The following is a 56,869-nucleotide window of genomic DNA, read 5'->3' as shown; positions in this document are numbered from 1 at the left end:
CCGGGCTCGATGCGCGCTGCGCCTCTGTGCGGGCCAGCGGCATGGCCGTCCTGGAGCTGGAGGAGGAGCCGGGGCGTGCCGTCGAGGCCATCATCGAACAGGCGCTGCTGGCAGTCCGCGGGGACAAGGCCGAAGTGATCGTCCTCGGCTGCGGCGGCATGGCGGGCCTGGACGAAAAGATCCGGCAGCGGGCCGGGGTGCCGGTGGTGGACGGCGTGGCGGCCGCCGTGACCATCGCGGAATCCCTGGTCCGGATGCGGCTTTCAACCTCCAAGGTGCGGACTTATGCCACGCCTCGGCCCAAGACCGTCATAGGCTGGCCGTTGGTGGCGGCGGATGTTCCCGCTACCCACTAAGCCCGCCTTGTAGGCCGCCCGCATCCCACAGGAGTACCCCCATGACCGCAACGCCGCCTGCAACACCGCCTGCAACGCCACCGCCTGCAACGCCGTTTGCAGCGCCACAGCCTGGACGGGTCGCCGTCGTCACCGGGGCCGGTTCCGGCATCGGCAGGGCAGTGGCCCGGCAGATGCTGGCGGAAGGCTACCGGGTGGCCCTGGCCGGACGCCGCGAGGCGCAGCTGCTCCAAACGGCGGGCAGCCACCCGGACGCGCTGGCGGTACCCTGCGATGTCACGCTGCCCGACGACGTCGAGCGCCTCTTCGCGGCCGTCCTCCAGCGGTGGGGGAGGGTGGACGTCCTGTTCAACAACGCGGGCGTGTTCGGCCCGGCGGCGTCGGTGGACGAGATCAGCCTCGCGGACTGGGAAGCGACCGTTGCCGTGAACCTGACCGGTTCGCTGCTGTGCGCCCGGGCGGCCGTCCGGGCCATGAAATCCCAGGCGCCGCAGGGCGGGCGCATCATCAACAACGGGTCCATCTCCGCGCACTCGCCCCGCCCCCGCACAGTGGCCTACGCCGTCACCAAGCACGCCATGACAGGCCTGACCAAGAGCATCGAGCTGGACGGGCGCGCCTTCGGCATCACCTGCGGGCAGATCGACATCGGCAATACCGCCACCGAAATCATGGACACCATCGGCGTCGGCTCCGGCGCCCTCCAGGCCGACGGCACGCGGAAAGTCGAGCCCATGTTCCCCGTGGAGGACGCCGCGCGGGCTGTGCTGCTAATGGCCGGAATGCCGCCCACTGCCAGCGTGGGCTCCGTGGTCATCACCGCCGCCGGCATGCCCTTCATCGGGCGGGGCTAGCAGAAGAAACCACCTTTTCCGCTACGCAAGCGGACATCCGCACCGCGGTTCCCGGGTGCGGATGTCCGAAAACGTGGCGGTTTTTGCATGCCCGAACACGGACGCATATTTCCACATTGCGAAAACTCATTTTCCCCTTGCGGAATAGTGTGAGCGGGGTTACTTTTGAATCAGACCCCAATTTCCGGGGCTGTTCCCGATTGAATAGGTACAGATCAATGAAGATCCCAGATTCCTCGGCGCTGAAGGCGAGTTCGGTGCCGTCGAAGAAGAAGCCCCTGTACAGGTCGCTCTTCTTCCAAATTCTGATCGCCGTCGTGGCAGGTGTTCTCATAGGGCATTTCTGGCCGGACCTTGGCTCCCAGCTGAGACCGCTCGGTGACGGCTTTATCCAGCTCATCAAGATGATCATCGCGCCGCTGATTTTCCTGGTGATTGTCACCGGAATTTCAGCCGTAGGCGACGTCAAGGCGGTCGGAAGGGTAGGAGTCAAAGCACTTCTCTACTTCACAGCGGCCACGCTCTTCGCCCTGGTCTTCGGACTGATCGTCGGCAACCTTGTCCAGCCCGGCGCCGGCCTGAACATTGATCCGAGCACGCTGTCCCAGGAGGCGCTGGACGCCAAAACCGGCCACGCCGTGCCCAAGGACGCTGCGTCCTTCATCCTGGACATCATCCCCACCAGCGTCATCGGGGCCTTCGCCAGCAACAGCCTGCTGCAGGTCCTCTTCTTCTCGGTCTTTTTCGGCGCCGCAATCGTGGTCATCGGCCGCGAGCGCTGCATGCCGGTCATCAGCCTCATGGAGACCGTCCTCGAACTCATCTTCAAGATCATGTCCTGGATCATGAAGGTGGCCCCGATCGGCGCGTTCGGTGCCATGGCGTTCATCATCGGCCAGTACGGTCTCGATACGCTCGGGACCTATGCGCAACTGATCGCCGCCTGCTACGGAGCCGCCCTGGTCTTCATCGGCCTCCTGTTCCTCGTGGCCTGGGGCATCGCACGGGTCCCGCTCTGGCAGTTCCTCAAGTACACCCGCGAGGAGTTCCTGCTGGCCCTCGGCACGGCTTCCACCGAGGCCGTCATGCCGCGCATCATGACCAAGCTGACCAACGCCGGCTGCTCCCGGGCCACCACAGGTCTTGTGGTTCCCACCGGCTACTCCTTCAACCTCGACGGCGCCGCGATCTACCTTTCGATCTCGCTGCTGTTCCTGGCGCAGGCGTTCGGACACCACCTGGACCTCGGCCAGCAGCTCGCCGCCCTCGGCGTCCTGCTGCTGACCTCCAAGGGCATGGCCGGCGTCCCCGGATCGTCCTTCCTCGCCCTCTCCGCAACCGCGGCGGCACTCGGGATCTTCCCTGTGGCAGGCGTGGCACTCCTCCTCGGCGCCGACCGTCTGATGGACTCCATGCGCGTTGTGGTCAACCTCCTCGGCAACTGCGTGGCCACCTTCGTGGTCTCCAAATGGGAGGGCCAGTTCGACCGCAGCGTCATGGTCCGCGCGTTCCGCGGTGAAATCACCAATCACGACTCGGCCATCATGCTCGGCGTCGAGGATGACTTCGAGGACCAGGAGCTCGAGCGGATCAGCGGAGGCGGTCAGCCGTCACCCAAGTTCCGCGGCGGGCCCAACCCGGACGAGATCCCCGAATTCCAGATGACCAGGACATCATCGGCCACCGGAAGCTCAGCCGCCATCCACCACGAATAGCGGCAGCCAGCAGATCACTAACCTTGTCCAGCCCCGGTGCGGGTCCGGCTTCCGCTACGGAACCGGACATCCGCACCGGGGTTCCTGCATGCGGATGTCCGAAACCGGGGCGGATGTCCGGAACCGCCCTACAGCGGCAGCAGCGCCGAGAGATCGGCGCGAAGACCGGAAGCCGCCACGCGCCCGGCGTCCACCGCGTCCGCCCAGCCCAACTGGCCGGTCACCATGGCCAGCCAGGTGGCGGCGTCGCACTCTATGACGTTCGGGGGAGTGCCGCGCGTGTGGCGAGGCCCCTCAACGCACTGCGTGACGCCGAACGGCGGAACCCTGACCTCCACCGAGTTGCCGGGCGCCCGGGCGGTGACCTCCTCCAGGGAGTAACGCACCGCCGTCGCGATCACCGGGCGGGGAACGGCAGTGCCCGACGGCGGCTGGCCCGCTTCCAGCCAGCTGGCCAGTGCCGCTTTGCCTTCGTCGATGTCAATCCTGCGCCGGGCTACTGCCATCGCCGCCTCCTTTGCTGCTGTGGAAGTAAGAGTGTGCCTGCGCGGCCAAGTGCCTAGTCCAGCAGGGCCGAGACAGCGTGGCCCAGCCTGATCTTGCCCACCGGGCGGCCGCCGCCGAGGACCGGCTCAACAACCTTCTCCAGCACGCTGGACACTCCCGGAATGTCCACGGCGCCGGCGGCAGCCAGAATGGTCAGGGCCACGAGCGAGGTGGCACGCAGGTTGCCGTCGAGCACCTTCACGGCCGCCGAGACCCCCTGCGGCGTGGCCATGACCAGCACGCCCTCGGCACCGATCTTGGCAATGACGTCCAGCTCCTCCATCACGATGGTGTTGGCTTCGCCCCTGCCCTGGACCGCCCACGGGTAGTCCAGCATGGACGTTGCGATCGTGGCTGCCCGTGCGTTGGAGTTCTTGTCGCCGGGTGCCTTGGCGAGCCGGGAGTATGCGCGGGCCAAGCCCGTCAGGGAAATGGCAGCGACAGGGGCGCCGCAGCCGTCGATGCCCAGGTGGGCGATCCTCTCCTCCGAGAATTCCTCGATCACTGTGCGGATGCGCTGCTGAAGGGGGTGGTTCGGCTCGAGGTAGCTGTGCTTGTCCCAGCCGTTCTCCATGCACGCCCAGAGGAACGCTGCGTGCTTGCCGGAGCAGTTGTAGGCCAGCCGTGACTTGCCCTTCTCGGAGCGAGTGAGCCAGGTGCGGGCCGTCTCGTCCTGCGGCCACGCGGCCGGGCACTGCAGCTGGTCCTCCTTGACGCCGGCGGCCTTGAGCATTCCTTCCACCACGTCCATGTGGTCCAGCGACCCGGTGTGGCTGGCGCAGGCGAGCGCCACCTGCGCGCCGCGGAGCGGAACCCCGGACTGCATGGACGCCAGGGCCTGGAGCGGCTTGAGCGTTGACCGGGCCAGGATCGGGGTGGTGATGTCGCCCAGCTGCGTGACCACCGTGCCGTCCGCCGCCAGGACCACTGCCGCCCCAATGTGCCGCGATTCGACAAATCCGCTCCGTTCAACGACCGCGAGCTCGACGGCGGACTCCACAGAGAATGTGGCATGCGAAGTTAGGGGCATGGCCCCAGTCTATGGTGCCGGATTGGCATTCCCCGGGACCTGTTCCGGCAGGCCGTACCGGGCATCCGGGCAGCCTGCCGGACGGCGTGCCTGGGCACGGCCCTACTCGACCGTGACCATCACGGACTGCCAGCCGGACGCGCCGTCCGGCACGGGATCGGCACGCTTTTCCGTCTGGACCTCGCCCGTCCCGTCCGTGGCGCGCGCTCTGATGTAGTGCGGTCCCGGCTTGGCATCCCAGTCGAAGGACCACTGCCGCCACGTGACCACGGAGGCTTCGTCGGACAGCACTGCCTCGGCCCACCCGGCGCCGTCGATCTGGACCTCCACCTTGGTGATGCCCCGGGTCTGCGCCCACGCCGTGCCGCCGATCGACACCCGTCCGGCCTTGACCACGGCGAAGGACTTGGGCACCTCCACCCGGGCCATGGTCTTGATGGGACCGCGTTCGGACCAGCCGCGTTGCGTCCAGTACGCCCTGTTGTCGGCGAAGCGTGTGACTTCGAGGTCCACTACCCACTTGGTGGCGGAAACGAAGCCGTACAGTCCGGGGACCACCATGCGCACGGGGTAGCCGTGCTCCAGCGGCAGCGGCTCACCGTTCATTCCGATGGCGAGCATGGCGTCGCGGTCGTCCTGCAGGACCTCCAACGGCGTTGATGCGCTGAACCCGTCGATGGAGGTGGAGAGGACCATATCCGCGCCGTCCTTTGGCCTGGCCCGCTTGAGGACTTCGCGGAGGGGCAACCCGAGCCATTTCGCGTTGCCGGCGAGGTTGCCGCCCACCGGATTGGACACGCAGGTGAGGGTCACATGCGACTCGATCAGCTCGGCGTCGAGCAGGTCCTGGAACGTGAGGCGGACCTCCTGCTCCACGAGTCCGTGCACCCGGAGCTCCCACTCGTCGGCGTTGATTTCCGGCACGCTCAGGGCGGTGTCGATCCGGTAGAAGTCACCATTTGGCGTAAGCCACGGCGTGACGCCCGGTGTGGCGGACTGAACCCCAGCCGGCACTGCAAGGGCGACCTTAGCAGGGGCAGGCAGCCGCAGCGACCCGCGCGCCTGGGCCACGTTGCTTCGCGCGGCGCTCAGCAGCCGTCCCCCGGTAGCTGCGATGCCGGCCGCCACTGCAGTAAGGCCGGTAGCGGCGAAGAACGCCCGCCGCGTTGTTGCGGGGCGTTCAGGCTCCTTCGCCGCGACGCCAGCCGGAGCATCGGGAAAGGAGTGAAGCCGCCACAGCCGGGAGATCAGGAGCCGCAGCACGACCAGTCCGGCGAGGGTCCCGAGGAGAGTCGGAATGGCGTCGACCGGCTTCACGCTGGCCCGGGTCACCACGCTCGCCACGATCACTGAGCCCATCAGCAGCACCCCGGCCACGCCCAGCGCCCATTTCCGGTATGCCACCACGCCCAGTACGCAAGCGAGCAGGAAGATGGTCAGGCCCATGCCAACGAAGAGCGCAGCCTTGTCATTGGTGCCGAACGTGGCGATGGCAAAGTCCTTCATCCACGGCGGCGTGAAGTCGATGAACGTGGAGCCCAGGGCAATCACGGGCGTTGCCCGCGCAGTAAAGAACGCTCCGATCAGTTCCGCAACGGAAAGAACGACGGCGGCCGCCGCCACCCCTGCCACCGCCGCCAGTGCGGCGGGGCCCTTGAGCCACTTCATCAGCTTCTTCATGCCCTTGGTTCGTAGCGGCCGGCCCGCGGGATTGTTCCGGCGCGGTTCCAATGCGTGCGGGGACGCCGGAGCGCGGGGCGGCACGACATAGCTTAGGAACCAGCGGTGTCCACAAAGTACCCTTGGAGACTGTGAAGGTACTCGTCATTGGCCCCGGTGGCCGCGAACACGCCATTGTCCGTTCCCTGCTTGCAGACCCCAACGTCTCCGAAGTCCACGCGGCTCCGGGCAACGCCGGCATCAGCCGGCTCGTCCCCACGCACGCGATCGACGGGAACGATCCGGATGCCGTGGCGGCTCTCGCCACCCGGCTCGACGTCGACCTCGTGGTGGTGGGCCCCGAGGCTCCGCTCGCCGCCGGCGTTTCCGACGCGGTCCGCGCCGCCGGGGTTCCCGTGTTCGGGCCGAGCAAGGCCGCCGCCCAGCTGGAGGCGTCCAAGGCGTTTGCCAAGCAGATCATGGCTGAAGCCGGTGTTCCCACCGCCATGGCGCTGGTGGCCGGCAACGCCGAGGAAGCCGCAGCCGCCCTGGACACCTTCGGCGCGCCGTACGTGGTCAAGGACGACGGGCTGGCCGCAGGCAAGGGCGTGGTGGTCACCAACAACCGGGATGAAGCTCTGGCTCACGCGCAGACCTGCTTCGACGCCGGCGGAACCGTGGTGATCGAGGAATTCCTGGACGGTCCCGAGGTTTCCGTGTTTGTCCTCTGCGACGGACGCAACACCGTGGCGCTGTCCCCGGCGCAGGATTTCAAACGCATCTTCGACAACGACGAAGGACCCAACACCGGCGGTATGGGCGCGTACACCCCGCTGGAATGGGCGCCCGAAGGCCTGGTCCAGGAAGTCATCGACCGGGTGGCCCAGCCTACGGTCAACGAAATGGCACACCGCGGCACCCCGTTTGTCGGCGTCCTGTTCGTCGGCCTGGCCCTGACTTCCCGCGGCACGCGCGTCATCGAGTTCAACGTCCGTTTCGGCGACCCCGAGACTCAGGCCGTGCTCGCGCGGCTGAAGACGCCCCTCGGTTCCCTGCTGCTGTCGGCTGCCAGGGGCGAACTGGACCAGGCAGAAGAGCTGCGCTGGTCCAAGGAGACTGCAGTCGCCGTCGTCGTTGCGTCCGAAAACTACCCCGACACCCCGCGTACCGGCGACCGCATCCGCGGGCTCAAGAAGGTGGACGAGCTTGACGGCGTCCACGTGATCCACGCCGGGACGAAGCTTGACGACGAAGGCAAAGTGGTCTCCGCCGGCGGCCGCGTCCTCGCGGTGGTCGCGCTTGGTTCCGACCTCGTGGAGGCCCGGGAAAAGGCCTACGACGGCGTTGAGCTGGTGCAGCTCGAAGGCGCCCAGTTCCGCCGCGACATTGGCGGCAAGGCGGCCCGCGGTGAAATCAAGGTGGCGTCCGGCAGTTCCGCTGCCCAGGCAGCCTCCGCCCCGAAAGCGAAGGCATGACAGTGGCAGAACCTGAGAACACCGCCGCCCCCAAGCGCGGCCTGGACACGTCCACCCTGGAGCTTCCGGGCTGGAAGCACACCTACTCGGGCAAGGTCCGGGACCTGTACGAACCGGCGGACGACTCCATCAACAGCCGGTTCGGGCAAGACTGCGTGCTGGTGGTGGCCAGCGACCGCATCAGCGCCTTTGACCACGTGCTCAGCAGCGAAATCCCGGACAAGGGCGCCATCCTGACCCAGCTGAGCCTGTGGTGGTTCGACCAGCTGGAGGTCGAGCACCACGTTCTGGCGTCCACTGTGGAGGACGGCGTGCCCGCGGCGGTGGAAGGCCGCGGCATGATCTGCAAGAAGCTCGAGATGTTCCCGGTGGAATGCATTGCCCGCGGCTACCTCACCGGCTCGGGCCTCGTGGAGTACCGGCAGTCCGGCACCGTCTGCAGCATCCCGCTCCCCGAGGGACTCGTGGACGGCTCCCGGCTCGCGAAGGCGATCTTCACGCCCTCGGCCAAGGCCGAGGTAGGTGAGCACGACGAAAACATCAGTTATGACGCCGTGGCGTCCATGGTGGGCGATGACATCGCCGGACGCCTCAGCGAACTGACGCTGAAGATCTACACCAAGGCCGAGCAAATTACCCGTGAGCGGGGCATCATTCTGGCTGACACCAAGGTGGAGTTCGGCTACGACGTCGTCACGGGCGCCATCACGCTGGGCGACGAGGTCCTCACTCCCGACTCCTCGCGGTTCTGGGATGCCTCAACGTACAAGCCCGGCCAGGCGCAGCCCTCGTACGACAAGCAGTATGTCCGCGACTGGCTGACGTCCGCCGAGTCGGGCTGGGACAGGGCCTCCGACACACCGCCTCCGGCCCTGCCTGCGGACGTCGTGCAGCGCACCCGTGCGCGCTACGTTGAGGCGTACGAAAAGCTCACCGGCCGGACGTTCGCGTAACGGCGGCCGCCCCTCCGTCTCGGAGCGGTCCCCTCCGGGTCGGAGCAAGTCTCCGTTCCGGAGGGCGGCCGGTCCTAGCTGGCTTCGGCTGCCTCGGCCCGGCGCTGCGCGAGCCTGATCTCCAGCATGGCGTCCAAGGCCTGCTGCACGCGGTCCTGCGCGCCGGCCCCGCTGAACTCCCGCTGGGCTTCCTGCAGGAGCACCAGGGCTTCCTCGGATTCGCCAGCGGCCTTGAGCGACTTGCCCAGGAGCAGCGACACCTCGCCCGCGGTGTGCTTGGCAAGGGCGCTGCGCTCGGCGTGAATTTCGCGCAGCTTCTGCACCGCCGCCACGATATCGCCGGTGAGGTAGAGCCAACGGGCACGGATGAAGGCCACCTCAAGCTGGTCCGTCTTGTTGCCGCCCACGATGGACAGCGCGAGCTCGGCGCGCTCAATGGCGGAGAGGGTCTCGGGTTCCACGATCCCGGACGAGAGCCGGACGGCGGCCGAGGCCTTGTTGAAGCGGGCCCAAAGATCGATGTCGTTTGCAGGGGACAGCAGCTTGGCCGCGCGCTCGTGGTGCTTGATGCCCTCGGGGTAGTCGTGGCGCATGAAGGCGACGTTCCCGATCACCCAGGCCACTTCGCCGGCCAGCTGGGACATGGAGTTCTCGTCCATTTGCTCGTTCATGTCCTGGCAGTACTTCCAGGCCTCGTCCAGCCGGCCGCTCTCGGCGAGGGCGCCGATCAGGGCGCGGAGTGCGCCGATGATCAGCGTGGAGCCCTTGGGAAGCTGGGCGCACAGTTCCACGGCCTTCTGGGCATGCTCGACGGCGGCCGCCAGTTGGCCCTGTCCGTGGCACAGTGCGGCGAGCATCTGCCGGGCACGCACTCCGAGGCCGGCGGACTCGGTGGCCATCGGATGCTCCGAGAGGTGCTCCATGATCTTCTGGCACTCTTTGAGCTGGCCCTGCTTCATGAGGCATTCGGCCTGCATGTAGGTCATGTTCCACCAGGCGCTGGTGTTCTTGCCTTCGAGGGCGATGCGCGCGGCGGTGGCAGCATGGTCGGCGGCAAGCGCGTAGTCACGCAGGTCCCAGGCCTGCCGGGCGTACAGCCCCGCCAGGACGTATTCGGCGTCGCTGACCGAGATAGGCTGGCTCCAGGCCTCAAGCGCCTTTGGCGCGAGCTCCAGCCGGCGGGCAAGCTCCTCGATGACGTCTGCGGTCGGTTCCCGTCGGCCCGTTTCAAGCAGCGAGATATAGCTGGGGGAGTAAAGGTCCTTGCCCAGTTCCGCCTGGGTCAGGCCGCGCTCGAGCCGCTCTGCTCGGAGCTTCTCTCCGAATCCGTTCCCCACGGGATTCCTCCTCATTCCGGACAGTCTTTGTACACAATGCTTGACAGCCCCTGTGGAAAACATTTTACAATGTATGTCAACAAGGACTGTGCTGACTATGTAACGAAACCGACTCGTATTGAGGAACTCACATGTTGAAGAAGATTGCAGCCGCTGCCGTTCTGGCAGGGGCACTTGCATTCTCCGCCACGGCTCCGGCCGTTCTGTCTGCCGGTTCTATTGTTGATAATGCGGGCTCCGCGGTTGCCATTGGCAACTGGCCGGATCCCATGCGCGTGAAGGACGTGAACAAGCCCACCATCGGCAACTGGCCCGATCCTATGGATTCCCCCGCCACGATTGGCAACTGGCCGGATCCGATGTAGCAAGGCTTTTTCGGAAACCGGGCCCCGGGACATGCGCGAACCATGTCCCGGGGCCGTTTTCTTTCCACCACGTTGCGGCCGTCACATGAAGGGACACATTGTGAAGCGACAGGGAATCAGGCGACAGGGAACCAAGCGTCAGGGAACCCAGCGCCAAGGATCAAAGACGCACGGAGCCAACGGGCTGCAGCGGGCATACGTCCTGTGGAGCATCGCCGGCACCTCGCTGCTGGTGGCAGCGGTGGCCGGGACATCGGTGGCCGGCGTGCTGAGCGGAACGGCCGACGCCGGGTCCTTTGTCTGGGGGATCGTCGGCATCGCGGCGCTGCTGGAGTCCCTGGTGCTCTTTGTGGTCGGCCTGCGGCTGCGCCACAGTTACGTGAACTCCGTCCAAACCTACGAGAGCCGGGGCGGTTACCTGGAGGACGACGGCTCGAACCGGGTCAGGATTCCCCTGCTGGGCGACGGGCAGGCGCGGCAGAATATCACCAACCAAGGGTTCTGAACCCGGCGGAGGATGCAGCCAAAGATGAAAAAAGAGGGCCTCCCTGGGGAGACCCTCTTTTGTTGGTCGGGATGACAGGATTTGAACCTGCGACCTCTTCGTCCCGAACGAAGCGCGCTACCAAGCTGCGCTACATCCCGATCCGCTGCAAAAGCAACTTTACAAGAATAGCCGATACAGAGGCCACATGCGAAATCGAGGCCAGGACCGCCAGCATTACGGCCCGGCAGAGCGCGGCGGCCGCTGGTTTCCCCACCTTTGGCGGGTTTCGGCTCGCAAGGGGCGGAACCCGCCGTCGTCCTCCTCCAAAGGCGGGGGGACCCGGCAGGTGGCCTTCGGCGCCGGGCCTCAGACCAGCGAATCCTTCCAGGCTCCGTGCAGCTGCGCGAAGCGGCCGCCGCCGCCAATCAGCTCCTCCGGAGTGCCGTCTTCCACAACGCGGCCATCGTGGACCACAAGGACCCTGTCGGCTGTCTCCACCGTGGAGAGCCGGTGCGCGATGATGAGCGCCGTGCGTCCGGCATCACGGTGTCCGCCGTCGTCACTGGTGCCGTTTCCCGGGGAGGCGTCGGCGCCGGAGACGGCAGTGCCGCCGTCGTCGTCCGTGCCCCGCAGCAGCCGGGCCAGTCCGTTCTGGACCAGCCGCTCGGAGGGGATGTCCAGGGAGGACGTCGCCTCATCGAGGATCAGGACGGCTGGCCGCGCCAGGAAGGCGCGGGCGAAGCTGATCAGCTGGCGCTGCCCCGAGGAGACGCGGCCGCCGCGCTTGTTGACGTCCGTGTCGTAGCCCTCGGGGAGTTCGGCGATGAACTCATGCGCACCCACTGCCTTGGCCGCTGCCTCGATTTCCTCGCGGGACGCCTCCGGCCGGCCGAGGGCGATGTTGTCCGCCACGGAGCCGCTGAACAGGAACGCCTCCTGGGTGACCATCACGATGTTCCGCCGCAGGTCCGCGGTGCTGAGCTCGCGCAGGTCCACGCCGTCGAGCGTAACGGAACCGGAGGAGACATCATAGAAGCGGGCTATCAGTTTGGCGAGGGTGGACTTGCCTGCGCCGGTCTGCCCCACCAGTGCCACCGTCTGGCCGGCGGGGATGGCGAGGTTGAGCCTTGCGATGATGAGGGGGCCGCTTCCGTAGCGGAACTCGACGTCCTTGAACTCGACGGCGCCGCGGGCATCGCGGAGGGCCACCGCGTTCCCGGGCGGGCGGACGGTGGGCACCTCTTCGAGCAGTCCGGACACCTTTTCGAGCGCCGCCTGGGCGCTCTGGAAGGAGTTATAAAACATGGCCATCTGGTCCACGGGCTGGAAGAAGCGCTTCGTGGACAGCATCAGCGCCAGCAACACACCCACAGCGAGGTCGCCGTTGAGGACGCGGAAGCCGCCGAACAGCAGCACCGCCGCCACGCAGACGTTGCCGATCAGCACCAGGCCGGGCTGGAAGATCCCGTTCAGGTTGATCGACCGGACGGTCACCTTCCGGTATTCCTCGGCCAGTTCCCCATACCGCGCCGCGTTTTCGCGTTCCTTCCGGAAGGCCTTCACCGCACGGATTCCGGTCATGGTCTCCACAAAATGCACGATCAGGCGGGCGGACACCACCCGCGACTCACGGAACGCGATCTGCGAATGCTTCTGGTACCAGCGCGCCAGCAGGAACATCGGAACGCCGGCCGCCACCACGATCAGACCGCTGCGCCAGTCGAGGGCAAAGACCGTTACCGCCGTGAACACCATGAAAAGCATCCCGGACGCCAGCGAGCTGACCCCGGAATCGAGGAGCTCGCGGAGGGCCTCCAAGTCTGACGTCTGCCTCGCGATGATCCGGCCGGAGGTGTATTTCTCATGAAACTCAAGGCTGAGCCGCTGCGTGTGCCGGAACACCCAGAGTCGCAGGTCCAGCAGCATGGCCTGGCTGAGCTTCGCCGTGGACGTGACGTAGAGGGCGGTCAGGACGGCGGTCGCCACCGCCGCCGCGAGATACGCGACGCCGGTTATCACCAAGGGGAGGTTGTCACCGCCCTGCAGGGCCGGCAGCGCGTGGTCGATGCCGAACGCAATCAAGGCCGGTCCGGCCACGCGGGCCGCCTGAGACAGGACCACCATGGCGATGGTGAGCCAGAACCGGAGCCGGACGGGACGGATCAGCGTGGCCAGTAAGGCGAGCGACCGCCGTCGTACGGCTTTGCTGTCGCTCTTGCTCAGGTGGGCATTGTCCTCGTTCGCGGTACCGAACGCTGCGGTGCTCATCGGATGGACTCCTCAGCGTCGTCCTCGAGGGCGGAAAGTTCGGAGTCGAGGTCCCGTGGCTCGGTCTCCAGGCTGGCGATGACGTAGCGGTAGTGGTCGTTGGTGGCCAGCAGTTCGGCATGCGTTCCGACGGCGGCAATCCGGCCGTCCTTGAGCAGCGCCACCCGGTCGGCCAGCGCCACGGTGGACGGGCGGTGCGCGACGATCAGCGTGGTGGTGCCGGCAAGTACTTGCCGCAGGCGGTTTTCCACGAGTTCCTCGGTGTTGACGTCCAGGGCGGACAGCGGATCGTCGAGCACCAGCACCTGGGGGTTGGCGGCGATGGCCCGGGCCAGGGCGATGCGCTGCCGCTGCCCTCCGGAGAGGCTCAGCCCCTCGTCTCCGATCAGGGTATCCAGTCCCTCCGGCAGGGAGTAGGCGAAGTGGGCCTGGGCGGTGTCAAGCGCCTCTTCAAGGATGGCCTCCAGCTCGTCGTTGCCGGCGTCGGGGACACCGGCTCCTACACCGGTCCGGGCGCCCAGGAGCACATTGTCACGGACGGAGTTGGAGAAGAGTGTGGTGTCCTCAAACGCCACACCCACCACGCTGCGCAGTTCTTCGACGCTGAAGTCGCGCAGGTCCACGCCGTCGATGGTGATGGACCCGTCCGTGACGTCATAGAGGCGCGGAACGAGCTGGAGCAGGGCACTCTTGCCGCTGCCGGTGATGCCCACCAGCGCCATGGTTTCGCCAGGGCGGATGTCCAGGGTGATGCCCTTGAGGATGGGCTTGTCCGGGGCGTCCTCGAAAGCGAAGGTGATGTTGTTGAAGCTCAGCGCACCTTGCAGCTCGGCGGGCCGCGCGGGACGCTCCGGGCTGGTGATGGTGTTGCGGGTGTCCATGACCTCGAAGTGGCGGTCAAGGGCGCTCTTGGCGGTCAGGGCCATGGCCAGCAGCATTCCGGAGAACTCCACGGGCGCGGCGATGACGGCCGCTGTCGCGAAGAACGCCACGAGCGAGCCGATGCTGAGCTGGCCTGCCGCCACCAGCATGATGCCCACCACGAGTCCCGCACCGAGGGCCAGTTCGGGCAGGAGCGTAACCACCATGCTGAACGTGGCCTGGTGCCTGGCCTTGGCGATCTCGGTCTGGCGGAGCTCTTCGGCCTGGCCGTTGAAGGTTTCCAGCGCCTCGCGGCTCCTGCCGAAGGCCTTCAGCACGCGGATGCCGTGGACGGACTCCTCGACAGTGGTGGCGAGGTCGCCAGCCTGGTCCTGGCTGCGCCGGGCCACCTTGCTGAAGCGGGTCCTGAAGCGGAAGCTGTAGAACATGATGGGGCCGGCCGCGGCCAGGAAGATGAGGGCAAGCTGCCAGCTCATGGTGAACATCACCACCACGCCGATCACCACGGTCAGCGTAGTGACCACCAGCATGATGGCACCGAAGGCCATCCAGCGCCGCAGGAAGTTCAGGTCCGTCATGGCGCGTGAGAGCAGCTGGCCGGAGCCCCAGCGGTCATGGAAGGAAACGGTGAGATCCTGCAGATGGCCATAAAGGGACACTCGCATGCGCGTCTCTACCGTGGTGGCCGGGTTGATGACGAAGGTCCGGCGCAGGGCCACGAGCCCTGCCTCGGCGATCCCTAGGACGAGGATGACTCCGGCAGATGACCACACCGCGTCCGCAGTGGCCCCAGGCCGGAGTGAGTCATTGACGAGTGCCCGCAGGACCTGGGGAATGGTGAGTGCCACCACGCTGGCAAGGAGTGCGCACAACAGACCCATGAACAGCCGGGGGAGGATCGGCTTCACATGGGGATAGAGACGGCTGATGGATCTGAAAAACGAAGTCTGCTTGGCCATGCCCGCTTCTTGAACTCAAGTGCGAATGTAGTTTCCCGTAGCAACTACCCTATGCCATGAGTGCCGCGCTACACATGGTTTCGGAGGTCGTGGGGCGTCGAGCCTGGCCGTTTCGGCGGCTAGGCCCGGGGAGCAAGGGTCAGCAGGACGGCCTCGGGTTTGCAGGCGATACGGACAGGGGCGAAGCGCGAGGTGCCGATGCCCCCGGAGACGTTGACCGGCGTCGTATGGCCGTTGCTTTGCCAGTCGTGCAGGCCCTTCGCACGCCACGTGGGGATGTCGCAGTTGGCAATGATGGCACCGTACCCGGGGATGCACAGCTGGCCGCCATGGGTATGGCCGGCGAGGAGCAGGTCGGCGCCGTCCTCAGTGAAATGGTCCAGCACACGCTGGTATGGGGCATGGATAACAGCCACGCGCAGGTGGGCGTTCGAGTCCTGGCCCCTGGTGCCCCTGGGCCAGCCAGCATAGCGCTCGCGCTTCAGGTGGGGATCGTCCACGCCGGAGAAATCGAACCGCATGCCCCTGAGCACAATCGACTGGTGGCGGTTGGTCAGGTCCACCCAGCCGCCCATGCCGAAGCCGGCGCGGAGGCGCGGCCAGTCGAGCACCTCGGAATCCCGCTGCTCCCTTGACGGCCCCAGCAGGTACGCAGCCGGGTTCTTGAGCCGCGGAGCGTAGTAATCATTGGATCCCGGAACAAAGACGCCGGGAAATTCCATCAGGGGGGCAAGGGCAGAGAGCAGCGGATCCACAGCCTTGGCGTGGCTGAGGTTATCGCCGGTATTCACCACGAGGTCCGGTTTCAGCTCGGCCAGGGAGCGGAGCCATTCGGCCTTCGCGTTCTGCCCAGGAACAAAGTGGATGTCACTCAGGTGCAGTATCCGGAACGGATCCTGGCCTTCAGGCAGGATGGGCAGCGATTCTTCCCGCAGGACAAACTGGTTCTTCTCCCACAGGCCGTAGCCAGCGGCGGCGAGGCCCAGTGCAGATCCGGCGGCGGCAGTAACGGCAAAGCCGCGCGCGATGCTTCGCGCGCGGCTTGCCATGAGTGACGTGTCGATCACTGTCAGCCGTTCCCCTTGTTGCCGTTGCCGTTGCCGTTCCCGTTCCCGTTTCCGGTGTTGTTGCCGTTTCCGGTGTTGCCGCCGGTGGTGCCCGTGGTGCCGCCCGTGCTATTACCGGTGTCGCTCGGGGGCTGCGGGTTGTCCGGCACGGGGACGGACGGCTGGAACTCCGGGGTCCCGTACAGCAGGTTGGACGGCGGTTCCGGGAAGGGGTCGGTGCCGTAGGTCGGAGCAATCTGGGACATGAACTGCGAGAACATCGGCCCGGCGATCATGTAACCGTCAATGCCGGTGTAGAACTTGCCGTTGATTGTGACATTCTGGCCCGCACGGTCCTGCGAACCCAGGGCGTCGCCGAACCAGGCAGCCGTGGCGAGGCCCGTGGTGTGTCCTACCACCCAGGTTGAGCCGTTGTTGTTGGACGTACCCGTCTTGGCAGCGATGGGGAACGTGGTCTGGGTGGAAATCCGGGGCTGGATGAGCGAGCCGGATCCCTCGTTCAGGACCTTCTGCAGTGCATAGTTCACGCCCCGGGCCACCTCGGGCTTGATGGCATCCCGGCAGGCGGTCGACTGTGCCGGGAGCTGGGAGCCGGTCTGGTCGGTCACGGACGTGATGGCGATCGGAGCGCAGTACTTTCCGTCATTGGAGAATGTGGCGAATGCACTGGCCATGGTCAGCGGAGCCGTCTGGGTCGAGCCGAGCAGGTTGCCGAGCGTGGTCATGGTGACCTTGGGGTTTGCGTCGACCACCGCGTTGGTTTCCTTGTCGCGGACCGGCAGGCCGCCGTGCAGGCCAACGGCGTCCACGACCTTCTGGATGCCGCACAGGTCAACCTGGGAAGCTGAGGCAAACGTGGCCGTGTTAATGGAGTTCTTCAGCCCGTCGAGCACCGTCATGTTCCGGTAATAGCCCTCTTCAGCGTTCTGGAGGTCATCGGTGCCGTTAGTGCTGTCGTACCAGCCGACGGTGGGCGTGGAGCAGGTGTTCCGCCACGGGAAGTCCTGCGGGTAGCGGCGCTGGGCGGCGTTGACGATGGTGTTCATCGACTTGCCTTCGTCCAGCCATTCGGCGAAGGTAAACGGCTTCATCGTGGAACCGGGCTGCGCGCCGCCGAGGCCGTTGAGGTCGTTGCCCTGGTCGTCGTACTGGTCCACGCTGAAGTTGATCTGGGAGTCGAACTTGCCCTTGCCCGCAAACCACGAGGTGTTCTGGGCCATGTTGGTGATTCGGCCGGTCTTGGGCTCGACCGATACCAGGGCTGCGCCCCACTTGTCGGGGTTGGTGCCGGCGGAGGCATTGACCTGGTCCTGGGCGGCTTTCTGCGCCTTGGGGTCCAGGGTGGTCTTGATGGTGAGGCCGCCGCGGAAGATCTTCTTTTCGCGTTCCTTCGCGTCCGCGCCGTACGCCGGGTTGTTCAGCAGCAGGTGCAGGACGTAGTCGCAGAAATAGGGGGCCGTGGGCGAGTAGGCACAGCCTTGGCGCGCGGGGGTGACCTTGGTGGTCACCGGGGTGGCGACGGCTGCGGTGTGCTGGGCCTTGGTGATCTTGCCCTGCTTGAACATGGCGTTCAGTACGAGGTCGCGTCGGACCTTCGCGTTGTCCGGATTGGTGATGGGGTCAAAGGCCGAGGGGCTGTTGACGAGGCCGGCCAGCAGCGCTGCCTGGGGGAGCGTGAGGTTCTTGGCCGTGGTGCTGAAGAAGAACTTCGACGCGGCCTCGATGCCGTACGCGTCACGGTTGAAGAACACGATGTTGAGGTAGCCCTCAAGGATCTGTTCCTTGGTGAACTTCTTTTCCAGGGCGATGGCGAGCTTCATTTCGCGCAGCTTGTCGCCCACGCCCTTGTTCACGCCGTTGAGCTTGATGTCCTCGCCGCGGCCCTCGGATTCAAGCGAGGCGTTGAGGACGTTATTAACGTACTGCTGCGTGATGGTGGACGCGCCCTGCTTGTTGCCGCGCGCCGTGGCGACGAGGGCGCGGAGGATGCCGGTGGTGTCCACGCCGCCATGCTCGTAGAACCGGCTGTCCTCAATGGCGATGACCGCGTTCTTCATGTACGGGGAGATCTGCTCGAGCGGAACGCGGGTGCGGTTCTCCGCGAACAGGTTGGCGATGACGCTCCCGTCCTTCGCCAGGATCTTGGTGGACTGGCTGGGTGGGTCCACCTGCAGCTCCGCCGGGAGAGTGTCAAAGAATTCGATCGAGCCACTGGCCGAGCTGCCTGAAACGGCCGCCGCCGGAACCAGCAGGCCGGCCACCAGGACGCCACAAATAGCGCTCACGCCAAGGAAGGCTAATAACTTTCCGAGGGTGGTGGCCGTGTCGAATATAGGGTTCTTACCAGTCGCCATGTTCTCCAGTTTACCGGCAAGGACTAGGCTTGAGTTCATGACCAAATGGGAGTACGCGACGATTCCGCTCATAATCCACGCCACGAAGCAGATTCTGGACCAGTGGGGAGAGGATGGCTGGGAGCTTGTCCAGGTAGTCCCCGGCCCCGAAGGCAACGGTCTGGTTGCCTACCTCAAGAGGGAGAAGCAGTAGCATGACCACGCCTCAGGAAACCGCTTCCAGCGCTGCAGCGGCGCCGTCTTCCGCCGTCGAACAGCGGCTTGCCGAGCTCGGCCTGACGCTCCCCGAAGTGGCCGCGCCCGTGGCCGCATACGTGCCGGCCGTCATCTCCGGCAACCACGTCTACACCTCCGGGCAGCTGCCGTTTATTGACGGCAAACTCGAAGCTACCGGCAAGGTTTCCGCCGGCACCGAAGGCACATCGGACGAGTCCACGGTGTCCCCCGAGGACGCCAAGGCGTACGCCGCCGTCTGTGCGGTCAATGCGCTGGCCGCCGTCAAGAGCGTCATCGGCGACCTCGACCGCATCACCCGCATCGTCAAGGTGGTGGGCTTCGTGTCCTCGGACCCGTCCTTCACCGGCCAGCCGGGCGTTATCAACGGTGCCTCCGAACTACTTGGCCGGGTGCTTGGTGACGCGGGGCAGCACGCCCGTTCCGCCGTCGGCGTTTCTGTCCTGCCGCTCGACTCTCCCGTTGAAGTCGAACTGATCGCTGAATTCAGCTAAGGACCGGTCACTTCCTTGCCCCAGCTAGCACGTCGCCTGTTTGTTCTTCCCCCCGAGCTCGAAGGGGCGGCACAAAGCTGGATCGATCACGGCGAACGGACGCCCCGCGCCGCACGGTTCGCCTCCTCGGTAGTCCTGCTCCGTGATTCGCCCACCGGTCTGGAGACCTGGCTCGGTTACCGGCCCGGGTCTTCGCCGCTGGGCGTCCTCGCCTTTCCCGGCGGGTCCCTGGAAGCGTCCGACGACGACGCACTCGGCTGGCTGGGCCCCTCGCCCCAGCATTGGGCCGAGCAGATGGGAACGGACGACGTCGGGCTGGCGCGCCGCCACGTTGTGGGCGCCGTCCGGGAACTGTTCGAAGAGACCGGCGTGCTCCTGGCCGGTCCGGACCTGTCCTCCACCGTTGAGGGAACATCCACGCCCGAATGGATGAAAGTGCGCGAAGCCGTGGCTTCGCAGGAAAAGTCCTTCACCGAGGTGCTCGCCAAGCGGGGCCTGTCGCTGCGCACGGACCTGCTGAAGCCGCTCGTGAACTGGCTCAGCCCGGACTTTGCACACCGCCGCTTCAATACCCGCTACTTCGCCGCCACGGTTCCCATGAACCAGCAGCCCACCGTCCTGGCCAGCAAGGGCGTGTGGGGCCGCTGGGTCTGCGCCACCAAAGTTGTCAGCGAACGCGACACGACGGCGCTCGGCGACGAGGTGGGCCAGGAAAACACCGTGGGCCTCACGCTTGGCCAGCTCCTGGTCCCCGGCTCTGAAATCATGCTCGAGAAGATGGCAGCGGCCAACGGCTGCATCGCCTACCTCAGCTACAAGCGCACCCCGCACGTGTACCAGCCCCGGCTGGTCCAGGAAGACGGGACGCTCATGCTCGAAGTCGAGGCCGCGAAGACCGTGGCCCACGAGCCCCAGCGGGAACGGTGACGCTCTCGCGGTTCCTGTCGCTTTTTTGGTGACGCTCTCGCAGTTCCTGTTGCCTGTTCGGTGACGCTCTGATTACGGCTGATCGAGCTTGTCGAGATCAAGGTTCCGGCCCGCTGGTTTCGACAGGCTCAACCAGCGGAGGCGGAGGGGCGTTCTCCGACCTTGGTGACTTAAGAACAAAAAGCCGCCCCGGTTGATACCGGGGCGGCTTTGTTATTTGGCTTAGCGGGAGCGCTGGCGGAGGCGCTGCATGTCCAGGATCACTACGGCGCGGGCTTCGAGGCGCAGCCAGCCGCGCTGGACGAACTCGGCCAGGGCCTTGTTCACGGTTTCTCGGGAGGCGCCGACGAGCTGTGCCAGCTCTTCCTGCGTGAGCTCGTGTGCAACGAGGACGCCGTCGGTGGCCGGCCGGCCGAATCGGTCGGCCAGGTCCAGGAGCGCCTTGGCCACGCGGCCCGGGACGTCGGAGAAGACAAGGTCGGACAGTGAGTCGTTGGTGCGGCGCAGGCGGCGGGCCAGCGCCTGCAGCAGCTGGGCCGAAACCTCCGGGCGGGTCCGCAGCAGGGAGTTCAGGCTCTCGTTCCTGAGGCCTGCCAAGCGGGTCTCGGAGACAGCCGTGGCAGTTGCCGTACGCGGGCTGGGGTCGAACAGCGCCATCTCGCCGAAGAGCTCACCCGGGCCAAGGATGGCCAGCAGCGATTCGCGGCCGTCGGGGGACGTACGGCCGAGCTTCACCTTGCCGGACACAATGAAGTAGAGCTGATCACCCTGATCGCCTTCGCGGAATACAGATGCCCCACGGGACAGGTCAACCTCGGTAAGCTCGTCCGTCAGCAGACGGAAAGCCTCGTCGTCCAGAGTGGCGAAAAGGGGTGCGCGGCGCAATACCTCGATGTCCATGAATTCTCCTGATTAAAATGTGTCGGCTGGGGCGCTTGTGCCATTGTTTCAGAATTTTCTACGTTCTGTGACGTACTTGGCAGCAGAACAGGCCAAAAGGCGCTGGGAGCACACGGCCGCCGCCGCCGTCCACCGGCGAATTGTCAGAATCCGCCAGTAGAATCGGGGCTTAGCTGCCTGTGAGGAGACCCGGTGTTTGGCCTGACTGTTCTGGACCTGGCGTTGTTACTGACGCTCCTGTCCTACCTGATCTATGGCCTTCGTAACGGGTTCCTGGTCACCCTCGGCGGCATTGCCGGCTTCGCTGCCGGAGCCGTCGCAGCGTTCCTCTCCGTGCCGGTGGTCAGCAACTTTGTGGAGGACAGCGGCTGGCGGCTGACCGCGATCATCGGTACCGCCATTGTGCTGATGGTGCTGGGAAACGCGCTGGGGACCACGATCGGCCGCAGCATTCGCAGTGCCGTGCGCCTGAAACCGCTGCGCGCCGTGGACAGGACGGTCGGTGGCGCGGTGAACCTCGTTGTGGCCGCCCTCGTCATGTCCATGCTGGCGTTCAGCATCGGTGCCCTCGGTGTGCCGTTCGTTTCTCAGCAGCTCGCCGAATCCAGGGTCATCCGCTTCATCGACGGCCTGACCCCCAACCCGGTCAAGGCCACCATGGCCCAGCTGCGGTCGGCGGTGATCGGGGACGGCATCCCCCGGCTGATCGAGGGCATCGGGCAGGACCAGCAGGTCCCTGTGCCGAATGCCAACACTGACACCCCTGCCCTGAACCGGGCGGCCGGTTCAGTCCTGAAGATCGCCGGTACCGCCTACCAATGCGGGCAGAACCAGACCGGGACCGGCTTCGTTGTGTCGCCGGGCCGGGTGGTCACAAATGCGCATGTTGTGGCGGGCGTGTCGCAGCCTGTCGTGGAGGTTCCGGGTGGCGGCGCGTTACCGGGCCGCGTGGTCTATTTCGACAGCCAGCGGGACCTGGCAGTCCTTGCCGTCGAGGGCCTGGCCACAGAATCACTGGGCCTGAGTCCTGATCTTCCGGCCGGCACTGCCGCAGCATTTGCGGGCTACCCGCACGGTGGCCCGTTCCAGTCGAAGCCGGCGACGGTCCAGGGCATTTCCACAGTGCTGGTGCCGGACATCTACGGCAACAATCCTGTTCCGGATGAGGTCTACAAGCTCGCCGGGGACGTGCAGCCGGGAAACTCCGGCGGACCGCTGCTGACCACCGGGGGGCAGGTGGCCGGCGTGATCTTCGCCAAGACCACGTCCAACGCTGCCCTGGGTTTCGCCATCCCCATGATCGACCTTCGGCCGGTAGTCAACGAAGCCCCAGGCCTCTCGGCGGCAGTGTCGTCAGGACAGTGCATCCAGCAGTAGCAGTTCCGACAGACGGCTAGAGCCACTCCAGGCTCTGGCCATGCGGCCCAGTGACGGCCACCGGCAGGCCGTCCTGCAGCAGCAGGAAACGTCCTTTGAGCCGTTCCGGGTCCATTTCAGGCACCACGTTGGAGCCGTCCTCCTGGGCGATCACCATCTCGCCCTCGTTGGACAACCAGTGGCAGCCCCGGTCTGCAGCGAGGCCCTGGACTGTGGTCCGGAAACGCGCGCGGCCTTCCGCGCTGAGGTAGCCCATGACGGCACTGTGGAACACCACCAGTGCCGCATCGTCCGGTGCCTGGCGTGCCAAGGAGACCAGCTGCTCGTTCAGGTCCCCGGCAACAAGGAGCGGCGGCTCCTGCCGGGCGACGGCGACCGCCCGGCGTAGCCGCTCACGGCGGAAGTCCTGCTCGGGCCAGACCAGGGCTTCGAGCCAGGCGACGTCGTCGTCATTTCCGACGTCCAGGGGGTTCAGGTCGATTCCGGCCCGCCACACGATGTCCGGCAGTCGGCCGGGCAGGGGAACCATGCCCGAAGTGATGCACCGGAGGGCGGGCGGCTCTGGCGCGGCAGGCTGACCCTTCCGCGGCCGTGCCGGAAGCAGTCGCGTGACCGTCGTCCCGTCGTCGAACTCGTAGCAGTAGCGGTCCGGGAACAGCGCCAGGCCGGCAGACGCGCCGACTTCGATCAGGGCGAGCGGCTTCCCTTCGGCGGCCGCGATGGCGGCCAGCGAAGGCAGCAGGGTGGCGCAGCGGCCCACCTCGTTCGTCTGCGTGGCACGCGAGAGGACGGTCCGCGAGATGTCCGCCCAATGCTCGTCCAGAAACTTCCGGAACTCCCCATAGGGGGAAATCCTGGCGCCGAGGAAGCGGGCGGCAGCCAACATCAGCAGGGGCTGGCGCTTGTTGTGCGGCCACTGTTCAATCCGCGCAATCAGCTCGGGATCGTCAGCGATGTGCAACGACCAGTCGGCGTAGCAAGCCGAGGAACCGGGGGCATCAAAGGCGCCGAAATGCCGGTACCAGTCTGCGGTGCCCATCGCCTCGGCCGGCATTGTCAGGCCTTGCCGGCATGCAGCTCGGCGAGGTATTCGACGGCAAAGCGGTACCCCATGATCCCGGCGCCCGCGATCACGGCCTTGCTGATGTCCGAAAGGTAGGAGTGGTGCCTGAACGCTTCGCGGGCGTGCACGTTGGTGATGTGGACTTCCACGGCAGGCAGCTGTACGGCTGAGATCGCGTCCCGGATGGCCACGGACGTGTGCGTGTACGCGCCGGCGTTGAGGACGATGCCGATGGCCTTGCCCCGTGCGGCGTGGATTGCGTCCACCAGGGCGCCTTCATGGTTGGACTGGAAACACTCAACGTCCAGTCTGTGAGCAGCTCCGGCATCCTGCGCCAACTGTTCGACGTCGGCAAGGGTTGAGGTGCCGTATTTCTCCGGCTCGCGGGTGCCGAGAAGATTCAGGTTGGGGCCATTGAGGACAAGGATGGTTGCGCGGCCGGCTTCGGTGGCGGAGGGTGCTTCAGTCATGGATGCAAATCTATCGTGTTGTCCCGCCCGGCCTCCGGGAGCGGGGCTTCGTTACAGCCTGCAGGGCTCAAGGATCCGTTCGCGCCCGTTGCGGAACGGCCTGCGGCCTCACGTGGCACTGGCCCGGGCGGCGAACCGCCCAGGCCAGTGAGTTGAGTGCGCCTTAGAGCGCCGTGAACTTCAGGAGCACCGCGTGCTCCGGGTTGAGGATCGGCATGGGCAGTCCGACCTCGGCCAGGAAGCTGCCGCTGGCCTCGGCCCCTGAGGCCAGCCAGGCCGGCGGCTGGACCTGCGTGAACGTGTGGGCGTAGTCCGCGTCGCTGGGCGCCGGGAAGATGGCCTCCACCCGGTAGTTCCGTGCTGCCTCCAGGCCGGGAACGGTGATCCGGCCCGGCTGCTCGGCAAACGACGTCCGCGTGCTCACGAGGGCGAACAGCGCCGCCGTCGTGCCCGATGCGACGGCATCCGTCGCCGCGGCATCCGCAACAACGCCGTGCAGCATCATCGAATCGTCGGGAACATCGGCGCGGACCATCCGGCCGCTGTGGATAAGCCCGCGGTGCTCCTTATAAATCCCGATGAAGCGTTTGAGTTCGTCGCGTTCCGCCCCCTGCACCTCGCGGACGTCCCATTCCATGCCGAAGTGCCCAAACAGCGCCGTGATGGCGCGGAAGGACAGATCGTGCGTGCGGGCCGTGGTGTGGGAGGTGGTGGGGCCGATGTGGCCGCCCACGAGCTCCGGCGGGACCACCAGGCCGGTCCAGCGCTGGATGGTCTGGCGCTCCAGCGCGTCGTTGCAGTCCGAGGCCCAGATCCGGTCTGTGCGTTCCAGGATGCCCAGGTCCACGCGGGCACCGCCGGAGGAGCAGCTTTCAATCTCGACGCCGGGATGGGCCTTGCGGAGTTCGTCGAACAGCCGGTAGGCGGCGAGCGTCTGTTCGTGGACGGAGGGGCGGCCGGCGTGGCCGTGTTCGGTCAGGTCGCGGTTCTGGTCCCACTTGAGGTAGCTGATGTTGTTTTCGCGCAGGAGGGCGTCGATCCGGTCGAAGATGTACTGCCAGGCCTCAGGGTTCACGAGATCGATGATGTGCTGGTTCCGCCAGGCCAGCGGCAGGCGTCCGCCGTCCTTGTGGGAGGCGGCGGCAGGACCAACGATCCACTCGGGGTGTGCCCGGACTATGTCGGAGTCCAGGTTGACCATTTCCGGTTCCACCCAGAGGCCGAATTCCATCCCGCGCGATGTCACGGCATCGATCAGCGGCGTGAGGCCGTTAGGCCAGAGCGTCTCGTCCACGTACCAGTCACCCAGGCCAGCGTGGTCGTCGCGGCGGCCGCGGAACCAGCCGTCGTCGAGGACGAAGCGCTCGACGCCGAGGTCGGCGGCGGAATCGGCCAGTTCGATGAGCGTAGACAGGTCGTGGTCGAAGTAGACCGCTTCCCAGGTGTTGAGCACCACCGGGCGCGGTTTTCCGGCTCCGGCATTGGCAGAAGCCGCGGGCAGGACATGGTGCGGGCGGGACCGGAACCAGCTGTAGAACGCCTCGCTGATGCCGTCCAGACCGCGGTCAGAATAGGCCGCGAAGAGTGCTGGCGTGGTGTAGCTTCCGCCCGGTTGGAGGATCACTTCGGCCGGTCCCAGCAGTTCCGAGCCGCCGATCATGGTGCGGCCGTCGCCGATGGTGTCGGCGAACTGTTCGTGGTTGCCGCTCCAGGCCAGGTGCGTGGCCCAGACTTTACCGTGCCGGTTGCCGAACCCGGCGGTTCCGGCGGCGAAGAGCAGCGAGGAATCGTGGCCGGTGCGGCCGTGGCGTCCGGTGCGGACCCAGGTGCCCTGCTGGATGGGGCGGCGCTGCGGATGGCGTTCCCGGCACCAGCGCCCGGTCAGGTCCAGGAGTTCGACGGCGTCCGGAGCCACCGGGAGGACAGTGGCCAGTTCGTCGACTTGGAACGGCGAGGTGCCGGAGTTGGTGACGGTGTGGCGCAGTTCCAGCAGGCCGCCGGCGTTCAGGGCGAGCGTGGACTCCACTGTGATGTCGGTGTCGGCATCCCGCTGGGTGATAACCGCGGTGTTGCCGTTCACCGTGGCGCGGACAGCGCGCAGGCGGACGGAGAAGTCGAGGCCGGAGACGCCGTCGGCAATCCGGTGGCCGCGCAGCGCCGGCCGCCCCCGCCAGCTGGATGACGCCTGGGGCAGCAGGCCTGCGGGGACCGTGGCATCGATGGCCGAGTGGGGGACGGGTTCGGTGAGGATGGCGAGGTCCGGGAGGTGGCCGCCAAGTTCGGCGCCCCAATGGATGACCTCGGCCTCCCCGCTGCTAAAGCTGATCACCAGGCTGGTGCCGGCGGAACGGAGGTGCAGGGGATCCATAGGTAGTTCTCTTTCGGTGAGGAGCGTGATGCAGAAAGGTAAGGTAAGCCGGTTGCGGGGCCGGGCGGCAGGTGCGCGCCGGCCCCGCAACCGTGGTGCTGCGGTGGATGCCTGGGCTTCGATTGTCGCCCAGTTTCGTCCCTACTTGAAGAGGGAATTGACCTGGCCGTTGGCGTCAGTCAGGGAGCTGGCATCCTTCTTGCCGGACACAACCGCGTCCATGGCGGGCTTCATGATGCCGTCCACCTTGGCGGCCTTGTCGGCGATGGGGAACAGGAAGGTGGTGCCATCGGTGACGTGCGTGGTGAAGGCGGTGACGTCGATGCCCTTGGCCTTGAAGGCAGCGGCAGCCTTCTCGGAGGAGCTCTTGATGGCGGGAAAGACGACGGCCTTGGAGGCGACAACGTCCTGGCAGGCGCTGGAGGCCAGGTACTCAACCCACTTCACGGAAGCAGCCGGGTTCTTGGTGCCGGCCCAGACGGAGTCGGCCAGGCCGTTGAACATGCTGGCGCGTTTGCCCTCAGGTCCCTTGGGGGTGGGGGCGATTCCGGTTTCGACACCCTTGTAGCTGGTGTACTGGCCGATCATCCAGGATCCGTTGGTGTTGATGGCGGCCTTGCCGGCACCGAATGCGTCTGAGACGCTAGCGCCGACGGTGGTCTCAAGCTTGGGCATGTAGCCCTTGTCCGCGAGGCCGGCCCACCACTTGATGGTCTCCTGGAGCTTGGGATCGTCGTAGTTGAACTTCGTGCCCCACGGGTTCTTGTCCGTGTGGGTCCAGCCGGTGGTGGCGGACAGGAAGCTCCACTGGGTCTGGCCCTGGCCGGAGCCGGAGTTCTCCAGTCCCAGGCCGTAGACGGCCACCTTGGACTTGTCGAAGCCTGCCTCGTCGCCGCGCTTGCCGCTCTTGTCCACGGTGAGGTGGGCGATGGCCTTCTCGTAGCTGCCGCCGTTCTGCGGGTTCCAGTCGAGGTTCTTCAGCTGCTCCTCGGTGTAGCCGGCGTCCTTGACGAGCTTCTTGTTGTAGAACATCGCGACGGTGTCCCAGTCCTTCGGCAGTCCGTAGCGCTTGCCGTCCTGGCCCACCCAGAGATCGGCGAGGCCCTTGTTGTAGACGTCCAGCTTGACCCCGTCCTTCTGAACGGCGTCGTCCAGGGCGAGCAGCTGCTTCTTCGAGGCGTATTCGGGGAACTTGGAGAGGTGGTCGGTGAAGACGTCCGGTGCAGTGCCGGCGACGAAGCCGTTGGTCAGGGTGGTCCAGTAGTCGTCCCAGCCGCGCTGGGTGATCTTGACCTTGATGTCGGGGTTGGCCTTGGTGAAGTCGGCGGCGCACTGCTGATAGGCCGGAAGCTGGTTGGCGTCCCAGAGCCAGTAGTTGATTTCGCCCTTGGCCTCGGCCGAAGGGGTGGACGATGCGCCGCCACAGGCGGAGAGGGACAAGGCGATGGCTGCGGCGGCAGCGACGGCGCCGAGGGATTTCTTCATGATGGACCTTTCGTGGGTGGTGCGTGGATTGCCGGGAGCGGCGGTTTGGGCTGAGTTTGGTGGGAGAGGCTTCACTTGATGCCGGAGAAGCCGATGGAGTTGACCACTCTCTTGCCGAAGGCCAAGAAGAGCAGCAGTACCGGCAGGGCGGCGACGATGGTGCCGGCCATGAGTCCGGCCCAGTCCGGGGCGCCCTGCGGGGACTGGGACTTGAAGACGCCCAGGCCCACGGTCAGGACACGGACGTTCTCGTCCTGGCCCACCAGCAGTGGCCAGAAGTATTCGTTCCACTGGCCCACGAACGTCAGGAACGCGAGCGTGGCCAGCGGTGCTGCGGCGTTGGGCAGCACGATCTGGAAGAAGATGCGCAGGTGCTTCGCACCGTCGAGCATCGCTGCCTCCTCGACCTCACGGGACATGTTCAGGAAGAACTGCCGCAGGAAGAAGATCGCAAAGGGGGTCATGAACAGGAACGGCAGGGCCAGGCCGGCGAACGTGTTCAGCAGACCCAGGTTCTTGATCATGAGGAAGTTCGGCAGCGCGGTGAAGATCGGCGGCACCATCATCGTGGCGAGGAACAGGCCGAACACCAGGTTCCGTCCCGGCCAGCGGAGCCGGGAGAAAGCGTAGGCGGCCATGGCGCTGAAGAAGACCTGGCCGGCCGTGGTCACGGTCGAAAAGATAATGGAGTTGCGGAGGTAGAGCCAGAAGTTAATGTCGGCCCCGGAGCCTCCTTCGGCAATGGCCTCTTCTGCGGACTGCATTCCAAAGACCCGCTTGAAAGCGCCCCAGCTGAAGTCGGCCGGAAGGAGGTTCGCAGCGTTGGAGGCGAGCGAGTGGTTGCTGGACAGGGCCGTCCGGAGCATCCACAGGAACGGGACGATGGTGACGATGAGCGCCAGGGCGACGAGCGTCCAGGCGCCTGCGCGGCGCCAGTTGATGGGCTTGCGGGGGGCGAGTGTTTGAGTGGTCATGGCAGGGATTCCTTAGTCCAGATCCGATTCGTTGCCCTTGAGGAACTTCATCTGGATGAAGGCCACGAGTGCGAGGATCACGAAGAGAATGACGGACAGGGCGGAGGCGTACCCGAAGTCCGATTCGCCGAAGGCTTTTTGGTAGATGTACATCTGGATGACGCGCGAGGCGTTGACCGGACCGCCGCCGGTGGTGACCGCGACGGTGTCGAAGACCTGGAACGATCCGATGACGGTGACCACCAGGACCAGTGCCAGGACCGGGCGCAGGAGCGGCATGGTGATGCTCCAGAACGTCCTGGTCGGCGAGGCGCCGTCCAGCGAGGCGACCTCGTAAACGTGGTTGGGAATGGACTGGAGACCGGCGAAGATCAGCAGGGCGGTGTAGCCCATGTGGCGCCAGACGTTGACGAAGGCGATAGTGGGGATGGCCCACTGCTCACTACCGAAGAAGGCAATGCGGGGAAGGCCCATCCAGTTGATGATCTCGTTCACGATACCCAGCTGGTAATCGAGCATCCAGAACCACAGCAGGGCAACGATCACGTTGGCTACCAGGAACGGAAGCAGCAACGCGCCGCGGACGAACGTGGACTTTGCCACGCGGTGCATCAGCAGCGCCAGGCCGAGCGCAATGACTGTCTGCAGGCCGATGTTGATTGCGACGTACTGGACGGTCACCGCCATGGCGTTCCAGAAGAGCTCGTCCGCAAAAATCGACGTGTAGTTCTTAAGGCCGATCCACTCCGGTTCGCCCAGCACGCTGTACTCGGTGAAGCTCAAGTAGATGCCCCGGATGGTCGGCACCAGGAAAAAAGCAACGAAGCCGATCATCGCCGGAAGGATGAACAGCAGCGCAATCCTGAGGTCGCCCAGCTTTGCCATGCCACGGCCCCGGTTGGAACGCTGCGGCGCCTTGTGCGCTGCAGCGGGCGGATTCTTGGTAAGGGTGGTCATCATCGACCCTTCCTGAGTGTGTGATGTGACTAACAATCGCCACTGAATCTACACGAGTAGATTTCGGAGAACAAGTTAAATCTGAGGATTTCTCGGGGAATTTCTTCTGCAACGTTGAAGACGTTGACTCGAGTAGATTCCGGTGTAAGACTGAGCGCAACCCCCGGCGGGACCTTTGTCAGCCCAACGGATGCCAGTTCCACCACCTTGAGAGGCACCAAACAATGACGTTTTCAATCGGAGTAGTTGGCGTAGGCCAGTTCGGCGGCCAGTTCGCCCACCTCTTCAACCTGCACCCGGGCGTGAGCAAGGTCTATGTGGTGGATGAGCGGCCGGAACGGGCGGCAGAAGCAATCGAGCACTACGGCCTGGCAGGTTCCGTGGCGAGCTTCGAGGATCTCCTAGCCTCCGACGTCGACGCCGTCGCCATCTTCACGCAGCGCTGGACGCACGGTCCCCTCGTGGAGCGGGCCCTCCGGGCCGGCAAGCACGTGTACTCGGCGGTGCCCATGGCGATTTCCGAGGAGGAGATCGCCCGCATTATCGAAGCCGTGAGGGAGACCCGGAACGTCTACATGATGGGTGAGACCAGTTACTACAACCCGGCCACCGTCTACGCCCGGAAGCAGCATGCGGCCGGAAAATTCGGCCGGGTGTTCTACACGGAGGGCGATTACGTCCACGACATGGATCTGGGCTTCTACGACGCCTACCAGTACAGCGGGGGCGAGCGCTGGAAGGAGACGGCCAGCTATCCGCCCATGCTGTACCCGACGCACGCCATTGGAGGGGTGCTGGGCGCGGTGCCGACGCACGCTGTCAGTGTCAGCTGCGTGGGTGTGAGGGATGACCGGCAGGACGGAGTGTTCGACCGGGACGTCAGCATGTTCGGCAATGACTTTTCCAACGCCACGGCACTGTTTGAACTGAACGACGGCGGTGTGATGCGAACCAACGAGATGCGCCGCGTGGGATACCCGTCCCACATCCGCGAGTCCCGGTTCAGGTTCTTCGGCACGGAGGCCAGCTTTGAGCAGCTGGCCAAGGTCACGGTCTGGCAGGACAAGGCCAACGTCCACGACATTTCGGAGCAGATGGAGTCAAGGCCCAGCATGTCCCTCGATGATCCATCGCTGGCCAATGTGGCACCTGAACTCCGTGATGCCTTCGTGTCGGGTCTTGCACCCGTCCACGACAGCGAGCGTCTCCCCGAAGAATTCCGGGGAGCCCCGAACGGACACGAGGGCAGCCACCACTTCCTTGTGGATGACTTCGTCACGGCGGTCAACAACCGCACGCTTCCGGCGGTCAACGCCTGGACCGCGGCACGGTTCACGCTGCCGGGCATCGTGGCCCACGAGTCCGCCCTCCGCGGCGGCGAACGCCTGATCATCCGAGATTTCGGCGATGCCCCGGCGTCGCTGTAGCTAGCATGGACACTATGACCACCCCGGCAGTGCCCGCCCCCCGTACCCAGGTGACCCGCAAGGATGTTGCCCGGTACGCCGGGGTGAGCACCGCCGTCGTCAGTTACGTTGTCAATGGTGGGCCCAAGAAGGTTGCGCCGGCCACGGAGGCCAAGGTCCAGGACGCCATCCGCCTGCTTGGCTACCGGCCGAACGCCGCAGCCCGTGCGCTCAAGCTGGGCTCAACGGAGACAATAGGCCTGATCATCCCCGATAACAGCAACCCCTTCTTCTCGATGCTGGCCCATGCAGTGGAGGACGCGGCGGCAGAGCTGGGCTTCGCGCTGTTCCTAACGAATTCGGACGGCAACCTCGCCAAGGAGCGGAGGAACATCCGCAACCTGGCCGCCAGGCAAGTGGATGGCGTGGTGCTGGCGAGTGTGCTGCTGGATCCGGATCTGACTGACCTGCAGGCTGCGGAGATACCGTCCGTGCTGCTCAGCCACAGCGAGAGGTCCGCAGGCTTCACCACTGTGGGTGTGGACCTGGCCGAAGGAGCCCGCACGGCGGTGGAGCACCTTATCTGGCACGGCCACACCAACATCGGCCTGGCCATGGGTACCACCACCGGCAATGAAGGGGATGCCCGTGAAGATGGGTGGCTGCAGGCCCTCAAGGACGCCGGTCTGCCGGAAGGGCCGATAGCGCGCAGCGAGTTCACCCGGGTCGGCGGTTACGCGGCCGGCAAGCGCCTCCTGGGGACGGGCAACCGGCCCACTGCCATCTTTGCCAGCTCCGATATGCAGGCGATCGGCATTATCCGGGCCCTTCACGAAGCGGGACTGTCAGTGCCCGGCGACGTGGCACTGGCATCTTTCGACGGCTCGCTGGAGGCGGAGTATTCGTGGCCGCCGCTAACCACTGTGGAACAGCCGGTGCGGGCAATGGCGGAGGCCGCGGTGCGCGCGCTCGTCGGCGCTGACCGTGCCGAACCCGCGCAGCACCGCATCTTCCCGACGCGACTGCTGGTCAGGCAATCCTGCGGCTGCGGCTGAGGGAAGTTCAGGCGGAGTTCCCGCTGCGTCAGGCCGCAGCCGGGATGGCAACCTAAACGAGCCGCAACCTGCTCACCCGGTCCCGGAGAATCCGCTGGGCCTCGCCGGAAAGGCCCGAATCGCTGATCACCTCGTCGGCTTCCTCGAGTTCGGCGATGGTACTGATGCCCTGCGTGCCCCACTTCGTGTGGTCCGCGAGGACCACCACCTTTCGTGATGCGGCCACAAAGGCCCGGTCGGTTTCGGCCTCGAGCAGGTTGGGGGTGGTAAAGCCGGCCTCGGCGTCCATGCCGTGCACGCCGAGGAACAACAGGTCCAGGTGCAGCTGCCTGAGCGCTGCCGTGGCGATGGGCCCCACCAGGGCGTCCGACGGCGTGCGTTCGCCTCCGACCAGGATCACGGTGGAGCTGTAGCGTGCGGCACCGGACGCGGGTCCATGATGAAAGAGGTCGGCGATCCGGATGGAGTTGGTCACCACCGTTATGCGCGGCCCGTTCACGAGTTCCTTGGCCAGTGCCCACGTTGTGGTGCCGGCGCTGAGGGCCACGGCCATGCCCTCATGCACCAGTGTTGCGGCCTCCACGGCAATGGCCCGTTTCTGGGCAGTAAGCTGCGTGGACTTCAGTTCGAAGCCGGGCTCGTGCGTGCTGGCGTCGCCGGGCAGCTTGGCGCCGCCGTGAATGCGCTCCACCTGCCCGCTTTCCTCGAGCATTTCGATGTCCCGCCGCACAGTCATGAGGGACACGCCCAGCTGCTGGGCCAGATCTGAAACCCGGACCACCCGCTCTCGCTGGACTGCGTCCACTATGGACTGGTGACGGGCGGCGGGAAGCATCAGGAACCTCTCAATCGGGGAAAGCGGCAAGCTCGACTGCTAGTGCCCATCTTCGCCTACCCCTTGCTGGAACCAAGAGTCAGGCCCGCAACAAACTGCCGCTGCAGGAGCAGGTAGACGATCAGCGTCGGTATCACAGTGATCACAGCTCCGGCCGCCAGGAGGTTGTAGTTGTTCAGGAACTCGCCCTGGAGGTTGTTGATGGCCGTGGTGACGGGAAGCCGGTCCCCGCTCTGGATGAAAATGAGCGGCCAGAAGTAGTCGTTGTAGATGAAGATGACTTCCAGCGTACCGAGGGCAGCGAAGGCCGGGCGGCACAGCGGCATGATGATCTCCCGGTACTGCCGCCAGATTCCTGCCCCGTCCACGAGCGCAGCCTCGGTCAGGTCAGCGGACAAGGCTTTCATGTAATTCGACAACACAAACGTGCAGAAGCCCATCTGGAATGCAGTGTTCACAGCAATGACCACGATGTAGGTGTTGAGCATGTTGCCGGAATCACTGAAGGCATACGGCACCTCGAAATGCTTGGCCATCTCGAACAGCGGTGCCGCCAGCACCTGGGGCGGCAGCAGGTTGCCGGCGGTGAACATGATGAGGAGCGTGACGTTGAACTTCCAGCTCACCCGGCTCACGGCGAATGCCATCATGGACGCCAGGAACAGGACCAGCAGCACGGCCGGAACGGAGATGATCACTGAGTTCCAGAAGTACTTGGCAAAGCCGCCCTGCGTCCAGGCCTGGACGAAGTTGTCGAAGTTGAAGTCCCCGGCAAAGCTGAAGTAGCCGTGTTCATTGGTCGAGGCGATGGGCCGCAGGGCCGTGAAGAGCGCCCATCCCAGCGGGACGAGCCACATAACGGCCATGGCCGAGAGGAAGATGTGCGTGCCGTAATGGCGTTTCGGCTTGCTGCCGGAACGGTGCGCCTCCGCAGCTGGAAGGCCTGCGCGGGTGGCTGTGGTGCTCATGCTTTGTTCTCCTTGCCGAAGGTGCGGCTGAGGTAGAAGACGATCGGGACCAGGGAAATGACCAGCAGAACGACGGCGAGGGCCGATCCGACGCCGATCACCTGCCCCTCGCCCACGAGGTTCTGGATCACCAGGGCACTGATGAGCTCGAGGCCGTTGGTGCCGCGGTTGATGACGTAGACAACATCGAAGGCCCGCAACGATTCAATAATGGTGATCACGACGATCACGATGTTGATGGGCCGCATGGCAGGGAAGACGACGCGGAAAAACGTCTGGCCCGCATTGGCCCCGTCGATGGCTGCTGCCTCCTTGAGGGTGGGGTCGACACCCTTGAGGCCGGCCAGGTAGAGCAGCATGACGTAGCCCGCATGCCGCCATGTGGCCGCGATCAGGGCCGCCCAGATGTTCACGGAGGAATCACCGAACCAGTCAACGGCCTGCGGAGTGCCCGACGTGCCCAGCACGAAGTTCAGCAGGCCGTTGTCCCGCTGGTAGAAGAGCTGCCAGATGATGCCGATCAGTGCAAGGGAGAGCATCACCGGAGCGAAGAAAATGCTCTGGTAGATCTTGCTTCCGCGGATCTTCTGATCAAGCAGCACCGCCAGCAACAGTCCCAGTGGGGTGGCCACCAGCGCCAGGAAACCCAGCCAGAGCACGTTGTGCTGCATGGCGGGCCAGAACGGAGGGTAGTCCTGGGAGATGTACTGGTAGTTCGCGGCGCCGGCCGGCCGGATGTCCGTCAGTGCCAGCCCGTTCCAGCGGGTGAAGCTGAGACCGATCGACAACAGGGTTGGCAGCCAGATGAACACCAGCTGGATGAGCGTGGGAATGCCGACCATGAGGGTCAGGACGATTTTGTCGCGCCGGGAAAGCCTGCGGACCTTGCCGCTCCTGACCCGTTTGGCCGGCGCCCCGGACGGTGCCCTGGATTCCGGTGGAACCAGGTCTCTTGCTGTAGTGCTCATGGGAGTCCCCGACCTGCTATTGGGCTGCGTACAGCGTCTTGGCCTGGGCCTCAAGGTTTTTGACGTCCATCTTGCCGTCCTTAATGAAGGTCTGCAGGGCGGGGATCATCACATTGTTGGCCATGGCGGGAAGGGCGTCGCGGTCGAAGAACTGGCTGATGGACTTCGCGTTGGCGATGGTCTCGGCACACTTCTTATTAAGGTCGGTGAACTTGGAAGCGTCGGTGCCCTTCGCCGTGGCGATGTTGGATGAATCCACCGCGGCATAGGCGTCCTGGGCCTCGGCCGTGCCCATGAACTCCATGAACTGGCGCGCCGCAGAGTTCTCGCCGCCCTTCTTGGACAGCAGTAAACCATCGATGGGGGCCTCGACGGCGTCCCGGCCCTCGGCGGCGATCTCAGGGAACGGGAAGAAATCGATGTCCTTCAGCACGGCGGGATCCGTGAACTGCTGGGTGACGAAGGACCCGAGCAGGTACATGCCGGTCTTCTTGGCTGCCAGGGCCTTGGCGGCGTCCTGCCAGGTCTGGCCCAGTGCGGCCGGATCCTGGAACGGCAGGAGCGCGGACCAGGTGTCGAAGACATCGGTCACCTTCTTCTGATCCCAGGATTCCTTGTGCGAGCAGAGGTCCACATGGAATTGGTAGCCGTTGAGGCGCATGTTGATGTAGTCGAACGTGCCCATGGCCGGCCAGCCGTCCTTGTCAGCGAAGCCGATGGGGATGATGCCGTCCGCCTTCATCTTGGTGGCGAGGGCCTTCAGGGCATCAAAAGTCGCCGGAACCTCGTAGCCCTTCTCCGCCCAAAGGCTCTTCCGGTAGAAGAAACCCCACGGGTAGTTGTAGTTGGGAACGAAGTACATCTTGCCGTCCGGGCCGGTGGACGCATTCTTCAGGGCATCCGAGAAGTTGCCGCCGATCTTTTCCCACACGTCGTCCACGGGCGCGAGGAGTCCTTTGCTTGCGTAGAACTGCATCCGGTAGCCGGCGAACCACGTGAAGGTATCGTCCGGTGAGCCCTGGAGGTAGGAATTGATCTTGTTCTGGAAATCGTTGTGCGGCACCACGTTCGTGGAGACTTTCTTGCCGGTCTTCTTGGTAAAGGCATCCGTGACCGCTTCGTACGCCTTCTTGGGCACCTCGTCCGAGGAACCTGATCCGAAGGTGAGCCCTGACGATTCCGTGCCTCCGCTGGAGGGGCCGCTCCCCCCGGTGCAGGCGGCCAGGAACGGAATGCCCGCCACTCCGGCAGCTCCGACTCCCATGGTTTTGAGGATTGTGCGCCGGCCCGGGCCGGCGGCTGCGGACTGCTCCGGATGTGCTGCCATGATCTCTCCTTTGAAATTCAGCTGCGTGTGAGACACCTCACATACGACAGACTATAACCTCTCAAAAGGGAACAGGAAAGATCGGAAAACAACATTCGTGTTGTCGCAAAAACCAGCAGGGCCTGTCCGCCGGTGCGGACAGGCCCTGCAAGTGCGGATTTGTGACTATTTCTTCAGCGAAGCCGCGATCTGGGCCATGACGGTGTTGTCGGCCAGGGTGGTGGCGTCACCGGCGTCGCGCCCTTCGGCGACGTCCTTGAGGAGGCGGCGCATAATCTTGCCGGACCGGGTCTTGGGCAGTTCGGGGACCACGAGAATGGTTTTGGGTTTGGCGATAGGGCCGATCTCCTTGCCGACATGATTGCGGAGATCCTGGATGATTTCCTCACCTGTGTCCACGGCGTCGCCGCGGAGGATCACGAACGCGACGACCGCCTGGCCGGTGGTTTCGTCGGCGGCTCCAACGACGGCGGCCTCCGCCACCGCGGGGTGGCTCACCAGGGCGGATTCGATTTCAGTGGTGGAGAGCCGGTGCCCGGAGATGTTCATGACGTCGTCCACCCGGCCCAGGAGCCAGATGTCGCCGTCCTCGTCCTTCTTGGCGCCGTCGCCGGCGAAGTACATGGTCTCGAAGCGGGACCAGTAGGTTTCCTTGAACCGCTCGGGGTCTCCCCAGATGCCGCGGAGCATGGCCGGCCAGGGTTCGCGGATCACCAGGAAGCCGCCGTGGCCGTCGGGCACCGAGGCGCCGTTTTCGTCCACAACGTCCACTGCGATGCCGGGCAACGGCACCTGGGCGGAGCCCGGTTTGGTGGCCGTGACTCCCGGGAGCGGGGCGATCATCTGGGCGCCGGTTTCGGTCTGCCACCAGGTGTCCACAATGGGTGCCTTGTTCCCGCCGATGACGTCGCGGTACCACATCCACGCTTCGGGGTTGATGGGTTCACCCACGGAGCCCAGGACTCGGATGGAAGAGAGGTCGTACTTGTCCGGGATGTCCCGGCCCCACTTCATGAAGGTCCGGATCGCGGTGGGAGCGGTGTAGAGGATGGAGACCTTGTACTTCTGAACGATCTCCCACCAGCGGCCCTGGTGCGGGGAGTCCGGGGTGCCCTCGTACATGACCTGGGTGGCGCCGTTGATGAGCGGGGCGTAGGCGACGTAGGAGTGGCCGGTGACCCATCCGACGTCGGCCGTGCACCAGTACACGTCAGTTGCCGGGTGCAGGTCGAAGACCGCCCTGTGCGTGTACGCGGTCTGGGTCAGGAACCCGCCGGTGGTGTGCAGGATGCCCTTGGGCTTGCCCGTGGTGCCGGAGGTGTACAGGATGAACAAAGGGTGCTCGGAGTCATGCCCGACGGCGGTGTGCTCGGCGGAGGCGGCCCCGACGGTGTCGGCCCACCAGTGGTCCCGGCCTTCGTGCCAGTCCACATCCTGGCCGTTGCGCTTGACCACCACTACGTTCTGCACGCTGTGCCCGTCTGCGGACAACGCCTCATCCACGGCGGACTTCAGGGCGCTGGGCTTTCCGCGCCGGTACGTGCCGTCCGCGGTCACCACGAGCTTGGCCTCGGCATCCTCGATGCGGGACCGCAGCGCGTCGGCGGAGAAGCCGCCGAACACCACCGAGTGGACGGCACCGATCCGGGCGCAGGCCAGCAGCGTGATCACAGCCTCGGGGATCATCGGCAGGTACACGGCCACCCTGTCACCCTTGCCAACGCCGAGGGACTCGAAGGCGTTCGCAGCCTTCTTCACCTCGTCGGTGAGCTGCGCATACGTGTACGTGCGGGTGTCTCCCGGCTCGCCCTCGAAGTAGATGGCCACCCGGTCGCCAAGGCCGTTCTCGACGTGCCGGTCCAGCGCGTTGTACGCGGCGTTGACCTCGCCGCCGACGAACCATTTGGCGAATGGCGGATTGGACCAGTCAAGTGCCTGGTCGAAATCCTTGCTCCAGGTCAGCAACTCACGTGCCTGCTTCGCCCAAAAAGCGGGGCGGTCGGCATTCGCTTCCGCATAGACTTCCGCGCCAACAACGGCGTTCGCGACGAAGTCCTCGGAGGGGGCAAACTTACGGTTCTCATGCAGCAGGTTTTCGAGAGCGTCGCCCTGCTGGCTGGTGGGGGCAGCCGTAGCCGTCGAGCCGGGAGTGTCCTGGGACATGGTGAACCTCATCATTCGTAGATCTTTGCCGCGCGGCTGCGCCGTCATCGCCGCACCCAGCCGCGGAGCGCGGCATCGGGCGGCGGCAGATCACGGACGTACCGCAAAGAGCTGTTCCGAAATCAGCCTAGCGCTTCCTGCTGTGACAACGTGTGCCGCGTCACACAGTGAACAGTGAGCGGTGCAGATTTAGCGACGAGTGGTCCCCTCGCGGTCATTCCGCAGGCACCCCGCCGCGGCCCGTCAGCTAGTGATCATCCATGCACTTGGCTAGGCTGAGAAGGACTCGTGACATAGGTCGGAGGCAGCCTGGCCGCTTGAGGTCCGGCCCGCCGGCCGTTAGGTGTCGCCCTGCATTGACAGCCGCTCGGGTGCCGCCACGCTAAGGAGAACAGTATGAATCAGCAAAGCCACGACCAGCCGGGTCTGGCCCAGCCGGGTCCAGCCCAGCGCGACCCGGGTCATCAGGGCTCTGCCCAACAGGCTCCCGGCCAAAATGGTGGAGGGAACCAGAGAGATTCACAACAGGGGGATTCCCAGCGGGGCGGGGCGCTGGATGCGGGCCACGGCTCCCACTCGGTGAAGCCACAGGGCGGGCAGACGGCCGGAAACGCATCATTCCAGTCGAACGCCGGCGCCGGTGGCAAGCGGACCGGAGCCAAGAACGAGGCAGTCGCAGGTCCCTTCACTGTCCGCGACCTGACCGTTTTCGCGGCCACATTGGTTCTCTTTGTCGCATCGCTGATTCCTATGTTCGCCTTGAGGTACAACCTGTGGAACCTCGGCAGCCTGTTTTTCCTCGGCCTCGGGATCGTCCTGCCGCTCATCGTAGCGGCACTGTTCGTCGCCCGCCGCCTGGCCCCTGAGACCAAGGTGCGGATCGGTTCGCTGTCTATCGACCAGTTCGGCTCCGTGGTGGCTTCGTTTGCCGTTGCCTTCTTCTTCCTTTCAATCGCCGGTGCCTTCACACCCAGCCTGCTCGTTGCCCTGATCGGTTCCCTCGTGCTGCTCGCGGCCACGGTGTTGGCCCGCTTCATCCCCTTCTTCGCCGGCGACTTCCTGGACCGCGCCGAAGTTCCCGCCCATGTCATGGCCCGGGAATCCGCCGTTCCGGTGCAGAAGCCCAGGGCACCCAAGGCCCCGAAGCCGGCCAAGCCGTCTCATGTCAAGCCGTCTGATGCAAAGCCTTTTGATGCTAAGCCGTCTGTGCAGGGTTCTTCGGTACAGGGCTCGTCCGCGCAGAGCTCTTCAGTACAGGGCTCTTCAGTACAGGGCCCGACGGCGGGCGGCCAGTACGCCGCCGGCCAGACTTTCGGTGCGCCTCCTGTGTCGGGATCGCATGTGACGGGGTCGCACGACACGGGAACAGCCGCCGGAGTGGCGGCAGCCCCGTCGCCGGGCGCATGGTCTGCCACCAACGCCGCCGCAGCGTCCGCCGAAACGCAAGCCGCCGGCGTCGTGCCGTCCTCCGCAGCGTCCGCCGAAACGCAAGCCGCCGCCGTCGTGCCTTCCGCCGCAGCGTCCGCCGCCGAGCGTCCCGCAGCCACGGAAGCGGCATCGCCGGCTGCCGAAGAGACCCAGCTGGACGGAACTCCGGTCAATGGAGCTCTGGCCACCGGCTCGGCTCCAGCAGCCGGTGCGACGGCCGCCGCGAGCGCGGCGCCGGCGGCCTCTGCCACTCCGGCCACCGCTGTGCATCCCCAGGTGAAGGCTCAGGAACCGGTGAAATCACAGGAGCCGATCGGCGCCACCGTGGATCCGGCCAGCCGTCCCGAGGAAACGGAGCAGCCGCCTGCCCACGAGGCTTTCTGGTTCGCAGTAGCGCAGCACCGCACGGCCGTGGATGAGCGCACCGGTGCACCGCTGTTCGGGATCGAACCCGGCGGCTGGGTTCTGGCGCTTGAGGACAGGGGAGACGAATTCCTGGTCCAGCACACGGACGGGCGCGTGGGAGTCTTGCGCGACCTCAGCAACATCGAGCGCGGCTAGCCGGCTGCCCGTGGCCACCGCCAAGTCGCCCAGGGGCGACGCCCCACGGAGCGGCGTTCCTGCCCAGACAAATATCCCTGCCGAGGCATATACGGGCGGGCCGTTGCTGGTCGGGGACCCCGCTGTGGGAATTGTGCAGCCCGGGTCCCCGCCGGCCGGGGCCCCGGCGGCTGGTACCGGTCAGCCCTCCGGCGGGTCTGCGCTGGCGCTGAAGCGGCGGGCACGGCGGATCAACCGGGCGCTCGCGGAGCAGTATCCCTACGCCCACGCGGAGCTTGATTTCCGGAGTCCGTTTGAGCTGCTCGTGGCCACGGTACTCTCTGCCCAGACCACCGATGTGACGGTCAACCTCATCACACCGCTGCTCTTTGCCCGTTATCCGGACGCACGCAGCATGGCCGAGGCCGATCCCGAGGAGCTTGAGGCCATCATCAAGCCGACAGGCTTCTTCCGGGCCAAGTCGAGGAACCTCATGGCACTGGGGACGCGACTGGTGGATGAATTCGACGGCGTGGTGCCGGGCAGGATCGAGGATCTGGTGACGCTTCCCGGCGTCGGTCGCAAGACCGCCAACGTGGTGCTGGGGAACGCCTTCGGCATCCCGGGCATTACGGTGGACACGCACTTCGGCCGCCTCGCGCGGCGCTTCGGCTGGACCGACTCCGACGATCCCGTGCGCATCGAATCGGATGTTGCCGAACTCTTCGAGCCCAAGGACTGGACTATGCTGTCGCACCGGGTGGTGTTCCACGGCCGGCGGGTCTGCCACTCGCGGAAGCCGGCCTGCGGTGCCTGCGCCGTGGCGAACTGGTGTCCGAGCTTCGGCACGGGCGAGACGGATCCGGCGAAGGCGGCGAAGCTGCTCAAGTACGAGCTTGCCCCCGGCAACGAAGAGCTCTTGGGGAAGCTACTGGCTGAGACGCACCGTGCAGCCGAAATCCGGATGGAATCGCAGCGGAGGACTCCATGACCGCACGCCAGGACTTGGTGGACCTGGTTGATTTGATCAGCGCCGGGACCGGACCGGCCCGCAATCCCTACTGGCGGACACTGACAGTCGACCCCTCGGTGGCGCGCAAAGCCGCGGTGCTGATCCTGTTCGGTGCACTGGATGACGTTCCGGCGGAGTCAGGAAAACCGCTGGCCCCCGCAGATTTGGATGTCCTGCTCCTTGAACGGGCGCACACCCTGGATGACCATCCAGGGCAGGTCGCGTTTCCGGGAGGCGGCATCGACCCGGACGAGTCGCCGATTGCTGCGGCTCTCCGTGAGGCTGAGGAGGAGACCGGTGTGGACCCTGGCGGAGTTGAGGTGCTGGGCGCGCTGCCGGAGTTGGCGCTGCCCCGGGGCAACTACCTCGTGACGCCCGTCCTTGGCTGGTGGGCCTCACCGTCTCCGGTCCGGGTGGTGGACTACGGAGAGTCTGCCCAGGTTTTCCGCGTTCCGGTGCGGGACCTTCTTGATCCGGAAAACCGTGCCATGGCCACCGTCACGCGGATGAGCCAGACGTTCCAGAGCCCGGCGTTCACCGTTAAGGACGTTGTGGTCTGGGGGTTCACCGGCATGATCCTGAATGAGCTCTTTGACCAGCTGGGCTGGTCGGTTCCCTGGGACCGGACGCGGCTGCACCCGCTGATGCTGTAGCTCGTTCGATGACTGAAACCGAGCCTGGGCGTACGCTGGGATGCCGGTGCAGCCGGCCCTGTCCGGGTTCTGCTAGCTCTGGTGGTGCGGCTTCCGCAGGTCCACCACGAGCCCCGTTGCGGCGTTCTCCCGCATCGCGTCGATGCCTGCCACGACGCCTGAAAGGCTCCTGAAGCGCGGTGACACCGCCACAATCTTGCCGTCTCCGTCTTTGAGCCGGAACTTGTAGAACTTCTCGTCGTCCTGATGTACTTCAAATCTGCCCGCCACTGGCTGGACCCCCTGATGATGCTTCGTTGCACTTGCCGGGCCAACTAACTGCCACTGCCCGGTCACTTCAGGGTAGTGTGACGCGCCGCACGGACGCGAACTACCCGCGGGTACGTTACTCACTGAAACGATCCGTTCCGGTGCAGTCACCGTGTGACTTTGGTTCCCGCCGCAGACAGGCTAGTGTCCGCCGTTGAGGCCCGGCGACAAAGATCTCCACACCGCCGGTGGCCGCCGGCACCCGCCTTATTTCGCGTTGTCGTACGAGTCCACCACCGCCACACTCACCGGGAACTCCACCGGAATCCGGCCGAAGAGAAGCTCCTTCGCGGCGTTGGCGGCGTCCTCTACGGCACGGATGCAGCTGTCCACAGCGGCGTCCGGGGCATGGACCATGACTTCGTCGTGGAGGAAGAAGACGAGCTCAGCGGATGCGGAGCCGTCGGCACGCATGGCGCGCAACCGGCGTCGTAATTCCGCAAGCCAGCAGGCTGCCCAGTCGGCCGCGGAGCCCTGCACCACGAAGTTGCGGGTGAACCGGCCGCGTGAGCGGGCAATCGAGTCCGCCCGGCGCTGCTCCTCCGCGGTGGTCGACTGCTGGCTCCGGAACCACCCCTCTGACGGCGGCGGGCTGCTGCGGCCCAAACGCGATGTGACAGTCTTCCCTGCCTCCCCGGCGCGGGCGGCCTGTTCCACGAAGCCGACGGCACGCGGATAGGTGCGCGCCAGCTGCGGCATGAGCCGGCCGGCCTCGCCAGAGGTGGCGCCGTACATGGCTCCGAGCAGGGCCATCTTGGCCTTTGCGCGGTCGCCGCCGAATCCCTTTGCCGCGATGCCCGCGTAGAGGTCCTGATCGCGGGCCGCTTCGGCCATCGTGGAATCCTGTGAAAGAGCCACGAGAACGCGCGGCTCCAGCTGCGAGGCGTCCGCGACGATCAGCTTGTGGCCAGGGTCGGCGTGTACCGCGCCGCGGATTTGCCGCGGGATCTGCAGGGCACCGCCGCCGCGCGACGCCCACCTGCCGGACACCACACCGCCCACCACGTACTCGGGCTGGAAGCGCCCGTTCCTGACCCAGGCGTCCAGCCACGTCCAGCCGTTGGCCGTGTGCAGCCGCGAGAGTTTCTTGTAGGCCAGCAGGGGTTCGATGGCGGGATGGTTCGACTCCTTCAGCTCCCACTGCCGCGTCGACTTCACCTCGATGCCGTTCCGGTGCAGGGCGCGCATGAGCTCCTGGGGCGAATCCGGGTTCAGGCCAGGGGAGTTCAGCAGCCGGCGGAGCTCGGTGTTGAGCGCCTCCAGCTTGGCGGGGCGTTGGCCGGCCGGCGGCCGCGGACCGAGGTAGTCGGCGAGGATCCGTTCGTGCAGCTCTTCCCTCCACGGCACGCCCGCGTGCTGCATCTCGGCCGCGATCATGGCACCCGCCGATTCCGCTGCGAGCAGGAGCTGTAGCCGCTGCCTTCGGTTGCCGTCCGCGCTGGCGGCAGCCACGGCTTCCTGCTGGGCCGCGTACTCGGCACGCAATTCTTCGGCGGTGTGCCGCGGTTCAGCGTTCATGCCGGGATCGTCGAAGAGCGACCCCTGGTCTGCCGGAGGCGGCGGCGGCTGAAGCGCCCGCGGGGGTTGCTGGAGGTCGTCGTCCTGCGTCAGCTTCTCCGCGTTCTGTGCATACGCCGTGTGGGCGGTGAACTCCGAATGCGCCAGGATGGCGCCGCACAGCGCGAGGTCGTAGCACCGTTCCAGCTCAACGCCGGCAGCCAGCAGCGCCGGATACCAGTCCTGCGTGCGGTGCCAGATCCATCGTGGGCGCCGCTTTTCGAGATCACGCACGGCGGCGGCGAGCCCGGTTGCGCTGTTGGCCCCGGCGGGGCTCCCGGCTGTGTCCGGTCTGGCGGGCATACCGTCGGGCCGTGGGCCGACGTGGTGGGTCATGTTGTCGCGGTCCGCGGTGCGGCTGACGATTTGTGGTTCCGGGTTGCGCGGATTCGGCAGCCCGCCGGCGGTGAGTTCCTGTATCACTGCGCCGTCGGGGTGGGCGGCCAGCAACAGATACATGGATCAATTCTGCCCTGAGTTTGACCCACTTCGGTGCTGCGGTGCGTATTCGCGTCCCTTGGGCTGATTCGTGGCTGCTTCGTGGCTGATTCGTGGCTGCTTTGGGGGGGCTGGTTCGTTGCTGCTTGGGATGCCCTTGGCGGGTCCTTGGCTGGACCGGTCGTTGGTGCGGCATCACTCCCCGTACTGCGACTTTTCCTCCACAGGGCTCGCGCCGCGGAGTTGTCCACATACGGTCATCCACGACTGCCCTGCGGCACTGCTCCCAGCCAGAGTTGCTCCATGAGCAGGCATCACGCACGGAACCAGGGAGCTCCATCTGAACCGGACACCGCACTGCCGGCCGCGCAGGCGGACGTTGGCTGGGAGGACGGCCCGCCAGGACTGCCCCTCGACGACACGGCCGATTCGGCGGAGCGGCGGCCAACTTTCGCTCCGGAGCGCCCGGCCAGTATGACGCCGGTTCCCTCTGCGCCCCGGTTTTCAAGACCCGGGCGGGCTTCGGCGCAGCCCCCCGGACGTGCCGCGCGACTGCGTTACCCGGGCGACACGCCGGGCGCATGGCTCCCCGTCGAAGCTGAGGAGGTGCTGCTGGTAACCGCCTTTGAATTTCTCCAGGGGGAGGTGGAGCGGATCGTGGCGGCGGCAGGGGGACGGCTGCGCGTCGTCGCCGGCGTCTCGGAGGCTGCACCGTACTGGGATTCAGCGGCAGCCGTCTTGGTAGGAAGCGACATCCGTGAGCTGCCCCCGCGGCGCCGGGCGCCCGCCGTGCTGGTGGGCCTGAGCGGAGAGGGGGACAGCCTGTGGCACCTTGGTGCGGTTTTGGGCGCACAGCGCGTGGCGGTTCTTCCCGACGCGGCGGCCTGGCTCGCAGAGTACCTCAGTCGTTCACGCTCACCGGAGGCAGGAGGGCTGGTTCTGGGCGTCACCGGCGGGTGCGGGGGCGCGGGCGCCACCACCGCCGGCATCTGGATCGCGCAGGCCGCCGCCGGAATTGGCGCACGGGTCTTGCTCGTGGATGCAGACCCCTGGGGCGGGGGACTCGAGCTTGCCCTGGCAGCGGAGGAATCGCCGGGGCTCCGCTGGCCGGACCTGGCGGATGCCAGCGGCAGCATCGACCCTGGCCAGCTTGCGGATGCGTTGCCTGTGGCTGGAGGTTTCTCCTTCCTGTCCTGGCCGGGAAGCAGGGAAAGGCCGCCTGTCGTGGATTCGGCCACTGTGGGCGGAGTGCTGGACGCCGCGAGGCGGGGCTACGAGCTCGTCATCGTGGACATCGGCAGAAATGTCGAACCTCTCCGGACGTTTGCCTGGGACTGCGACCGACTGCTCGTGGTTGTTCCGGCCCAGCTGAAGGCCGCTGTCGCCTGTGCCCGGCTCCTTCAGGAGCTTCCGCCGGTGGATTCAGCGCTCGTGATCCGGGGCAAAGCCGGGGCTGCCCTGGACGGAACCCTGATCGCTGAGTCTGTGGGGCTCCCGCTGCACGGTGTCTTGCCGGAAGTGCGCGGCACCGCCGGCGCAGCCGAGCTTGGCCGCCTGCTGGAGCAGGGCAAGCGGAGGAGCGTCCGGCGGTTCGCCGCCTCAGTCTTGGACCTACTTGATGGTGAACTGATGACCGGGGACGCCCAGTGAGCGCGCATTCAAGTGCCCCTGGGGCTGGTGCCCATTTCGGTCCCGGGAGTGGAGGGGCGATGCCCGGGCACCCGGAAGCCGGAGGCCGACGGCGAGCGGCCAGGGAATTTGATTCGGGACTGCTCGAGACTGTGCGCGAGTCCGTCATGGCCGACGCTGGACCGGTTACGCCGTCTCGCGTTGCCGCCGCGGTGCAGGCGACCGGAAAACTGCTTGGCACGGCTGGATCCCTGGCGGCAGTTGAACGGATCAGCGCCGAGCTGAACGGTCTCGGTCCGCTTCAGCAGCTGGTCAGGGATCCTTCCGTTACCGACATCTTCGTCAACGCGCCGGATTCCGTATGGCTCGACCGCGGCAGGGGCATCGAACGGGCGCCGGTAGCCTTCGCCGGCGAACCCCAGCTCCGGGCCCTGGCGTCCCGGCTGGTTGCAGCTGGCGGCCGGCGCCTGGATGATGGCTCACCGTGCGTGGATGTACGGCTCGACGGCGGCTACCGCATCCACGCTGTCCTGCCGCCGATCTCCACCGCCGGAACACTCCTGAGCGTGCGGATCCGTCGCGAACGCGTCTTTTCCCTGGACGAACTCAGGCGCGGGGGGATGTTCGGGCCGCTGATCCAGTCTGTTTTGGAACAGATGGTGGAGCGACGGCTGAGCTTCCTGATCAGCGGGGCGACGGGTTCGGGAAAGACGACTCTGCTGTCCACCCTGCTGGGACTTTGCGATCCAGGTGAGCGGCTGGTTCTGATCGAGGATGCCTCGGAGCTGAACCCGGTTCACCCGCACGTTGTGTCGCTTGAGTCGCGGCACGGCAACCTCGAGGGCGGCGGCGAAGTGGACCTGGGCGAACTCGTGCGCCAGGCGCTGAGAATGCGGCCCGACCGGCTGGTGGTGGGAGAATGCCGTGGCGCAGAAGTGCGGGAGCTTCTGACAGCCATGAACACCGGCCACACCGGCGGCGGAGGGACGATCCATGCCAATGCTGCCGGCGCTGTGCCTGCCCGACTCACTGCTTTGGGAGCCTTGGCGGGGCTGGGGCAGGACGCCGTACGGCTGCAGGTCTCCAGCGCTCTGGACGTAGTGGTACACGTCGCGAGAACCCGGGAAGGGCGTCACGTGGCCTGCATCGGGGTGCTGCAGGAGACAGCTGGCAGTCTTGGCGTTTCCGCAGCCCTCGAGAATGCCGGCGGGCGGCTCGTCGTTGGACCGGCGTGGGCGATGCTGGCCCACCGCCTCGGCATCGATCCGGAGCTGGCCCTTGGACAGACACAGCCTACGGTCCTGGATCTTGCTCAGGCTTCTGCTCCGGCAACCGCCCACACTTTAGACGGCACCCAGCCGACGGACACCGAGCAGGTACGCGAGTGGATCCGGGGACCTGCCGGTGTTGCGGCATGATTGCCGTACTCGTTGGAGTGCTGGCTCTTGCCCTGTGGTTGATCCTGCGTCCCCCGCGCGGCCTGAGTCGCCGTGTCCGGAGGGCCTTCGCTGGGGGTGTCACCCGCGGCAGCGGCGCGTCCTCGGGCCGTGACCCCGGAGCTTCCCGAAGGCCAGCGGGACCTTTGCTCGGCGCCGGTGCTGGCCTTGACCAGAAGCACCGGCGCAGGGGCAAGTGGCGCGGTGCCGGCGGAGGCCAGAACCACCGTGGTGCTTCGCTTTTGGGCCGCGCAGGCCGCGGTCGGACGGACGCGGCCGTATCGCTCACTGTGGTGGTCCAGCAGCTTGCCGCACTGCTGAAAGGCGGGCGGACACCGTCGCGCCTCTGGGACGAGTTGTGGGTGGTTTACGCAGAACCTGACGGGCTGGACAGGAAATCCGACGGGCCACGGCTGAGCCCCGGATCGGCGGGAGTCCTCGCGGCGGCCCGCGGGGCAGCAATGCGGGGATCCCCGGTCGCGGAAGCAATACGTCTCGCGGTACCGTCGTCTGTCCACGCAGCGGGCAGCCACGAACCGCGGATCTGGGCGGAGCTGGCGGCCTGCTTCGATATCGCCGAGGCCAGTGGCTGTCCATTGGCGGACGTCCTGACCCGCTTCGCGGCACAACTCGAGGTTGAAGACGACGCAGAGGCTGCCCGCCAGACCGCCCTCGCAGGTCCTAAAGCGACAGTCACTTTGTTGACCTGGCTTCCCCTGCTCGGACTCGGGCTGGGGATCTGCCTCGGCGTCGATCCCTTGGCGATGCTGGTGGGGACACCCCTTGGCGTGAGCGCATTTGTCGCGGGGACCGTGCTCACCGTTGCAGGCCGGATCTGGTCTGCCAGGCTGGTCCGGGCAGCGGCCGGAACGGCAGTGTCATGATGGCGCCGCGGCTTGACGACGCCGTCGCGTTGATTGGTCGGGGAAGTGGCACGGACGCCGATGCCGGCCCAGTGACAGGACCGCTGGAGTGACGGGGCTACGGGCATGACGGGGCCGATGCTTTCCGCCGTGCTGATGGCCGCGCTGCTGGCTTTCGCCGCTGCGCTCGCCTTAACGGGCCACTCACGCGCGCGAAGACGGCTGCTCTCCAAGGTCGGGGTGTTGCTGGACGGCGAGAGATCCCATGAGAGCTCGGGAAGGACGAGTTTTTCAGGGCCGGAGCCCGGTCTGCGTGACACGGCGATGATGCTTGAACTGATCGCCGCCATGCTCGATGCGGGATCAGGAATCGGACGGTCCCTGGAGCTTGTGGCGGCAGCTGCCTCCGCGGAGTACAGCAGGTCCCTGAGGCCTGTGGTTGCAGCCTTGGCCATCGGGGCGGATTGGGAGACGTCGTGGCGGAGCTCAGAGGGGCATTCAGCGGAGATACTGGCACTTCGCGACGCCTTGGGGTTTGCCGCGCTGACTGGCGCGCCGTCTTCCGCGATCCTTTACGCCCAGGCTGCCAGGATGCGCCGTGAGAGGTTCCGGTCCGCTGAAAAACGCGCAGCGTCCCTCAGCGTCAAGCTCGTGATCCCCCTTGGTCTGTGCTCCCTCCCGGCATTCATCTGTCTGGGAGTGGTCCCGGTGTTGCTCGCGCTGGTGCCCTCGGGAACGTGAGTGCCTGCTCGCGCTGGTGCCCTCGGGAACGTGAGTGCCTGCTCGCGCTGGTGCCCTCGGGAACCCGGGCGCCTACGTTTCCTGCGCCAGCACTTTCCCTCCGCCGGACACTTTCCCTCCACAAGGTGGCCCGGCCACCGCTTTTCCACTTAGGCCAATTTCTCACTTACCGGTCGGCCCGCCACCCGGAACAGTCGGAGTAGCCGGCAAGACCGCCGGCCAAGCAGAAAGGAAGACTTATGTCCCTGAATCAAAACAATCTCGGCGGAGCCCAGCCTGCACGTCAGGAAGGCAACGAGGCCGGGGTCCGGGAAATTTACCCTGGAGCCAGCGCAGCGCCCCGGGTGAAGATGCGCCCGCGGCGGCGCCTGATGGGCTCGGATGCCGGAATGGCGACGGCGGAGTACGCCATAGCCACGCTGGCCGCAGTCGGATTCGCCGGGCTTCTGGTGTTCATCCTGCGCAGCGACGAAGTCCGCGGTTTCCTGCTCAACCTGATCCGCACGGCGCTGGCCTTGCCGTGAGGCTCCTGCCGCAGACCCCGCCACCTGTTGCGACGGAGAGCAGCACAAACGGCAGCCGCAAAACGAACAACCGCGGGGCCGTGACGGCTGAATTCGCGGTCGCACTGCCTGCTGTCCTGATGCTGCTGACTATGCTTCTGGCTGGGTCTGCGGCGGGGGTCACGCAACTCCGGCTGGAGGAGGCGGCCAGGGCCGGCGCCCGAGCACTTGCCCGCGGAGAGGATCCTGCTGCCATCGATGTAATTGTCCGAAAGCTGGCCGGCGGCTCGGCCTCTTCCGTTGTGGACACCGGGGGCGAATGGCTGAGCGTGACCGTGTCGGTACGGATGGCAGGGCCTATGGGAAACGTAGTGCCCTGGACACTGACGGCGAAGGCCGAGGCCCGTGCTGAAACGGCGGAGTCCACCCGGACACCGGGGAGACTCGAAGGCAAGCCAGGGGGCCCGGAGAAACAAACGACTATAAGGAGACCGGAGTGAAGCGGCGTCAGCAGGCGGAGGAGCCTGATTCCGAGCGGGGGTCCGGCACAGTGCTCGCAGCGGGTCTAGGCATGGTGGTCATCCTGGCCATGTCCATGCTGCTCCTGCTGGCGCAGTCGGCCGTGATGGCCTCCAAAGCGGCAGCCGCGGCCGACCTCGCGGCTCTGGCAGCAGCGGATGCACTGCGCGGCGTGACGGCGGGTGAACCATGCATTCTTGCTGCAGAGGTAGCAGGCCGGCACGGGGCCAGGCTGCTCAGCTGCGCTGAGGAAGGTGGTCAATCCGTCGAAGTCCACACCCAACTTACGGCCGGCACCATCCTCGGATCAGCAGCCGGGCGGGCCCGGGCGGGGCCGCCGCCTTAGCCCGCGGTTGGCACGACAGCACTCGCGGCATACGCCTCGGGCGGGGCAGCGGACTCCTTTGCATCCCGCAACAGAACGTCAATCAATGTGACGGCTGCGTCCTTGTCCAGTGGATTGTTCTTGTTGCCGCATTTGGGGGACTGAACGCAGGACGGGCAGCCGGACTCGCATTCGCAGGCCTTGATGGCGTCCCTGGTCGCGGCAAGCCACACCTTGGCCTTCTCGAAGCCCCGTTCCGCAAAGCCTGCACCGCCGGGATGCCCGTCGTACACAAAAATCGTGGGCACGCCCGTGTCGGCGTGGATCGCTGTGGAGACGCCCCCGATGTCCCAGCGGTCGCTGGACGCCACGAGGGGCAGGAGTCCGATGGCTGCATGTTCTGCTGCATGGAGCGCGCCGGGGAACTGTGCCTCGATCAGGCCGGCACCTGTCAGGGACCGGTTGTCCATGACGAACCAGACCGCCTTGGTAAAAAGGTCCCGTGCCCCGAGTTCCAAGGGTTCCTCGCCAAGGACCTCATTCGAAATCAGGGCCTTGCGCTGAAAAGAGACCACTTGAGTCGTCACCTTCACATCGCCGAAATGCACGGCGACGTCGCCCCACTGGGCCGTGCGCTCGGTCTCAAGCACCTCGATCTGCGTTATGTCCCGGGCCGTGGTGTAGTAGTCCGGGTTCGCGCGCCGCACCACAACACAGTGATCGTCCTCGTTTAGGTCCTCCACGACGTAGCTGTCGCCCTGATGAACGTAGATGGCTCCGGTATGGGCCTGGTAGTGGGTCTGCGGCGAATCCATGGTCCCCAGCAGGGATCCGGTATCGGCGTCCACGATACTTACCGGACCGCCTCCGTCGGCCCGCAGGTTCACCATGGCAGCCGCGCCCTGCGGGTGCGTCCAGAACCAGCCGGCAGGGCGCCTCCGCAGATAACCCTGCGCCACTAGCTGACCGAGCAGTTTCTCTGCGGTGCCGCCGAACAGAGGCAGCTCCGCAACCCCCAACGGTAGTTCGGCTGCTGCTGCGCACAGGTGGGGGCCCAGCACATACGGATTCGACGGATCAAACACCGTGGCCTCAACCGACACATCGAAGATCGCCTCAGGATGGTTCACCAAATACGTGTCCAGCGGGTCATCGCTGGCCACAAACGCGGCGATGGCATCCTGTCCGGCGCGCCCCGCCCTGCCGATCTGCTGGAAGAGGGATGCCCTGGTTCCCGGCCAGCCGGCTACGAGCACCGCGTCCAGCCCTGAGATGTCGATGCCCAGCTCTAGGGCCGACGTGCTGGAGATGCCAAGCAGTTGGCCGGACCGCAATGCCTTTTCCAAGGCACGCCGTTCCTCCGGAAGGTAGCCCGAACGGTAGGCGGCAACCCTCTGGGGCAGGCTGGGATCGACTTCATCGAGGAGCCGCTTGGTGATGGAGGAAATGGTTTCCGCGCCGCGCCTGGACTTGATGAAGGCGATGGTCCGGATCCGGGATGAGACGAGGTTCGCCAGCAGGTCTGCGGTCTCGGCCACTGCCGTCCGGCGTTCCTTGGCACCGTTCTCGCCCCGCACCTCAGTCAGGGCCGGTTCCCAGAACGCCACGGTGGTGGAACCGTGCGGTGAGGAATCTTCTGAGACAGCCCGGACCGGGGCGCCGATGAGCCTGCCAAAGGACGTTTCCGGTTCAGAAGCCGTGGCAGACGCCGCAATGAAGACCGGGCCGGGGGAAGAAGCGCCGGCGTAATAGGCGCAGATACGCCGGAGGCGGCGCATCAGGTTGGCCACATGGGAACCGAAAACGCCGCGGTAGCTGTGTGCCTCGTCGACGATTACGTAACGCAGCCGCCGGAAGAACCCCGCCCACCAGGCATGGTTGGGCAGGATCCCGAAGTGCAACATGTCCGGGTTGGCCAGGATGAAATTGGCGTGGTCCCTGATCCAGCGCCGTGAGGCCGGGTCCGTGTCGCCGTCGTAGGTTTCTGCCCTGACGGTGGGCAGCTTCAGCGAGCGGATGGCTGCGAGTTGGTCCGCTGCCAGCGCCTTGGTCGGGGACAAATACAGCGTCACGGCGCCATCGTCATGGATCTTGCCAGGCTCGGAGAGGACACGCAGTTCTGAGCGGTGGATCGCGTCCAGGGCCGGGAGCTGGTAGGCGAGCGACTTTCCGGAGGCCGTGCCCGTAGCTATCACCACATGTTCGCCGGCGTGCGCGATGTTGGCCGCCTGGATCTGATGCCGGTACGGCTGGTGGATGCCCAGTTTGCCGTACGCAGCCACGACCTCAGGATGGGCCCACTCCGGCCACGGCTCGTGCACAGCCGCGCGCGCCGGGATGGTCCGCACATGCCGCAGCTGTTCCGGGTCCGGGCCGCGGCCCAGCAGGGGAATCAGCGAGTCATGGGGGTTCACCCCAATATTCTTTCACCCGCGCAAAAATCAGCACGGGAATGCAAGAATCAGCACGCGAATGCGGGCACCGCCGTCAGATCAAGAGAAGCGTCAGGCCACCGAGAGGTCGGCGCCCTCGTTGGAGGCAGAGAGCAACAGGACATGGCACACCGAGGTCCAGCCAAGGTGTGAATACAGCTTTTGCCCGTCCAGTGAGGCAAGCAGCAGGCCGTCTTCCACATCGTGCGCAAACGCTTGGGCAGCGAGGGCCTTCATGATGAAGCTGCCCAGTCCACGGCGCTGGAAGTCCGGCTCTGTCACGATCTTGTCGAAGACTGCGGTCCCGTTGATGACGCACACCTGTCCGCTGGCTGCGAGGGCATCGCCTGCCCGCACCACAGCATGGTGCACGCCGTTGGACTCGGATGTTTCCAGTTTCAGTTCGTCGTCGGAAAGCCACGGATCCTCGGCGTCCTGGGTCTCCATGTCCACCACCATCATGCTCTGGGACGCTGATGTCACATTCAGCCCATGCTGCTGTGCCAGGACTTTGTAGCGACCAACGTCATTGGTCAGGATGGTAAGCACCCGTGCCGGCGCCTCGGCCGTCGTGGCTGCCAGCGTGGCGAACTCGGTGTCGGAGGGATCGGAAGCGAAATATTCCCAGTCCCCGGTAGTGTCTGCGCGCAGGGCGGCAGGAAAGCGCCCCTCAGTGCGCGTCTCATAGCCCCGGCAACCAGCCCAGCCAGCTACCCAGACTTCCAGCAGATGAGTGATGTCTCCAACCATGGCTTCTGGCGTCATGTGATGAGACTATTCCAGCGTTGTCACAAGTAACAGGGCTTTGACACTTGCTTATGCAATTGTGATCGGTGAAGCCGGCTGCACCGCGACGGCGTCCCCGCCCCGCACCTCCGATTCCGCTGCCTTCCCCGCAGCCAGTACCCTTAAATACGTGGCTTTGAACCGAATCGTGCTCTTTTACGGCTTTACCCCCATCGCTGACCCCGACGCCGTCAGGCTCTGGCAGCGCGCCCTCTGCGAGAAGCTGGGGCTGACGGGACGCATCCTGATTTCCAAGGACGGCATCAACGCCACCGTGGGCGGTGAGCTCAACGCCGTCAAGCAGTACGTGAAGACGACTCGCGAATACAAGGGGTTCCACGGCGTCGACGTGAAATGGTCGGAGGGCGGGGCCGATGACTTTCCGCGGCTGAGCGTCAAGGTCCGCGACGAGGTCGTCTCCTTCGGCGCCCCGGGCGAGCTGAGGGTCGACGAAAACGGCGTCGTGGGCGGCGGAACGCACCTCAAGCCGGAGGAACTCCACGAACTGGTGGACGCGAAGAAGGAGAACGGCGAGGACGTCGTTTTCTTCGACGGCCGTAATGCGTTCGAGGCGCAGATCGGAAAATTCAAGGACGCGATTGTCCCGGACGTCGCCACCACCCACGATTTCATCAAGGAACTAGAGTCCGGCAAGTACGACTCCATCAAGGACAAGCCGGTAGTCACCTACTGCACCGGCGGAATCCGCTGCGAGGTGCTCTCCAGCCTCATGGTGAACCGCGGATTCAAGGAGGTTTACCAGCTCGACGGCGGCATCGTCCGGTATGGCGAAACGTTCAAGGACCAGGGCCTGTGGGAGGGCTCGCTGTACGTCTTCGACAAGCGGATGCATCTTGAATTCAGCGAAGATGCCAAGACCGTCGGCGAGTGTGTCCGCTGCGCCGCGCCCACCAGCAAGTTCGAAAACTGCTCCAACCTGAGCTGTCGCACGCTCACGCTGTACTGCGCCGAGTGCGCCTCCAGCCCCGAGACCCTGCGCTGCCCGGATGGCTGCGCTGCCTGACGGCTGCGGGGCGCCTTACAGCTGCGCTGCCGGACGGCCGGAAGCCCCGGTCAGATCCGGCTAACGCGGTAGGCGAAGTTGGCGTCGTCCCTCGCCTCCACGGTCACGTGCAGCACTGAATCCTTCGACACGTGCACCACATTGACCCGTGACGTCCCGCAGCGCAGGCTCAGGTCCACGAGGGCGAACTCGGAGTCGCGCACCGTGAAGCTGACTCTCCGCTCGCTGCGGCAGGCGAGCGTCAGGGAATACGTGCCGCTGGGCAGTTGTCCCGTGGACTCTGTCTTCTCTTCCCCGCCCTCGACAGTCCCGTAGCTGGTGCGGAAAACCTGCCCCTCTGCATCCGGCAGTACCTCCTTCGCCCACGCATCGAGCTCGGCGCCGGCCACGGGCAGGTTCTCCAGCGGGTCCCGCGGCAGCGCCGGATCCGTCACGGCGGGGAAGGTGCCGGCCGGCAGCTCGCCCCGGCCGTCGTCGTAGCTGTATTCGCAGCCGCTCAGAAAGGCACCCGCAGCCAGCGCAAGGGAAAGCACGACGGCGGCTGCCGGGGTCCGCACCAGCGGCACCCGCGGTGCCCGCCTGAAGAGATGATGCACGGAGACCATCCGCACAGAGGGCATACACCGACTTTATGCCCGCCGGTGGCACGAGGCCATAGGCGGAAGCAGCTCCCCGAAAAAGCGCGCCGGCTACTTCGCCGGCACCAACTGATACGCGTAAATCAGCGGGGCGTCAACGCTGGACGCGCTGATCTCCAGCGGCCCCGGCTGGGCTACCGTGATCTTCGTTATCTCGCGGCTGCCGTTGCACGCAGCCCCGGCGTCCACCATGGGCTTCCCCGCCAGCGACACGGCAAAGAACGCCTTCCCTCCGCCTTCGCAGGTCACGGTCAGCGTGTAGCGGCCGGCCGGAACGCTGGCCGCCTCCTGGTTGATCCGGTCCCGGTTGAGGATCTTGCCGGCATCCTCGAGGACCGTGCCGCCGGCAGACGGCAGCGCGGTGGCCTTCCATGCAGGAACGTCGGCGTTTTCAATCGACACAACGGGTGAGCAGGCCGGCACGGCCAGCAGGATGGAGGCAACCGCAGCCGCCCCTGACAGGACACGGAGCATCGAAGAGAAACGTTCAGCCATGCCTCCAACCTACCTGCTGCACGCCCAAGGTTCCGTCCCCTTCAGACGCCTCCGGAGTCAGCCCACCTGGCGGCACCCCTCCGGCCGGTTATCCGGCGATCAGTTCCAGTACTTGGCCCTGATGCAGCGCCAGATAGACGCGGTCGCGGAGCCCGTTGGCCTCCGTGTGGGTGAGCGTCCGGTCCAGAGGCTGCAGCACGAGGCGCAGCAGCACGTTCACCTGGCCGGGCCTGATGCGGAGACGGTCGACGGCGGCCGGCGGCAGCTCCGCCGTCGGCGTCACCGCCCTGACTTCCAAGGCCGCGAGGACATCTGCATCCCTGCCGAGCGCAGCGCGGGCGGCGTCACCCAGGAGTTCGGCGTCGGCGTCGGCCGGGTCGGTGATGACCAGGGAGAGGTCCCGGTTCACACCGGGCATCACCGAAATGGCCCGGTACGGCTGCAGGTCCAGGAGCTGTGACCGGACCGCGGGAATGCCGGACCGCAGAAGGCGGATGTCACCGACGCCTTTGTTCAGCATGAGCGCCCGGTCGAGACCCATCCCCAGAGCCAGTCCGGCCCAGCGCCGCGGGTCAAGGCCGGAACCGCGGAGCACCGGCGCCGCAACCAGGCCGCACTCCGCCAGCTCCAGCCATTCGCGGGTGCCGTCAGGCATGGTGGCCAGCACATCCAGCTGCTGGCCTGCCGCGGTGTAGCTGTGGGTTGACGGCGTCGCACGCCATTGCACATCCGGATTCTCCGCGGCCGGCAGCACAGCTTCCACCACTGCGGCCATCATCGTCTGGAGGTCACCGGCACCCAGGAGTCCGCGGGACTTGATCCGCCACAAATCAACCTGGTGCGGGGCGCCGACGTGAGTGCGGTCTGCCGCGTCGCGCCGGTACACCAGCCCTGGCAGGATGTGCAGCCGGTCGTAGTGGCCCAGTTCCCCGCGGAGCGAGTCCAGGAGCGCCGGAACTCCGGCCGATGTGTGGCTGCGCAGCATCACGGTGGGACTGACGTGGCGGGAGTAGCGCGAATCACGGGTGACGTCTCCAGCCGAATACCCCAGCCGGTCATAGTTGTCCGAGGTGGCCACCAGGGGGCTGGCACGGTGCGTGTCCGAACCGATGTTCCACAGCCGCTCCAGGGCTGTAGTGATGCGGTCGAGCAGCAACTGCATAGCGTGGGGACCTTCCGCCGGGTCGGAGAGATCGCGGAGGGCGAGGGCGGAGTTGAGCTCGGTGGGGGAGAGATACTTTTTCATGACGGGTCCTTCAAATC

51 protein-coding genes and 1 tRNA gene (1 of these 52 cut by a window edge) are annotated in these 56,869 nt (G+C 65.9%); 24 read left to right on the top strand and 28 right to left on the bottom strand.

The features are described from left to right. The 3 genes from LQ144_RS14415 to LQ144_RS14405 form a co-directional block, all read left to right on the top strand. Positions 1-356: the final stretch of an aspartate/glutamate racemase family protein gene (locus tag LQ144_RS14415; protein ID WP_230119382.1), read on the top strand. It extends 388 nt beyond the left edge of the window; only the last 356 of its 744 coding nucleotides appear in the window; its start codon lies beyond the left edge, outside the window; the stop codon is at positions 354-356. 41 nt (positions 357-397) lie between these two features. Further along, a complete protein-coding gene (locus LQ144_RS14410) occupies positions 398-1,210 on the top strand; it encodes an SDR family oxidoreductase (RefSeq protein ID WP_230119381.1) in 813 nt (270 codons plus the stop codon). A 218-nt stretch (positions 1,211-1,428) separates the two neighbouring features. After that, positions 1,429-2,925, top strand: coding sequence for a cation:dicarboxylase symporter family transporter (locus tag LQ144_RS14405; RefSeq protein ID WP_230119380.1), 1,497 nt, complete (start codon positions 1,429-1,431; stop codon positions 2,923-2,925). Positions 2,926-3,053: 128 nt separating this feature from the next. Here LQ144_RS14405 and LQ144_RS14400 read toward each other — a convergent pair whose 3' ends face one another. The 3 genes from LQ144_RS14400 to LQ144_RS14390 all read right to left on the bottom strand — a co-directional run bounded on the left by LQ144_RS14400 (position 3,054) and on the right by LQ144_RS14390 (position 6,181). Continuing rightward, positions 3,054-3,431: a sterol carrier family protein gene (locus LQ144_RS14400; RefSeq protein ID WP_230119379.1), complete on the bottom strand. Its 378-nt coding sequence runs from the start codon at positions 3,429-3,431 to the stop codon at positions 3,054-3,056. Between the two features lie 53 nt (positions 3,432-3,484). Continuing rightward, positions 3,485-4,501 (bottom strand): asparaginase, encoded by a 1,017-nt coding sequence (locus LQ144_RS14395; RefSeq protein ID WP_230119378.1) that lies wholly within the window; start codon positions 4,499-4,501, stop codon positions 3,485-3,487. A 102-nt stretch (positions 4,502-4,603) separates the two neighbouring features. Next, positions 4,604-6,181 (bottom strand): molybdopterin-dependent oxidoreductase, encoded by a 1,578-nt coding sequence (locus tag LQ144_RS14390; RefSeq protein ID WP_230119377.1) that lies wholly within the window; start codon positions 6,179-6,181, stop codon positions 4,604-4,606. 131 nt (positions 6,182-6,312) lie between these two features. Between LQ144_RS14390 and purD the strand changes: the two genes are divergently transcribed. Both purD and LQ144_RS14380 read left to right on the top strand, forming a co-directional pair. Further along, entirely contained in the window at positions 6,313-7,635 is a 1,323-nt protein-coding gene (gene purD, locus LQ144_RS14385; protein ID WP_230119392.1) for a phosphoribosylamine--glycine ligase, read from the top strand. A gap of 2 nt (positions 7,636-7,637) precedes the next feature. After that, entirely contained in the window at positions 7,638-8,588 is a 951-nt protein-coding gene (locus LQ144_RS14380; RefSeq protein ID WP_230119376.1) for a phosphoribosylaminoimidazolesuccinocarboxamide synthase, read from the top strand. A gap of 74 nt (positions 8,589-8,662) precedes the next feature. Here the strand turns inward: LQ144_RS14380 and LQ144_RS14375 are convergent, their stop codons facing one another. Further along, positions 8,663-9,925, bottom strand: a complete 1,263-nt coding sequence (locus tag LQ144_RS14375) for a helix-turn-helix transcriptional regulator (protein ID WP_230119375.1) — start codon at positions 9,923-9,925, stop codon at positions 8,663-8,665. 131 nt (positions 9,926-10,056) lie between these two features. On the opposite strand from LQ144_RS14375, the gene LQ144_RS14370 reads away from it, so the two are divergent. Beyond that, on the top strand, positions 10,057-10,290 hold the full coding sequence (locus LQ144_RS14370) for a hypothetical protein (protein ID WP_230119374.1): 234 nt from the start codon (positions 10,057-10,059) through the stop codon (positions 10,288-10,290). 100 nt (positions 10,291-10,390) lie between these two features. Next, positions 10,391-10,795, top strand: a complete 405-nt coding sequence (locus LQ144_RS14365) for a hypothetical protein (RefSeq protein ID WP_230119373.1) — start codon at positions 10,391-10,393, stop codon at positions 10,793-10,795. A gap of 63 nt (positions 10,796-10,858) precedes the next feature. Here LQ144_RS14365 and LQ144_RS14360 read toward each other — a convergent pair. The 5 genes from LQ144_RS14360 to LQ144_RS14340 all read right to left on the bottom strand — a co-directional run bounded on the left by LQ144_RS14360 (position 10,859) and on the right by LQ144_RS14340 (position 18,307). After that, positions 10,859-10,935, bottom strand: a tRNA-Pro gene (locus LQ144_RS14360). 208 nt (positions 10,936-11,143) lie between these two features. Further along, a complete protein-coding gene (locus LQ144_RS14355) occupies positions 11,144-13,045 on the bottom strand; it encodes an ABC transporter ATP-binding protein (protein ID WP_230119372.1) in 1,902 nt (633 codons plus the stop codon). After that, positions 13,042-14,886: an ABC transporter ATP-binding protein gene (locus LQ144_RS14350; protein WP_230119371.1), complete on the bottom strand. Its 1,845-nt coding sequence runs from the start codon at positions 14,884-14,886 to the stop codon at positions 13,042-13,044. The genes LQ144_RS14355 and LQ144_RS14350 overlap by 4 nt, the downstream gene beginning before the upstream one ends. 119 nt (positions 14,887-15,005) lie before the next feature. Next, positions 15,006-15,935, bottom strand: a complete 930-nt coding sequence (locus LQ144_RS14345) for a metallophosphoesterase (RefSeq protein ID WP_230119391.1) — start codon at positions 15,933-15,935, stop codon at positions 15,006-15,008. A 20-nt stretch (positions 15,936-15,955) separates the two neighbouring features. After that, the gene (locus tag LQ144_RS14340) at positions 15,956-18,307 is read right to left on the bottom strand and encodes a transglycosylase domain-containing protein (protein WP_230119370.1); all 2,352 of its coding nucleotides are present in this window, start codon (positions 18,305-18,307) and stop codon (positions 15,956-15,958) included. Positions 18,308-18,344: 37 nt separating this feature from the next. Here LQ144_RS14340 and LQ144_RS14335 point away from each other — a divergent pair, with 37 nt between their 5' ends. The 3 genes from LQ144_RS14335 to LQ144_RS14325 are packed head-to-tail and all read left to right on the top strand — an operon-like array spanning position 18,345 to position 19,962. Beyond that, positions 18,345-18,500 (top strand): DUF4177 domain-containing protein, encoded by a 156-nt coding sequence (locus tag LQ144_RS14335; RefSeq protein WP_205652420.1) that lies wholly within the window; start codon positions 18,345-18,347, stop codon positions 18,498-18,500. 1 nt (position 18,501) lies between these two features. Next, a complete protein-coding gene (locus tag LQ144_RS14330; protein WP_230119369.1) occupies positions 18,502-19,035 on the top strand; it encodes a RidA family protein in 534 nt (177 codons plus the stop codon). Between the two features lie 15 nt (positions 19,036-19,050). Continuing rightward, entirely contained in the window at positions 19,051-19,962 is a 912-nt protein-coding gene (locus tag LQ144_RS14325; RefSeq protein WP_230119368.1) for an NUDIX hydrolase, read from the top strand. 222 nt (positions 19,963-20,184) lie between these two features. On the opposite strand, the gene LQ144_RS14320 is transcribed toward LQ144_RS14325, so the two are convergent. Then, positions 20,185-20,862 (bottom strand): Crp/Fnr family transcriptional regulator, encoded by a 678-nt coding sequence (locus tag LQ144_RS14320; RefSeq protein WP_205652417.1) that lies wholly within the window; start codon positions 20,860-20,862, stop codon positions 20,185-20,187. 192 nt (positions 20,863-21,054) lie between these two features. Between LQ144_RS14320 and LQ144_RS14315 the strand changes: the two genes are divergently transcribed. Continuing rightward, positions 21,055-22,239 carry a MarP family serine protease gene (locus LQ144_RS14315; protein ID WP_230119367.1) on the top strand — a complete coding sequence of 395 codons (1,185 nt, stop codon included), beginning with the start codon at positions 21,055-21,057 and terminating at the stop codon, positions 22,237-22,239. Between the two features lie 16 nt (positions 22,240-22,255). Here the strand turns inward: LQ144_RS14315 and LQ144_RS14310 are convergent, their stop codons facing one another. From LQ144_RS14310 to LQ144_RS14285, 6 genes are all read right to left on the bottom strand, one after another. Then, positions 22,256-23,293: a DUF2332 domain-containing protein gene (locus tag LQ144_RS14310; protein ID WP_230119366.1), complete on the bottom strand. Its 1,038-nt coding sequence runs from the start codon at positions 23,291-23,293 to the stop codon at positions 22,256-22,258. A gap of 2 nt (positions 23,294-23,295) precedes the next feature. Further along, complete coding sequence (gene aroQ / locus LQ144_RS14305; protein ID WP_230119365.1) at positions 23,296-23,772, bottom strand: type II 3-dehydroquinate dehydratase; 477 nt, start codon at positions 23,770-23,772, stop codon at positions 23,296-23,298. 163 nt (positions 23,773-23,935) lie between these two features. Beyond that, entirely contained in the window at positions 23,936-26,140 is a 2,205-nt protein-coding gene (locus LQ144_RS14300) for an alpha-galactosidase (protein ID WP_230119364.1), read from the bottom strand. A 141-nt stretch (positions 26,141-26,281) separates the two neighbouring features. Beyond that, entirely contained in the window at positions 26,282-27,625 is a 1,344-nt protein-coding gene (locus LQ144_RS14295) for a sugar ABC transporter substrate-binding protein (RefSeq protein ID WP_230119363.1), read from the bottom strand. A 71-nt stretch (positions 27,626-27,696) separates the two neighbouring features. After that, positions 27,697-28,599 carry a carbohydrate ABC transporter permease gene (locus LQ144_RS14290; protein WP_230119362.1) on the bottom strand — a complete coding sequence of 301 codons (903 nt, stop codon included), beginning with the start codon at positions 28,597-28,599 and terminating at the stop codon, positions 27,697-27,699. 12 nt (positions 28,600-28,611) lie between these two features. Next, positions 28,612-29,556 (bottom strand): sugar ABC transporter permease, encoded by a 945-nt coding sequence (locus LQ144_RS14285; RefSeq protein WP_230119390.1) that lies wholly within the window; start codon positions 29,554-29,556, stop codon positions 28,612-28,614. Between the two features lie 224 nt (positions 29,557-29,780). Here LQ144_RS14285 and LQ144_RS14280 point away from each other — a divergent pair, with 224 nt between their 5' ends. After that, positions 29,781-30,983: a Gfo/Idh/MocA family oxidoreductase gene (locus LQ144_RS14280; RefSeq protein WP_230119361.1), complete on the top strand. Its 1,203-nt coding sequence runs from the start codon at positions 29,781-29,783 to the stop codon at positions 30,981-30,983. A gap of 5 nt (positions 30,984-30,988) precedes the next feature. Further along, positions 30,989-32,017, top strand: a complete 1,029-nt coding sequence (locus tag LQ144_RS14275; RefSeq protein ID WP_230119360.1) for a LacI family DNA-binding transcriptional regulator — start codon at positions 30,989-30,991, stop codon at positions 32,015-32,017. A gap of 52 nt (positions 32,018-32,069) precedes the next feature. Here LQ144_RS14275 and LQ144_RS14270 read toward each other — a convergent pair whose 3' ends face one another. The 5 genes from LQ144_RS14270 to acs all read right to left on the bottom strand — a co-directional run bounded on the left by LQ144_RS14270 (position 32,070) and on the right by acs (position 38,278). Then, the gene (locus LQ144_RS14270; RefSeq protein WP_230119389.1) at positions 32,070-32,852 is read right to left on the bottom strand and encodes a DeoR/GlpR family DNA-binding transcription regulator; all 783 of its coding nucleotides are present in this window, start codon (positions 32,850-32,852) and stop codon (positions 32,070-32,072) included. Positions 32,853-32,908: 56 nt separating this feature from the next. Continuing rightward, entirely contained in the window at positions 32,909-33,820 is a 912-nt protein-coding gene (locus tag LQ144_RS14265) for a carbohydrate ABC transporter permease (RefSeq protein WP_230119359.1), read from the bottom strand. After that, positions 33,817-34,788 (bottom strand): sugar ABC transporter permease, encoded by a 972-nt coding sequence (locus LQ144_RS14260; RefSeq protein ID WP_230119358.1) that lies wholly within the window; start codon positions 34,786-34,788, stop codon positions 33,817-33,819. The genes LQ144_RS14265 and LQ144_RS14260 overlap by 4 nt, the downstream gene beginning before the upstream one ends. A 16-nt stretch (positions 34,789-34,804) precedes the next feature. Next, positions 34,805-36,115: an extracellular solute-binding protein gene (locus tag LQ144_RS14255; RefSeq protein WP_230119357.1), complete on the bottom strand. Its 1,311-nt coding sequence runs from the start codon at positions 36,113-36,115 to the stop codon at positions 34,805-34,807. A gap of 165 nt (positions 36,116-36,280) precedes the next feature. After that, on the bottom strand, positions 36,281-38,278 hold the full coding sequence (gene acs, locus LQ144_RS14250; protein ID WP_230119388.1) for an acetate--CoA ligase: 1,998 nt from the start codon (positions 38,276-38,278) through the stop codon (positions 36,281-36,283). A gap of 396 nt (positions 38,279-38,674) precedes the next feature. On the opposite strand from acs, the gene LQ144_RS14245 reads away from it, so the two are divergent. The 3 genes from LQ144_RS14245 to LQ144_RS14235 all read left to right on the top strand — a co-directional run bounded on the left by LQ144_RS14245 (position 38,675) and on the right by LQ144_RS14235 (position 41,911). Beyond that, complete coding sequence (locus LQ144_RS14245) at positions 38,675-40,267, top strand: hypothetical protein (protein WP_230119356.1); 1,593 nt, start codon at positions 38,675-38,677, stop codon at positions 40,265-40,267. A 202-nt stretch (positions 40,268-40,469) separates the two neighbouring features. Beyond that, positions 40,470-41,237, top strand: coding sequence for an endonuclease III (gene nth / locus LQ144_RS14240; protein WP_230119387.1), 768 nt, complete (start codon positions 40,470-40,472; stop codon positions 41,235-41,237). Beyond that, entirely contained in the window at positions 41,234-41,911 is a 678-nt protein-coding gene (locus LQ144_RS14235; RefSeq protein ID WP_230119355.1) for a CoA pyrophosphatase, read from the top strand. Before nth ends, LQ144_RS14235 begins: the two co-directional genes overlap by 4 nt. Positions 41,912-41,983: 72 nt before the next feature. On the opposite strand, the gene LQ144_RS14230 is transcribed toward LQ144_RS14235, so the two are convergent. Both LQ144_RS14230 and LQ144_RS14225 read right to left on the bottom strand, forming a co-directional pair. Next, entirely contained in the window at positions 41,984-42,181 is a 198-nt protein-coding gene (locus LQ144_RS14230) for a DUF1508 domain-containing protein (RefSeq protein WP_230119354.1), read from the bottom strand. Between the two features lie 246 nt (positions 42,182-42,427). After that, entirely contained in the window at positions 42,428-44,236 is a 1,809-nt protein-coding gene (locus tag LQ144_RS14225; protein WP_230119353.1) for a bifunctional 3'-5' exonuclease/DNA polymerase, read from the bottom strand. 282 nt (positions 44,237-44,518) lie between these two features. Between LQ144_RS14225 and ssd the strand changes: the two genes are divergently transcribed. The 7 genes from ssd to LQ144_RS14190 all read left to right on the top strand — a co-directional run bounded on the left by ssd (position 44,519) and on the right by LQ144_RS14190 (position 50,252). After that, positions 44,519-45,865 (top strand): septum site-determining protein Ssd, encoded by a 1,347-nt coding sequence (gene ssd, locus LQ144_RS14220; protein WP_354962158.1) that lies wholly within the window; start codon positions 44,519-44,521, stop codon positions 45,863-45,865. 59 nt (positions 45,866-45,924) lie between these two features. Further along, positions 45,925-47,262 (top strand): TadA family conjugal transfer-associated ATPase, encoded by a 1,338-nt coding sequence (locus LQ144_RS14215; RefSeq protein WP_230119352.1) that lies wholly within the window; start codon positions 45,925-45,927, stop codon positions 47,260-47,262. After that, a complete protein-coding gene (locus LQ144_RS14210; protein ID WP_230119351.1) occupies positions 47,259-48,164 on the top strand; it encodes a hypothetical protein in 906 nt (301 codons plus the stop codon). The genes LQ144_RS14215 and LQ144_RS14210 overlap by 4 nt, the downstream gene beginning before the upstream one ends. Positions 48,165-48,269: 105 nt before the next feature. Next, entirely contained in the window at positions 48,270-48,884 is a 615-nt protein-coding gene (locus LQ144_RS14205) for a type II secretion system F family protein (protein WP_230119350.1), read from the top strand. Positions 48,885-49,123: 239 nt separating this feature from the next. After that, positions 49,124-49,408 (top strand): DUF4244 domain-containing protein, encoded by a 285-nt coding sequence (locus tag LQ144_RS14200; RefSeq protein WP_230119349.1) that lies wholly within the window; start codon positions 49,124-49,126, stop codon positions 49,406-49,408. Then, entirely contained in the window at positions 49,405-49,887 is a 483-nt protein-coding gene (locus LQ144_RS14195) for a TadE family type IV pilus minor pilin (protein ID WP_354962157.1), read from the top strand. The genes LQ144_RS14200 and LQ144_RS14195 overlap by 4 nt, the downstream gene beginning before the upstream one ends. Further along, a complete protein-coding gene (locus LQ144_RS14190; protein ID WP_230119348.1) occupies positions 49,884-50,252 on the top strand; it encodes an Rv3654c family TadE-like protein in 369 nt (122 codons plus the stop codon). The genes LQ144_RS14195 and LQ144_RS14190 overlap by 4 nt, the downstream gene beginning before the upstream one ends. Here LQ144_RS14190 and LQ144_RS14185 read toward each other — a convergent pair. Together LQ144_RS14185 and LQ144_RS14180 are read right to left on the bottom strand one after the other, a co-directional pair. Next, complete coding sequence (locus tag LQ144_RS14185) at positions 50,249-52,645, bottom strand: DEAD/DEAH box helicase (RefSeq protein WP_230119347.1); 2,397 nt, start codon at positions 52,643-52,645, stop codon at positions 50,249-50,251. The genes LQ144_RS14190 and LQ144_RS14185 overlap by 4 nt on opposite strands. 90 nt (positions 52,646-52,735) lie before the next feature. Further along, positions 52,736-53,428, bottom strand: a complete 693-nt coding sequence (locus tag LQ144_RS14180; RefSeq protein WP_230119346.1) for a GNAT family N-acetyltransferase — start codon at positions 53,426-53,428, stop codon at positions 52,736-52,738. Positions 53,429-53,579: 151 nt separating this feature from the next. Here LQ144_RS14180 and LQ144_RS14175 point away from each other — a divergent pair, with 151 nt between their 5' ends. Further along, entirely contained in the window at positions 53,580-54,473 is an 894-nt protein-coding gene (locus LQ144_RS14175; protein ID WP_230119345.1) for a rhodanese-related sulfurtransferase, read from the top strand. Positions 54,474-54,523: 50 nt separating this feature from the next. Here the strand turns inward: LQ144_RS14175 and LQ144_RS14170 are convergent, their stop codons facing one another. From LQ144_RS14170 to LQ144_RS14160, 3 genes are all read right to left on the bottom strand, one after another. Next, complete coding sequence (locus LQ144_RS14170; RefSeq protein WP_230119344.1) at positions 54,524-55,093, bottom strand: hypothetical protein; 570 nt, start codon at positions 55,091-55,093, stop codon at positions 54,524-54,526. Between the two features lie 69 nt (positions 55,094-55,162). After that, the gene (locus LQ144_RS14165) at positions 55,163-55,606 is read right to left on the bottom strand and encodes a hypothetical protein (protein ID WP_230119343.1); all 444 of its coding nucleotides are present in this window, start codon (positions 55,604-55,606) and stop codon (positions 55,163-55,165) included. Positions 55,607-55,694: 88 nt separating this feature from the next. Continuing rightward, a partial coding sequence (locus LQ144_RS14160; RefSeq protein ID WP_354962156.1) for a hypothetical protein occupies positions 55,695-56,869 on the bottom strand: 1,175 nt, incomplete at its 5' end.

The sequence above is a fragment of the Arthrobacter sp. Bi83 genome (genome assembly GCF_918698095.1).
Taxonomy (GTDB): domain Bacteria; phylum Actinomycetota; class Actinomycetes; order Actinomycetales; family Micrococcaceae; genus Arthrobacter.
This window is presented reverse-complemented; position numbering and strand designations above follow the sequence as displayed.

Coding starts and splice junctions, on each gene's coding strand:
- LQ144_RS14280 (WP_230119361.1), top strand. CDS start 29,781: ATGACGTTTTCAATCGGAGTAGTTGGCGTAGGCCAGTTCGGCGGCCAG.
- LQ144_RS14200 (WP_230119349.1), top strand. CDS start 49,124: ATGTCCCTGAATCAAAACAATCTCGGCGGAGCCCAGCCTGCACGTCAG.
- LQ144_RS14205 (WP_230119350.1), top strand. CDS start 48,270: ATGACGGGGCCGATGCTTTCCGCCGTGCTGATGGCCGCGCTGCTGGCT.
- LQ144_RS14260 (WP_230119358.1), bottom strand. CDS start 34,788: ATGAGCACTACAGCAAGAGACCTGGTTCCACCGGAATCCAGGGCACCG.
- LQ144_RS14215 (WP_230119352.1), top strand. CDS start 45,925: ATGCCCGGGCACCCGGAAGCCGGAGGCCGACGGCGAGCGGCCAGGGAA.
- LQ144_RS14285 (WP_230119390.1), bottom strand. CDS start 29,556: ATGACCACCCTTACCAAGAATCCGCCCGCTGCAGCGCACAAGGCGCCG.
- aroQ (WP_230119365.1), bottom strand. CDS start 23,772: ATGACTGAAGCACCCTCCGCCACCGAAGCCGGCCGCGCAACCATCCTT.
- LQ144_RS14400 (WP_230119379.1), bottom strand. CDS start 3,431: ATGGCAGTAGCCCGGCGCAGGATTGACATCGACGAAGGCAAAGCGGCA.
- LQ144_RS14340 (WP_230119370.1), bottom strand. CDS start 18,307: ATGGCGACTGGTAAGAACCCTATATTCGACACGGCCACCACCCTCGGA.
- LQ144_RS14355 (WP_230119372.1), bottom strand. CDS start 13,045: ATGAGCACCGCAGCGTTCGGTACCGCGAACGAGGACAATGCCCACCTG.
- LQ144_RS14390 (WP_230119377.1), bottom strand. CDS start 6,181: ATGAAGAAGCTGATGAAGTGGCTCAAGGGCCCCGCCGCACTGGCGGCG.
- ssd (WP_354962158.1), top strand. CDS start 44,519: ATGAGCAGGCATCACGCACGGAACCAGGGAGCTCCATCTGAACCGGAC.
- LQ144_RS14170 (WP_230119344.1), bottom strand. CDS start 55,093: ATGCCCTCTGTGCGGATGGTCTCCGTGCATCATCTCTTCAGGCGGGCA.
- LQ144_RS14235 (WP_230119355.1), top strand. CDS start 41,234: ATGACCGCACGCCAGGACTTGGTGGACCTGGTTGATTTGATCAGCGCC.
- LQ144_RS14265 (WP_230119359.1), bottom strand. CDS start 33,820: ATGAGCACCACAGCCACCCGCGCAGGCCTTCCAGCTGCGGAGGCGCAC.
- LQ144_RS14290 (WP_230119362.1), bottom strand. CDS start 28,599: ATGACCACTCAAACACTCGCCCCCCGCAAGCCCATCAACTGGCGCCGC.
- LQ144_RS14255 (WP_230119357.1), bottom strand. CDS start 36,115: ATGGCAGCACATCCGGAGCAGTCCGCAGCCGCCGGCCCGGGCCGGCGC.
- LQ144_RS14320 (WP_205652417.1), bottom strand. CDS start 20,862: ATGGACATCGAGGTATTGCGCCGCGCACCCCTTTTCGCCACTCTGGAC.
- LQ144_RS14395 (WP_230119378.1), bottom strand. CDS start 4,501: ATGCCCCTAACTTCGCATGCCACATTCTCTGTGGAGTCCGCCGTCGAG.
- LQ144_RS14330 (WP_230119369.1), top strand. CDS start 18,502: ATGACCACGCCTCAGGAAACCGCTTCCAGCGCTGCAGCGGCGCCGTCT.
- LQ144_RS14300 (WP_230119364.1), bottom strand. CDS start 26,140: ATGGATCCCCTGCACCTCCGTTCCGCCGGCACCAGCCTGGTGATCAGC.
- LQ144_RS14410 (WP_230119381.1), top strand. CDS start 398: ATGACCGCAACGCCGCCTGCAACACCGCCTGCAACGCCACCGCCTGCA.
- LQ144_RS14350 (WP_230119371.1), bottom strand. CDS start 14,886: ATGGCCAAGCAGACTTCGTTTTTCAGATCCATCAGCCGTCTCTATCCC.
- LQ144_RS14335 (WP_205652420.1), top strand. CDS start 18,345: ATGACCAAATGGGAGTACGCGACGATTCCGCTCATAATCCACGCCACG.
- LQ144_RS14310 (WP_230119366.1), bottom strand. CDS start 23,293: ATGCCGGCCGAGGCGATGGGCACCGCAGACTGGTACCGGCATTTCGGC.
- LQ144_RS14165 (WP_230119343.1), bottom strand. CDS start 55,606: ATGGCTGAACGTTTCTCTTCGATGCTCCGTGTCCTGTCAGGGGCGGCT.
- LQ144_RS14370 (WP_230119374.1), top strand. CDS start 10,057: ATGTTGAAGAAGATTGCAGCCGCTGCCGTTCTGGCAGGGGCACTTGCA.
- LQ144_RS14405 (WP_230119380.1), top strand. CDS start 1,429: ATGAAGATCCCAGATTCCTCGGCGCTGAAGGCGAGTTCGGTGCCGTCG.
- acs (WP_230119388.1), bottom strand. CDS start 38,278: ATGTCCCAGGACACTCCCGGCTCGACGGCTACGGCTGCCCCCACCAGC.
- LQ144_RS14210 (WP_230119351.1), top strand. CDS start 47,259: ATGATTGCCGTACTCGTTGGAGTGCTGGCTCTTGCCCTGTGGTTGATC.
- LQ144_RS14270 (WP_230119389.1), bottom strand. CDS start 32,852: ATGCTTCCCGCCGCCCGTCACCAGTCCATAGTGGACGCAGTCCAGCGA.
- LQ144_RS14245 (WP_230119356.1), top strand. CDS start 38,675: ATGAATCAGCAAAGCCACGACCAGCCGGGTCTGGCCCAGCCGGGTCCA.
- LQ144_RS14225 (WP_230119353.1), bottom strand. CDS start 44,236: ATGTATCTGTTGCTGGCCGCCCACCCCGACGGCGCAGTGATACAGGAA.
- LQ144_RS14295 (WP_230119363.1), bottom strand. CDS start 27,625: ATGAAGAAATCCCTCGGCGCCGTCGCTGCCGCCGCAGCCATCGCCTTG.
- LQ144_RS14275 (WP_230119360.1), top strand. CDS start 30,989: ATGGACACTATGACCACCCCGGCAGTGCCCGCCCCCCGTACCCAGGTG.
- LQ144_RS14180 (WP_230119346.1), bottom strand. CDS start 53,428: ATGACGCCAGAAGCCATGGTTGGAGACATCACTCATCTGCTGGAAGTC.
- LQ144_RS14345 (WP_230119391.1), bottom strand. CDS start 15,935: ATGGCAAGCCGCGCGCGAAGCATCGCGCGCGGCTTTGCCGTTACTGCC.